This is a genomic window from Bradyrhizobium murdochi (genome assembly GCF_000472965.1).
Classification (GTDB): domain Bacteria; phylum Pseudomonadota; class Alphaproteobacteria; order Rhizobiales; family Xanthobacteraceae; genus Bradyrhizobium; species Bradyrhizobium murdochi.
The window spans coordinates 312,674-364,144 of the sequence record NZ_KI421483.1; the positions used below are offsets into that span (position 1 = coordinate 312,674).

42 protein-coding genes, 1 tRNA gene and 1 pseudogene (1 of these 44 running past the window's edge) are annotated in these 51,471 nt (G+C 63.0%); 24 read left to right on the forward strand and 20 right to left on the reverse strand.

What is annotated here, in order from left to right:
* Positions 1-75 carry the 3' portion of a nitroreductase gene (locus YUO_RS0139145; RefSeq protein ID WP_028351980.1) on the forward strand. Its footprint begins 603 nt before the window's first position, so only the last 75 of its 678 coding nucleotides appear in the window; the start codon falls outside the window, past its left edge; it ends in the stop codon at positions 73-75.
* 165 nt (positions 76-240) lie between these two features.
* Positions 241-1,323: a L,D-transpeptidase family protein gene (locus tag YUO_RS0139150; RefSeq protein WP_235782973.1), complete on the forward strand. Its 1,083-nt coding sequence runs from the start codon at positions 241-243 to the stop codon at positions 1,321-1,323.
* 699 nt (positions 1,324-2,022) lie between these two features.
* Here the strand turns inward: YUO_RS0139150 and YUO_RS0139155 are convergent.
* Together YUO_RS0139155 and YUO_RS0139160 are read right to left on the reverse strand one after the other, a co-directional pair.
* On the reverse strand, positions 2,023-2,925 hold the full coding sequence (locus YUO_RS0139155) for an NmrA family NAD(P)-binding protein (RefSeq protein WP_028351982.1): 903 nt from the start codon (positions 2,923-2,925) through the stop codon (positions 2,023-2,025).
* A 167-nt stretch (positions 2,926-3,092) separates the two neighbouring features.
* Positions 3,093-3,812, reverse strand: a complete 720-nt coding sequence (locus tag YUO_RS0139160) for a DUF899 domain-containing protein (RefSeq protein WP_028351983.1) — start codon at positions 3,810-3,812, stop codon at positions 3,093-3,095.
* A gap of 131 nt (positions 3,813-3,943) precedes the next feature.
* Between YUO_RS0139160 and YUO_RS43530 the strand changes: the two are divergent.
* Positions 3,944-4,354 (forward strand): annotated as a pseudogene (locus tag YUO_RS43530) (winged helix-turn-helix transcriptional regulator); the annotation flags it as partial.
* A 332-nt stretch (positions 4,355-4,686) separates the two neighbouring features.
* On the opposite strand, the gene YUO_RS0139170 reads toward YUO_RS43530, so the two are convergent.
* Positions 4,687-4,776, reverse strand: a tRNA-Ser gene (locus YUO_RS0139170).
* A gap of 196 nt (positions 4,777-4,972) precedes the next feature.
* On the opposite strand from YUO_RS0139170, the gene YUO_RS0139175 reads away from it, so the two are divergent.
* Complete coding sequence (locus YUO_RS0139175) at positions 4,973-5,320, forward strand: hypothetical protein (RefSeq protein WP_028351984.1); 348 nt, start codon at positions 4,973-4,975, stop codon at positions 5,318-5,320.
* Between the two features lie 271 nt (positions 5,321-5,591).
* On the opposite strand, the gene YUO_RS0139180 is transcribed toward YUO_RS0139175, so the two are convergent.
* The 3 genes from YUO_RS0139180 to YUO_RS0139190 form a co-directional block, all read right to left on the reverse strand.
* The gene (locus tag YUO_RS0139180; RefSeq protein WP_028351985.1) at positions 5,592-7,052 is read right to left on the reverse strand and encodes a trehalose-6-phosphate synthase; all 1,461 of its coding nucleotides are present in this window, start codon (positions 7,050-7,052) and stop codon (positions 5,592-5,594) included.
* 197 nt (positions 7,053-7,249) lie between these two features.
* The gene (gene otsB, locus YUO_RS0139185; protein ID WP_028351986.1) at positions 7,250-8,086 is read right to left on the reverse strand and encodes a trehalose-phosphatase; all 837 of its coding nucleotides are present in this window, start codon (positions 8,084-8,086) and stop codon (positions 7,250-7,252) included.
* Between the two features lie 15 nt (positions 8,087-8,101).
* Positions 8,102-9,601, reverse strand: coding sequence for an MFS transporter (locus YUO_RS0139190; protein ID WP_035728643.1), 1,500 nt, complete (start codon positions 9,599-9,601; stop codon positions 8,102-8,104).
* A 423-nt stretch (positions 9,602-10,024) separates the two neighbouring features.
* Here YUO_RS0139190 and YUO_RS0139195 point away from each other — a divergent pair, with 423 nt between their 5' ends.
* Positions 10,025-10,375 carry a DUF3175 domain-containing protein gene (locus tag YUO_RS0139195; RefSeq protein ID WP_051379888.1) on the forward strand — a complete coding sequence of 117 codons (351 nt, stop codon included), beginning with the start codon at positions 10,025-10,027 and terminating at the stop codon, positions 10,373-10,375.
* Between the two features lie 148 nt (positions 10,376-10,523).
* Here YUO_RS0139195 and YUO_RS0139200 read toward each other — a convergent pair whose 3' ends face one another.
* A complete protein-coding gene (locus YUO_RS0139200; protein WP_083754912.1) occupies positions 10,524-12,494 on the reverse strand; it encodes a methyl-accepting chemotaxis protein in 1,971 nt (656 codons plus the stop codon).
* 494 nt (positions 12,495-12,988) lie between these two features.
* Between YUO_RS0139200 and YUO_RS0139205 the strand changes: the two genes are divergently transcribed.
* From YUO_RS0139205 to YUO_RS0139220, 4 genes are all read left to right on the forward strand, one after another.
* On the forward strand, positions 12,989-13,474 hold the full coding sequence (locus YUO_RS0139205; protein WP_028351990.1) for a (2Fe-2S)-binding protein: 486 nt from the start codon (positions 12,989-12,991) through the stop codon (positions 13,472-13,474).
* A gap of 83 nt (positions 13,475-13,557) precedes the next feature.
* Positions 13,558-15,897, forward strand: coding sequence for a xanthine dehydrogenase family protein molybdopterin-binding subunit (locus YUO_RS0139210; RefSeq protein WP_028351991.1), 2,340 nt, complete (start codon positions 13,558-13,560; stop codon positions 15,895-15,897).
* A 14-nt stretch (positions 15,898-15,911) separates the two neighbouring features.
* The gene (locus tag YUO_RS0139215; protein WP_028351992.1) at positions 15,912-16,712 is read left to right on the forward strand and encodes an FAD binding domain-containing protein; all 801 of its coding nucleotides are present in this window, start codon (positions 15,912-15,914) and stop codon (positions 16,710-16,712) included.
* Positions 16,713-16,876: 164 nt separating this feature from the next.
* Positions 16,877-17,986, forward strand: a complete 1,110-nt coding sequence (locus YUO_RS0139220) for a CaiB/BaiF CoA transferase family protein (RefSeq protein ID WP_028351993.1) — start codon at positions 16,877-16,879, stop codon at positions 17,984-17,986.
* A 100-nt stretch (positions 17,987-18,086) separates the two neighbouring features.
* Here the strand turns inward: YUO_RS0139220 and hppD are convergent, their stop codons facing one another.
* Complete coding sequence (gene hppD, locus YUO_RS0139225; protein ID WP_028351994.1) at positions 18,087-19,205, reverse strand: 4-hydroxyphenylpyruvate dioxygenase; 1,119 nt, start codon at positions 19,203-19,205, stop codon at positions 18,087-18,089.
* Between the two features lie 122 nt (positions 19,206-19,327).
* Between hppD and YUO_RS0139230 the strand changes: the two genes are divergently transcribed.
* Positions 19,328-19,795: an Lrp/AsnC family transcriptional regulator gene (locus tag YUO_RS0139230; protein WP_028351995.1), complete on the forward strand. Its 468-nt coding sequence runs from the start codon at positions 19,328-19,330 to the stop codon at positions 19,793-19,795.
* A gap of 84 nt (positions 19,796-19,879) precedes the next feature.
* Positions 19,880-20,191, forward strand: coding sequence for a DUF1272 domain-containing protein (locus YUO_RS0139235; RefSeq protein WP_028351996.1), 312 nt, complete (start codon positions 19,880-19,882; stop codon positions 20,189-20,191).
* Between the two features lie 133 nt (positions 20,192-20,324).
* Here the strand turns inward: YUO_RS0139235 and fahA are convergent, their stop codons facing one another.
* From fahA to YUO_RS0139260, 5 genes are all read right to left on the reverse strand, one after another.
* The gene (fahA, locus tag YUO_RS0139240; RefSeq protein WP_028351997.1) at positions 20,325-21,596 is read right to left on the reverse strand and encodes a fumarylacetoacetase; all 1,272 of its coding nucleotides are present in this window, start codon (positions 21,594-21,596) and stop codon (positions 20,325-20,327) included.
* Positions 21,597-21,746: 150 nt separating this feature from the next.
* Positions 21,747-23,093 carry a homogentisate 1,2-dioxygenase gene (hmgA, locus tag YUO_RS0139245; protein ID WP_028351998.1) on the reverse strand — a complete coding sequence of 449 codons (1,347 nt, stop codon included), beginning with the start codon at positions 23,091-23,093 and terminating at the stop codon, positions 21,747-21,749.
* A gap of 3 nt (positions 23,094-23,096) precedes the next feature.
* Entirely contained in the window at positions 23,097-24,053 is a 957-nt protein-coding gene (locus YUO_RS0139250; protein ID WP_028351999.1) for an MBL fold metallo-hydrolase, read from the reverse strand.
* A gap of 37 nt (positions 24,054-24,090) precedes the next feature.
* A complete protein-coding gene (locus YUO_RS0139255; RefSeq protein WP_028352000.1) occupies positions 24,091-24,318 on the reverse strand; it encodes a DUF2783 domain-containing protein in 228 nt (75 codons plus the stop codon).
* A 9-nt stretch (positions 24,319-24,327) separates the two neighbouring features.
* On the reverse strand, positions 24,328-25,941 hold the full coding sequence (locus YUO_RS0139260) for an FAD-dependent oxidoreductase (RefSeq protein ID WP_028352001.1): 1,614 nt from the start codon (positions 25,939-25,941) through the stop codon (positions 24,328-24,330).
* Between the two features lie 125 nt (positions 25,942-26,066).
* On the opposite strand from YUO_RS0139260, the gene YUO_RS0139265 reads away from it, so the two are divergent.
* Complete coding sequence (locus YUO_RS0139265; protein ID WP_035728648.1) at positions 26,067-26,594, forward strand: MarR family winged helix-turn-helix transcriptional regulator; 528 nt, start codon at positions 26,067-26,069, stop codon at positions 26,592-26,594.
* A gap of 24 nt (positions 26,595-26,618) precedes the next feature.
* Here YUO_RS0139265 and YUO_RS0139270 read toward each other — a convergent pair whose 3' ends face one another.
* From YUO_RS0139270 to YUO_RS0139280, 3 genes are read right to left on the reverse strand one after another with little or no spacing between them, the layout of a single operon-like run.
* Positions 26,619-26,963, reverse strand: coding sequence for a RidA family protein (locus tag YUO_RS0139270; protein ID WP_051379890.1), 345 nt, complete (start codon positions 26,961-26,963; stop codon positions 26,619-26,621).
* Positions 26,964-26,975: 12 nt separating this feature from the next.
* The gene (locus YUO_RS0139275) at positions 26,976-27,857 is read right to left on the reverse strand and encodes an NAD(P)-dependent oxidoreductase (protein WP_051379891.1); all 882 of its coding nucleotides are present in this window, start codon (positions 27,855-27,857) and stop codon (positions 26,976-26,978) included.
* Positions 27,858-27,869: 12 nt separating this feature from the next.
* Positions 27,870-28,676 (reverse strand): N-acyl homoserine lactonase family protein, encoded by an 807-nt coding sequence (locus YUO_RS0139280; RefSeq protein WP_028352005.1) that lies wholly within the window; start codon positions 28,674-28,676, stop codon positions 27,870-27,872.
* 473 nt (positions 28,677-29,149) lie between these two features.
* On the opposite strand from YUO_RS0139280, the gene YUO_RS0139285 reads away from it, so the two are divergent.
* From YUO_RS0139285 to YUO_RS0139300, 4 genes are all read left to right on the forward strand, one after another.
* Positions 29,150-30,628, forward strand: coding sequence for a caspase family protein (locus YUO_RS0139285; protein WP_028352006.1), 1,479 nt, complete (start codon positions 29,150-29,152; stop codon positions 30,626-30,628).
* A gap of 149 nt (positions 30,629-30,777) precedes the next feature.
* On the forward strand, positions 30,778-31,455 hold the full coding sequence (locus tag YUO_RS0139290) for an OmpA family protein (RefSeq protein ID WP_028352007.1): 678 nt from the start codon (positions 30,778-30,780) through the stop codon (positions 31,453-31,455).
* A 144-nt stretch (positions 31,456-31,599) separates the two neighbouring features.
* The gene (locus YUO_RS0139295) at positions 31,600-32,523 is read left to right on the forward strand and encodes an efflux RND transporter periplasmic adaptor subunit (protein ID WP_028352008.1); all 924 of its coding nucleotides are present in this window, start codon (positions 31,600-31,602) and stop codon (positions 32,521-32,523) included.
* Positions 32,523-35,672, forward strand: a complete 3,150-nt coding sequence (locus tag YUO_RS0139300; RefSeq protein ID WP_028352009.1) for an efflux RND transporter permease subunit — start codon at positions 32,523-32,525, stop codon at positions 35,670-35,672. The genes YUO_RS0139295 and YUO_RS0139300 overlap by 1 nt, the downstream gene beginning before the upstream one ends.
* A 112-nt stretch (positions 35,673-35,784) precedes the next feature.
* On the opposite strand, the gene YUO_RS0139305 is transcribed toward YUO_RS0139300, so the two are convergent.
* A complete protein-coding gene (locus tag YUO_RS0139305; protein WP_028352010.1) occupies positions 35,785-36,459 on the reverse strand; it encodes a Crp/Fnr family transcriptional regulator in 675 nt (224 codons plus the stop codon).
* 217 nt (positions 36,460-36,676) lie between these two features.
* On the opposite strand from YUO_RS0139305, the gene YUO_RS0139310 reads away from it, so the two are divergent.
* Complete coding sequence (locus YUO_RS0139310) at positions 36,677-38,740, forward strand: AsmA family protein (protein WP_028352011.1); 2,064 nt, start codon at positions 36,677-36,679, stop codon at positions 38,738-38,740.
* 316 nt (positions 38,741-39,056) lie between these two features.
* Positions 39,057-41,510 carry an adenylate/guanylate cyclase domain-containing protein gene (locus YUO_RS0139315; RefSeq protein ID WP_028352012.1) on the forward strand — a complete coding sequence of 818 codons (2,454 nt, stop codon included), beginning with the start codon at positions 39,057-39,059 and terminating at the stop codon, positions 41,508-41,510.
* Positions 41,511-41,889: 379 nt separating this feature from the next.
* On the opposite strand, the gene YUO_RS0139320 is transcribed toward YUO_RS0139315, so the two are convergent.
* Positions 41,890-42,156 carry a DUF1127 domain-containing protein gene (locus tag YUO_RS0139320; protein WP_156908970.1) on the reverse strand — a complete coding sequence of 89 codons (267 nt, stop codon included), beginning with the start codon at positions 42,154-42,156 and terminating at the stop codon, positions 41,890-41,892.
* 232 nt (positions 42,157-42,388) lie between these two features.
* Positions 42,389-43,969, reverse strand: coding sequence for a winged helix-turn-helix domain-containing protein (locus tag YUO_RS0139325; protein ID WP_028352014.1), 1,581 nt, complete (start codon positions 43,967-43,969; stop codon positions 42,389-42,391).
* 346 nt (positions 43,970-44,315) lie between these two features.
* Here YUO_RS0139325 and YUO_RS0139330 point away from each other — a divergent pair, with 346 nt between their 5' ends.
* The 3 genes from YUO_RS0139330 to YUO_RS0139340 all read left to right on the forward strand — a co-directional run bounded on the left by YUO_RS0139330 (position 44,316) and on the right by YUO_RS0139340 (position 47,174).
* Positions 44,316-45,191 carry a class I SAM-dependent methyltransferase gene (locus YUO_RS0139330; RefSeq protein WP_035728651.1) on the forward strand — a complete coding sequence of 292 codons (876 nt, stop codon included), beginning with the start codon at positions 44,316-44,318 and terminating at the stop codon, positions 45,189-45,191.
* Between the two features lie 140 nt (positions 45,192-45,331).
* Positions 45,332-46,249 carry an alpha/beta fold hydrolase gene (locus YUO_RS44280; protein ID WP_028352016.1) on the forward strand — a complete coding sequence of 306 codons (918 nt, stop codon included), beginning with the start codon at positions 45,332-45,334 and terminating at the stop codon, positions 46,247-46,249.
* A 25-nt stretch (positions 46,250-46,274) separates the two neighbouring features.
* Positions 46,275-47,174 (forward strand): efflux RND transporter periplasmic adaptor subunit, encoded by a 900-nt coding sequence (locus YUO_RS0139340; RefSeq protein WP_028352017.1) that lies wholly within the window; start codon positions 46,275-46,277, stop codon positions 47,172-47,174.
* Between the two features lie 166 nt (positions 47,175-47,340).
* Here the strand turns inward: YUO_RS0139340 and YUO_RS0139345 are convergent, their stop codons facing one another.
* On the reverse strand, positions 47,341-48,177 hold the full coding sequence (locus YUO_RS0139345) for a caspase family protein (protein ID WP_028352018.1): 837 nt from the start codon (positions 48,175-48,177) through the stop codon (positions 47,341-47,343).
* Between the two features lie 415 nt (positions 48,178-48,592).
* Between YUO_RS0139345 and YUO_RS0139350 the strand changes: the two genes are divergently transcribed.
* The 3 genes from YUO_RS0139350 to YUO_RS45840 all read left to right on the forward strand — a co-directional run.
* The gene (locus YUO_RS0139350) at positions 48,593-50,323 is read left to right on the forward strand and encodes a hypothetical protein (RefSeq protein ID WP_028352019.1); all 1,731 of its coding nucleotides are present in this window, start codon (positions 48,593-48,595) and stop codon (positions 50,321-50,323) included.
* A gap of 153 nt (positions 50,324-50,476) precedes the next feature.
* The gene (locus tag YUO_RS0139355; RefSeq protein ID WP_028352020.1) at positions 50,477-51,208 is read left to right on the forward strand and encodes a thermonuclease family protein; all 732 of its coding nucleotides are present in this window, start codon (positions 50,477-50,479) and stop codon (positions 51,206-51,208) included.
* A 129-nt stretch (positions 51,209-51,337) separates the two neighbouring features.
* Positions 51,338-51,471: DUF4372 domain-containing protein (locus YUO_RS45840; RefSeq protein WP_156908971.1), on the forward strand; the 134-nt coding region annotated here is incomplete at its 3' end.

Below are 51,471 nucleotides of genomic sequence, written 5' to 3' on the forward strand. Positions count from 1 at the left end.
TTTCCGGCGAATGCGGTGGTGTCGGAGCGGAAGTCCGTCGAGGAGGCTACGGTGTTTGTCGGGTTCGAGAGTTAACGGCGCGCGGGCGGAAGGGCTGGAGGTGCAGCAGTGATCCGCGCGATGGCCCGACATGCACTAGAGCGTTTTCCAGCGAAGTGGGTACCGGTTCGCGTCAAGAAAACGCGTCAAAACAAGAATCGAGAGCCCCGTTCCGATTTAATCGGAACGGGTAAGGCTCTCGTGCTGGCAGCCGCCTTTGCCGCTGCCTTGACGCCGGTCACCTGCCTCGGCGAAGGCAGCAAGCCGTTGCCGGCCAAGGCAATACAGGAGCTGCCGCCCGAGCTGCTCTCGCTGCTCGAACAGAAGAAGATGCCAAAGTATTCACCCATCGTTGTGCGTCTTTTCAAGGAAGAGGCGGAGCTCGAAGTCTGGAAGCAGGACACGACCGGCCGTTTCCAGATCCTCAAGACCTATCCGATCTGCCGGTGGTCGGGTGATCTCGGGCCAAAATTGCGCGAGGGCGACCGTCAGGCTCCGGAAGGGTTTTATACGGTTACACCCGAGTTGATGAATCCCAACTCCAACTTCTATCTGTCGATCAACCTCGGCTACCCCAACAGCTTCGACAAGGCGAACAAGCGCAACGGCAGCTTCCTCATGATCCACGGCGACTGCTGGTCGAGCGGTTGCTATGCCATGACCGACGAACAGATCAGCGAAATCTATTCGCTGGCGCGCGACTCACTCAGCGGCCGGCCGTCGTTCCAGGTCCAGGCCTATCCGTTCCGCCTGACGCCGGAAAATCTGGCGCGGCATCGAAATAGCCCCAACCTGGCCTTCTGGAAAATGCTCAAGGTCGGCAACGACCATTTCGAGACGACGCAACGCGAGCCCAAGGTGGATGTGTGCAACCGCCGCTATGTATTCGATGCGCAGCCTCCGGCGAATTCGCCGCACCCTCTCGTGTTCAACGCGACCGAAAAATGCCCGCCCTTCGTCGTCGATCCCGAAATCGCGCGGCGGGCGCTGGAAAAACAGCGCGCCGACGATCGTGCATACGCGCAATTGGTTGAAGACAATTTTCCGGCTGCCCCGATCTACAGCGGCCTGGACGGCGGAATGAACAAGGCGTTCCTCGCACAGTTTCCGGGCAGGGTGACGCTTGCGAAAGTAATGCCGTATGCGTCCTACCTGCCGCAATTGCCCCCGATCCCCTGGATCGACAACGATGGCTCGTTGACCAGCAAATGGTTTGGCACCTCGTTCTCCAAACCGGTTGTGTGTGATGCGGCTCGTGCCGGATTCCCGTCAGCCCGGTGCTAGGCTCTTGTCGTTACCAGTGACGCCATTTGGCTCGTCAGTTTCATGCGATACTTCGACCTGGAGCAGAAAACCTTGCAACCCCTCGACAACTCGTTTCGGATGTGTCCGGGCTGGACAAAGGCAAGGTGGCGGAGAGAGTGTCAATCAATCTCCATTGAAAGATCAGGAATTTTCGACGTTCTTAGACCAGAACCCACCGTTAGAGCTACGGCCGGAAAATGGGATTTCGTCTTCGACAAAAGCCTGTCCCGCCCAATGACCCGTCATCGACAACAGTGCCATCAAGCGAATAGCGAAGGCCAATTGCCGTCGCACCGCTCAGCCTGATCGCCGTCCGGTGGCGGAATCTGATGGTGGCTTATCCGGGCTCTGCACAGCCCTTCAATTTCCGTCGGCGGGCGACGTCTTGAAAGAGCCATAGCGCGGTTTCGCAGGCGACGTAGCGCGGAGTAGCCGGACCGTCGCCGTTCCTGGACCAGGCCTTCAGCAGGTCGCGCACCGAAGCGTCGTCCGGCCTGGTCGACCGGCTGCGCTCGACCGGTCGGTCCCGTCTGGATGCCGCTGGACGAGTTCAGGACAATGCCCGATGGAGAGCTTATTCCAAAACCGAGCGCCTCCACCACCAGGTCTACGCCCCAGGGCCGGGGCCCGGCGCGCATTGTCTAGACGCAAAGCGAACGCTGATTGGTCGCGCCCACTTTACTTGATAGGTCGTCGCCCGCTCCTCTCGACTGCTGCTCGATAGGCGGGGGCGAGGGTTTCTGCCGCGAACGTGTCCAAGGTGGTCTCAGTCGTGTTTCGTGGCGATCTGGCTTCCTTCGCCCAGACCCGACCTTCATTGAAGCCCCGCGCGGTCTCCATGACAGCATCTGCAAAGCTTGGCGACGCCCCGGCGCCGATCATCCCGGCCCGGCCTTCCTCATAGGACACTTGAATATAGCGGGCATTGGGGAGACCAATGGAGGCGCCAAGAATGCTCACCGCCTCGGCCATGGTGTAGTCGCGCGCACCGTGCAATTCCTGCACGCGAGGGCCGACGTCCGCCGCAACAAGAATTTCTGCTGCGCGAACACCGATATCTTTGGCCGCGATCATCGGCATCGGTTTGTGGCCAGCAAATGCCCACCGGAAATCACCGGTTTGCACCATCTGCGGAACGCCCTGCAGCAGGTTCTCCATGAAGAAGCCGGCCCGCAAATGCGCCAGCTCTCCGATATTCATGGCGTCGAGCCGCTGCTCCATCATCGCGGCGCCTTTCGCGCTGCCGACGATCTTTTCATTTAGATGCGCGCTCAGACCGCTTAGGAGCACCACGCGTGGCACGCCGCTCGCCGCGACGGCCTGGGCCAGCGCGTCCCCAATCTCATCTTCGCCGCGATGCAGATCGGGCGCGGCGCGGTCGAACGGAATCATCAAATAGGCACCGTTCACGCCAGAAAAGGCTTCGCGGAGCTTCTCTCTGTGCTCAAAGGGCAAGCCCAAGCTGCGAGCGACGAGCCGGACCTGATGGCCAAGGCTTTCCAGTGTACTGGCGACGACACGTCCGACACTGCCGGTCGCGCCCACAACAACGAAGGTCTTTTTCCTCGTATTCTCTGTCAAATAGGCCTCCTTTGGTTCGGCTGAGATGCGCCTCGGTCTTGGTATCGCGATTGGATGCCTGCAGAATGCGTGAGGTGTAGGCGATCCCTTTGACCTCCAGCGTCAGCAGCACGCGGCAGGCATAAGGGCTCCCGCTGATCCGGAAGACTTCAAGCGCCGGACGCTCATTACGAGGAGCCTTCATAGGCGTCATGACGCTTGATCCAGTCCACCATGTTGTGGTGTGGGCCATGCTCGTTTCGACCCTTCGGCGTGAGGTCGAGATAGTTGTAGGCGCCGATCAGCAGATCCCCGCCGCGGGCGTAAGACGAGTATGTGTGATAGACTTGTCCCTCGTCGTCCTTGACGAACACGCTAATGCCGGGCGCCTCGCCTTCGGTCTGCCGCTCTCGCTTCTCATAGTTGTAGTAAGTCTGGCCATGCGCGAGATCGGCAAGTGTGAACGACACGCCGAAGTCATGGTTGAAAGTCGAGTCGAAGGACGAGAACCACTCGAACCTCCAGCCCATCCGACTCTTGTAGGCCAGCAGTTTCTCGATGGGGGCGCGGGATATAGCGACCAGGGAAACGTCGTGATGTCTCAAGTGCAGGTTCGCACCGTCGATATGGTCGGCGAGGAACGAGCAGGAGACGCATCCCTCCTCCCATTCGGGCGCGAACATGAAATGATAGACGACGAGCTGCGATCGGCCGGAGAACAGATCCGCAAGGCCCACTCGACCGCTCGCGCCTTCGAACGCGTAAGGCTTCTCGATCTTTACCCATGGCAGGGCGCGCCGCTCGGCGCTGATCCGATCTCGGAGCCGTGAAAGCTCCTTCTCCTTCTCAAGCAACGCCTTCCGAGCAGCTAACCAATCCGCGCGCGACACGATCGCTTCAGGTTTCATCGTTTAGGCTCCCACTTCGCGGCGGGCAAAAGCGCATCCCGCCAACCGCTCTCGTTTAGAGACTGGTTGCATTATGCCGAGTTCGATGTCATAACGCAAGCAGTTTCGTTTTGATATTATTGGGAGCGGCGATGCGGGAGGATCAGCGGTCGGCCTGTCCGATAAGCTTGGCGCTCGAGGTGTTCGGAGATCGATGGTCGCTGCTGATCATTCGAGACATGATCTTTGCTGGTAAGCGTCACTTCAGAGAATTCCTGGCGTCTGACGAGAAGATCTCGACCAGAATCCTGAGCGACCGGCTTGCGTCGCTGGTCTCGCAGGGAGTCCTGACGAAGACAGACGACCCAGCCCACAAGCAGAAGGCGATCTACAGCCTGACAGAAAAGGGGATCGCGCTCCTACCCATCTTGGCTCAGATCGGCTTTTGGGGACAGGAGTACCGTCCCGTCACGGATGAGAGCGCGGCCAATGCAGCTCGCTTAAAGAAAGGCGGCGCAAGCTTATTGAAGCGGATGATGACCGAATTGCGGAGAGTGCATTTGCAGGCCGGTTTATGAAGGCTTCCGCAGCATAGGTGCGAAAGGATTTAGCGCTGCTCTGTTACGGGTCCGAAGACATCGCGGGGACGGCGCCCCGACCATCTGATCCGGCGCAACTGGCCGGCCTCTCTCACAAGAGCACTGTTCTCAAGATCGACCTTCCGATTTGCTCGCCGCAATATCCAAATCTGCGACGGGCACGCGGTCGACCTGTACCGATGGTTCTGTGCGCGGTATCTCGTTGGTGTGGAAGGGTGCAGAAACAAAGGCAAAGCGCAGTTGGCCGTCCAAATCCTGGCCCGCCCACAAGCAATCCGAGGGCCAGGCCCAGGATATGGCGGAGAGAGTGGGATTCGAACCCACGGTACGGTTTCCCGCACACACGCTTTCCAAGCGTGCGCCTTAAGCCACTCGGCCATCTCTCCGGAGGCCCTCTCTTGAAGGGGCAGCACTGATTTTGCAAGGGACGCCGGGCACAGCGGTCAAAATTTCCCCAATTCCTTGAATTTATTTGGCAATTTGGCACGTTCAGCATCGGATGATCCGTGCTTTCCGGACCCTTGAACCGGAATCCGGCCACGATCGACGACCACAGTGGCAACGCAATCGGTGGAGGGCGGCATGATCATCGCGCGGGCGCTTCTGTTCGCTATCCTTTTATCGGCGGTTGCGGGCGCCGCGGCGGGCCCGGCGATGGCGCAGGCCTGCACGCGTCAGGGCGTGGATGTAAGCTGCGATGACGGCCGGCGCGGCATCTTCGCGGGCGACGCCATCGTGTGGGCCGACGGCTCGCGATCGAGGCTGGCCTCGCCGCATCCGAGCGTCATCATCGGCAACAAGTCGTCCGTCGTCATCGGCCCCGGCGTGTTCGCCGGCTCAGGCAAGGGCGGCATGGTGCCGATGGAAAATCCGAGCGCGCCGAACAAGGCGCGCTGCCCGGTGCTGGATGGCGTGTCGTATTGTTATTGAGGGTGCCCCGCTGCCAAACCTCAGGATGAGGCGTGCGTCTCCGGACGATGCTGCGCCCGAGCCTAAAGCATTATAAAATTGGATTTGATCGCGAACACCAGGATGGTGCGCTCCCTCTCCCGCCTGCGGGGGAGGGCTGGGGTGGGGGTGTCTCAGCGGTGAGACTGCCTGAATGGAGATAGCCCCCACCCGGATCGCATCTCCGATGCGATCCGACCTCCCCCGCAAGCGGGAGAGGTGGAGGGCGCCTCTAACCAAAAGTCATCAAGCCCTAATGATATCGCGCGTTGGTGTTGCTGGCGGAACGAAGCGGCCATAGCTGGGGCTCCGCCAGGACAGGCGCCAGTTCGCTGCGATCGAGCTGGCTTTCGCGCAGCGCGTCGGTGAAATCGGCGAACCATTGCTGGATGGTATGGCCGCGCAGCTTCGCCATCATCGCCTCCCAGCGCATCCGCCGTTCGGTAAGCGGCATCGACAGCGCGATCGCAATGGTGCGCGCCATGCCGTCGATGTCGTGCGGATTGACCAACAGCGCAGTGTCGAGTTCGTTGGCGGCGCCGGCGAACTTCGACAGCACGAGCACGCCAGGGTCGACCGGGTTTTGCGCGGCGACATATTCCTTGGCGACGAGATTCATGCCGTCCTGCAGCGGCGTGACCACGCCGACCTGCGCAGTGCGATAGAGGCCGGCCAGCACGGCCTGGCCGTAGCCCTTGTTGAGATAACGGATCGGCGTCCAGTCGACTTCACCGTGAACACCGTTGACGTCGCTGACCAACCTTGCGACCTCGCTCTGCAGATTGCCGTAGGCCTCGATCGCGCCGCGCGACGGCGTTGCGATCTGCAGCAACGACACCGTGCGCGCCAGCGACGGGTGCAAGGTCCACATCCGGTCGAACGCCTTGATGCGGTTGATCAGGCCCTTGGAATAATCCAGCCGGTCAACCCCGATCGCGAGCTTCTCGCCATTCAGACTGCGCCGCAGCCGCGAGACGTCCGGGTGGGTCGACGCCTTCGTTGCCAACTGCGCGAATAGCTGCGGATCGATGCCGATCGGAAATACCGCAGCGCGCGTTCGGCCGTAGCGCGAAATGATGACGCCGTCATGCACGACGAGGCCGAGGTCGGACTGCGCGTAAGCCAGGAAGTTCTCGCAGTCTTCCTCGGTCTGGAAGCCGATCAAATCATAGGCCAGCATCGCCTCGACCAGCTCGCGATGGTGCGGCACGCCTGATATCACCGAACGGGCCGGCCACGGCGTATGGAGAAAGAAGCCGATCGGCTCGGTGACGCGGAGATCGCGCAGCTCGGCGCCGAGTGCGAGGAAATGGTAGTCTTGAATCCAGAACGCGGAATCCGCTTTTCGGAATCGCAACAGCGCGCGCGCCATGAAGGCGTTCACTTCGCGATAGCTGAGATAGTCCTCATGCGACGCGCGGATCAGATCGGCGCGCGAATGCAGCGCCGGCCATAATGCGGAATTCGCAAAACCTTCGTAATAGCCGCCGTAATGCGCGGCCGGCAGGTCCAGCATCGCCAGTGCGCCGGCGCCGAGCGCCTCGATCTCGGCAAATGGTTCCTTCTGGTTCCCGTCGCGGACGCGACCACTGGAACCGACCCAGATAGCGCCCGACTTCTCGACGATCGGCAACAACGCCGCCGCGAGTCCCCCCGTCATGGGTTCGTTGGGTTTTCCGCGCGAAACGCGGTTAGAAACGACGACGAGGTTCACAGGTCCCCTCCCGTTGGTACGCTCGCGTTTAACTGCCGTTCATCAATATGGTTCCTGATCACCCTTTCAACGAATTGAAACCAAATTCGGGCTGCAGCGTGCAGGAACTCACCGGAACTCACGAAAAATAAAATTTGCCGCGAACCTCGGCGTCAAGCGCGAGAATCTGTGTTCGAATCTCGTCGAGACGAAAAACATTATGGCAGTGATGCGTCCCTTTCGTCATCAAGCAGGTGTGTAAGGAATTCCCTGACGTCGCTGGGCGCATCGAAGTGCCCGGCCACGCCTTTGGCACGGCGGCCGACGGAGAAGGCGAGGCCATCGAGGTCCGGCATGATCGCAAAGACGCTCTCGTCGGTAACGTCGTCGCCGATGAAGAACGGACGGCGCCCCTTGAACGGCTCGCGCGTCATCAATTCGCGCACGCCGCTCGCCTTGGTGAAGCCGGAGTGCTTGATCTCGCAGACGCATTTGCCGGGCAACACTTCGATCGGCGCATTGGGCAGATCGGCCCTGATCAGCGACACCGCGGCATAGATCGCCTTCTCGGCATGCGGCGCGAGGCGATAGTGCAGCGCCAGCGAGTAGCCCTTGTCCTCCAGCAATATTCCCGGGCTCAGCTTTGCGATCGCCGCCAGCCGGCGCTTCAACTCCTTGTCCATCGGCGGGGCGTGGGCGGCCACCGCCTCGCTGTCAGGTTCGATCCGCATTTCAGCGCCGTGGCCGCCGACGGCCGGGAATTGATCGGGCGCGAAGATCAGGTCGATATCGTTGAGCGAACGGCCGCTGACCAGCGCAAGCGCGCCGTTGGTCCTGACCAGCAGGCGGTTCAATGTCTTCGCCAACCCTGGCGGCACCCACACTTCGCGCGGTGTCGGCATCAGATCGAGCAGCGTGCCGTCGATGTCGAGCAGGACGGCAGTTTCGCTCAAGTGCGGCACCAACGAGCGCGGCACCGGAACAGTTTCCAGCGCGGCATCGTCTTCGCGGGCGATATCGTCTTCCAATGACATTTCGGCCAGATCCTGATTCATGTCGTCCATCTCATCCTACTCCACACATGCGAGCGGCCGTGCGACAGATTCGAGCGATTTGCGCTCGGCCGCAACCGCGTACCGCCACGCGACAGCGGCGGCTATGATCATCAATGCCGACCCTAACAGGTAGCCGGCGAAAACGGTGTTGCGCGATCCGGTATCGATCAGGGCGCCGAATAGGGCCGGTCCCACCACGCCGCCGATGCCCGTTCCAATCGCGTAAAACAGCGCAATCGCGAGCGCGCGCACTTCCAGCGGAAACGTCTCGCTGACGGTCAGATAGGCCGCACTCGCCGCCGGCGAGGCAAAGAAGAAGATCACCATCCAGGCGATGGTCTGGGTCTGCGCGCTTAAGGCGCCAATCGAGAACAGGTAGCCCGACAGCGCGAGCAACAGGCCGGAAATGCCATAGGTCGCCGCGATCATCGTGCGGCGACCGAGCGTATCGAACAGCCGGCCGAGCAACAACGGCCCGAGGAAATTGCCCGCCGCAAAAGGCAGGATGTACCAGCCGACGTCGTTTGACGGAATACCGAAGAAATCGGTCAGCACCAGCGCGAAGGTGAAGAAGATGGCATTGTAGAAGAACGCCTGCGAGGCCATCAGCACCAGTCCAACCAGCGAACGCTGCCGATAGGTCGTGAACAGCGTTCGCGCCACTTCACCAAGCGGCGTGTGGCTGCGCATCCGCAAGCGGATCTTCGGGAATATTTCGTCGGCCTCATGATCAGGATGTCTCTTCGACGACCTCTCGATGCCGTCGACAATCGCGTGCGCCTCCTCGGGACGACCATGGATCATCAGCCAGCGCGGGCTTTCCGGAATCCACATCCGCATCACGAAAATGACCAGGCCGAGTGCGGCGCCAATGAAGTAGGCCATCCGCCAGCCGAGATCCGGCGCGAGCACGTTGGGATCGAGCAGTACGATGGCGGCGACCGCTCCGACCGCAGCCCCAATCCAGAAACTGCCGTTGATCACCAGGTCGGTCCAGCCGCGGTAGCGCGCCGGCACCAGTTCCTGGATCGTCGAGTTGATCGCGGTATATTCGCCGCCGATGCCCGCCCCGGTCAGGAAACGAAACAGCGCGTAACTCGCGACATTCCACGACAGCGCGGTGGCGGCGGTCGCACTGAGATAGACCGCGAGAGTGATGAAGAACAGTTTCTTGCGCCCGATCCGGTCCGTCAGCCAACCGAAACCGAGGGCGCCGAGCACGGCGCCGGCGAGATAGGCGCTGTTGGCGAGACCAACATCGAAATTCGAAAATTGCAGCGTCGGGCTCTCCTTCAGCGCGCCCGACAAGGCGCCCGCCAGCGTGACTTCCAGCCCGTCGAGAATCCAGGTGATGCCGAGAGCGGCCACGACGCGGGTATGAAAGCCGCCCCAGCGCAGGCAATCGAGCCGCGTGGGTATGCTGGTCTCGATGACGCGAGCATTGCCCTGCTCCAGCGACGTAATGGACGCGCTTTCAGCCACTGCCGCCCCCCGCCATATCGCTTTCACATCCATCGGATTTGGCCAATGAAAAAGCACCCCGGAACGCCCCAGCCCCAGGGTTTTCACGCTCAATTGCGGCAAACTTGATGCCCGCCGTGAAGATAACGCCTCTCGGAGGGTGCGGTTCCTGAGACTTCCGCATGGCGAAATTGCATAGCTGCTGCCGTGCACTATGCGTGCGCGAGGTTTCACGCCGGCCTCTCCACGTCATTGCGAGCGAAGCGAAGCAATCCATCTTTCGGCGCATGAGGTGACAATGGATTGCTTCGCTGCGCTCGCAATGACGTTGAAGTACCGCAGCTCACAACGACTGTCATACCCGCGAAGGCGGTATTCAGCACGCACGACTGAATACGACTTCGCGTTCTCGCGACGCATCAAGGGAACCGAATAATCGGGCGACCGTTTTCGGCAAAACAGCAATGGAGGTCGAACATGGCCGAACGGCGAAAAACCACACCACGGAAGACCGCAGCCCGGAAGAGCAGCCGCACGACAACGGCGAAGAAATCATCACCGAAACGGTGGTCGCAACGCGTGACACAGGAGAGCGACGCGCTCGATCTGAAGCGCGGCGTCTTCAAGCAGACCAGCGCGAAGAAGATCGCGGCATCGCTCAAGCGCTCCGCCGAGCACAGTACGCGCCGCAAGTCAGGCGCCTATCGCTCGGCGCTTTCGATGCTGACCTTCTACATCAACCGCGCCGGCAAGACGTTGCCGAAAACACAGCGCGCGCGGCTGGAGCGCGCGAAGGTGGAGCTGAAGCACCAGTTCGGGAGGGAGTAGTTTCGCGTCGTCCCTGCGAAAGCAGGGACCCATACGCCGCGGCCGCCGTAAGGGCACGCGGTGGACAGCTTTGCCTCAACGACTCCGAGCGGTGATTATGGGCCCCTGCGTTCGCAGGGGCGACGATGACGATAGAGAGTGGCGACGGCTACGCCGCCCGGATATTCGCCATGAAGCGGTCGAGCTCTTCGCGAAGGCGCGTGCTTTCGCTGGATAGCGTGCGGGCCGAATTCAGTACTTCCTCGGACGCCGATCCGGTTTCGGTCGCGCCGCGATTGACGTGCATGACGTTGGCGGCTGCCTCCTGCGTGCCTTCCGCGACGTTCTGGACGCTGCGCGCAATTTCCTGCGTTGCCGCGCTCTGCTGCTCGACGGCGCTGGCGATCGTCGCGGCGATGTCGGAGATCCGGCCGATGGTGCCGCCGATCTCCTTGATCGCGGCGACCGATTCCTGCGTCGCGCCCTGCATGCCCGAGATGTGATTGGAAATCTCGTCGGTCGCCTTCGCCGTCTGGCTGGCGAGCGATTTGACTTCGGACGCAACCACGGCAAAGCCGCGGCCGGCATCGCCTGCGCGGGCGGCCTCGATGGTGGCGTTCAGTGCCAAAAGGTTGGTCTGCTCGGCAATCGCCGTGATCAGCTTGACCACGTCGCCGATCTCCTGCGCGGCACGCGACAGCCTGCCGATCCGCCCGTCGGTCTGTTCGGCCTGACGCACGGCGGCTTCCGCAATCTGGCTGGATTCCTTGACGCGGCGCCCGATCTCGTCGACGGAAGCCGACAGTTCCTCGGTCGCGGATGCCACCGACTGCATGTTGGTGGAGGCTTCTTCCGAGGCGCCGGCGACCTGGCTCGAGAGGCTCTGGGTGGTTTCCGCCGTCCGCGTCAGTTTGCCGGCAGCGGATTCGAGCTGCACGGCCGAGGACGACACGTTGGAAACGATGGCGCCGACCGCGGCTTCGAATTCGTCGGCGAAGCGAATGAGTTCGGCGCGGCGCGCAGCACTCGCCGCCTTGTTCTGCGCTTCCTGGGTGGCGGCGTCGCGCTCGGCCCGGGCGATCGCCTGCACCTTGAACTCCTCGACCGCGCTGGCCATCTCGCCCAGTTCGTCCTTGCGGCCGAGGCCGGGCAGCACGACTTCGAAATTGCCGGCGGCGAGTTCGCGCATCGCGTTGCACATCACAATCATCGGCCGGGAAATACCTTTGCCGAGGAAGAAGGCCCAGACACAGCCGAGCAGAAAGCCGCCGGCGGCAAGGATCAGGATCAGCCGCTCGGTCTCGCCGATGGTCGCATCCGACTCGGCTTCGAGCCGCTTCTGATCGGCCAAGAGGTCCGACTTCATGGCGCCCGAGCCCTTGTTGATGGCGGCGGCCGATTCCGTCATTTCCAACGTCAGCTCGTCGATCTCCTTGGAATTGTCGACCAGCTTGGCGAGCGACTTCTGGTACTCCTCCAGCATGCCGGAGATTTCCTTGATCCCCTCGCGGATCTTTTCGTTGTTCGACGAAATCGCCTTGAGCGCGTTCTCGACGAATTTCAGGCGCGCCATTGCGCTGGCAGCGACCGTCTTGTCCGAATTGACCACGAACGTATTGGCAAGCGCAGTGACCGCCTGAAACTGCTCGGTCACCTTCTTCGCGCCGAGAGTGATGACAGGCATTTCGTCATCCTCGGCATTGCTCGGAAGATCGTCCAGCTTGTAGCGCAGCGAGTTGCCGGTGCGGGTGAGCTGGTTCTGCGTGATGCGCGCGCTCTCGTCCTTGACCTTGACGATGTCGGCGAAAATCTTGGTGAAGGCGCGGAACTCCCGCTCCAATTTCGCGACCTGCTCGAGCCGCGTCGGATTGGTGGTCCCCTTCATCGAGGCAATGATTGCGTCCTTCAGGCCGGCTTCGGCGGCCAGCGCCGCCTTGCCGTCCTCTTCTTTTCCGGTCGCCACGAAATAGCGCGCGAGCGAGCGGTAGGAAATCAGCTCACGGTCGATGTCGCGCGACAGGTCGGCCTCCAGCACGCTGCGCCGGTAGGACTCCACGCCGGCCGAAACCCGCTCGAACCCGAGATAGGCAAACCCCATGCTGGCGGCCGAAATCGCCAGCACGACGGCAAAGCCGAGCATGATCTTGGCGCGGAACCGCAGGGTCGGGAGCTTGAAAGACGAGCCGCCACGCTTCAGAAATCGCACGTCACCCCCCGTTTTCGTTCTGAAAAACAGGCATCGGAGGCCCAGCCCCCGATCCGGTGCGCAAAGTTAAGGCAGAATGGATAAGGGCGGGTAAATCTAGGCAAAACTTGCGAGGGGGCCAGGCTTACCCTCCCCTGGAGGGTCGACGCTCATGTAATGAGCGGCGGGGTGGGGTGACGGTCTCTCCACACCCAACAGTACCCGAGTGGAGAGATCACCCCACCCCGTCTCACATTTCGCTACGCTCCATGTGAGCCGACCCTCCCCCTCCAGGGGAGGGTAAGAAAAATTCGCGTCGAGAGTCTTCGGCACGCGCACGCTTCTCGCCAATGTCATCACAATGACAGCGCCGACCAAAATCCTAGTTGCAAGTTCCTTCGCCGCTGTTTCTAATTGGAATAATTATAAAACATCGGGAGGTACCACGCGTGTCTACAGTCAAGCTGACGGTAAACGGCAAGGCCGTCTCGGCCGAGGTCGAAGACCGGACCCTTCTCGTCCATCTCCTTCGCGACCATTTGAACCTGACCGGCACGCATGTCGGCTGCGACACCAGCCAGTGCGGCGCCTGCGTTGTCCATATCGACGGCCGGGCGGTGAAATCCTGCACCGTGCTGGCCGGCCAGGCCGCCGGCTCCAACGTGACCACCATCGAGGGCATCGCCAAGGGCGACGAACTGCACCCGATGCAGGCTGCTTTCCGTGACAATCACGGCCTTCAGTGCGGTTACTGCACCCCGGGCATGATTATGTCGGCGATCGATATTGTGCACCGCCATAGCGGCAATCTCGACGAGGCGACCGTTCGGCACGAGCTGGAAGGCAATATCTGCCGCTGCACCGGCTACCACAACATCGTCAAGGCGGTGCTCGACGCGGCTGGGCGCATGAAGGTCGCGCAGGCGGCAGAATAGCCGCCGCAGGCCAACATTTTTCGAATTCAACTCCGCGTTTCGCTGGAAATCGCGGAAACAACAATTCCGGTCGGGAGGACACAATGGGCGTTGAAGGCATTGGCGCAAGCGTCGTGCGCAAGGAAGACCGCCGCTTCATCACAGGCAAGGGCCGCTACGTCGACGATATCAAGCTGGTGGGCATGACCCACGCACACTTCATCCGCAGCCCGCATGCACATGCCAAGATCAAGAGTATCGATACGTCAGAGGCGATGAAGATGCCGGGCGTGGTCGGCGTGCTGACCGGCCAGCAGGTCGTCGACGACAAGATCGGTAATCTGATCTGCGGCTGGGCCATTACCTCCAAGGACGGCACCGGCATGAAGATGGGTGCATGGCCGGCGATGGCGCCGGAGACCGTGCGCTTCGTCGGCCAGGCGGTCGCGGTGGTGATCGCCGAGACCAAGAACCAGGCTCGCGACGCGGCTGAAGCCGTGGTCGTCAACTATGAGGAATTGCCTGCCGTTCCTGACATTCGCGCCGCGATCGCGCCGGGCGCGCCGCAACTGCATCCGGAAGCGCCGGGCAATGTGATCTACGACTGGACCATTGGCGATGAAGCCGCGACCGATGCCGCCTTCAAATCGGCAGCCAACGTCGTCTCGCTCGACATCACCAACAATCGCCTGGTGCCGAACGCGATGGAGCCGCGTGCGGCGATCGCGGAATATAACGAGCCCGAAGAGCATTTCACGCTCTACACGACCTCGCAGAATCCGCATGTCGCCCGGCTTGTGCTGTCGGCGTTCTACAATATCGCGCAGGAGCACAAGCTGCGGGTGGTGGCGCCCGACGTCGGCGGCGGCTTTGGCTCAAAAATCTTCATCTACCCCGAGGAGATGGTGGCGCTGTGGGCCTCCAAGAAGGTCGGGCGTCCGGTAAAGTGGACCGGCGACCGCACCGAAGCCTTCCTGACCGACGCCCATGGCCGCGATCACCTCACCAAGGCGGAGATGGCGTTCGACAAGGACAACAAGGTCACCGGCTTGCGCGTCAAGACCTACGCCAATCTCGGCGGCTACATGTCGCTGTTCTCCTCCTCGGTGCCGACCTACCTCTATGCGACGCTGCTGTCGGGCCAGTACAACATTCCCAACATCTTCGCCGAGGTGATCAGCGTCTACACCAACACTGTTCCGGTCGACGCCTATCGCGGCGCAGGCCGGCCCGAGGCAAGTTTTGTGGTGGAACGGCTGATGGAGACGGCCGCGCGGCAGTTGAAGGTCGATCCAGCGGAGTTGCGGAAGAAGAATTTCATCACGCAGTTTCCGCATCAGACGCCTGTGATCATGGCCTATGACATCGGCGACTTCCACGCCTCGCTAGATGCAGCGATGAAGGCGATCGATTACGCCGGTTTCCCGGCACGCAAGGCGAAGGCCAAATCCGAAGGCAAGCTGCGCGGGATCGGCATCTCCTGCTACATCGAGGCCTGCGGCATTGCGCCGTCAAAGGCGGTCGGCAGCCTCGGCGCCGGCGTCGGCTTATGGGAATCAGCGGAAGTGCGCGTCAATCCCGTCGGCACCATCGAGATCCTGACGGGATCGCACAGCCACGGCCAGGGCCACGAGACCACGTTCTGCCAGCTCATTGCCGATCGGCTCGGCGTGCCCATCAGCCAGGTCCAGATCGTCCATGGCGATACCGACAAGGTGCAGTTCGGTATGGGTACCTACGGCTCGCGCTCGGCGGCCGTCGGTCTCACCGCGATCCTGAAGGCAATGGAAAAGGTCGAGGCGAAAGCCAAGAAGATCGCAGCGCACCAGCTCGAGGCCTCCGAGAACGACATCGTCATCGAGAACGGCGAGTTCAAAGTCGCCGGCACCGACAAGTCGCTGGCGCTGCCGATGGTCGCGCTCGCGGCCTACACCGCGCACAATTTGCCTGACGGCATGGAGCCGGGCCTGAAGGAGGGCGCGTTCTACGACCCGACCAACTTCACCTTCCCGGCCGGCGCCTATATCTGCGAAATGGAAGTCGATGCCGGCACCGGAAAAAGCACCTTCGTCAACTTCGTGGCGGCGGACGATTTCGGCCGGCTGATCAATCCGATGATCGTCGAGGGCCAGGTCCATGGCGGCCTTGCCCAAGGCATCGGCCAGGCGCTGCTGGAGGGCGTGGTGTACGACTCATCCGGCCAGCTCGTGACCGCGTCGTTCATGGATTACACCATGCCGCGCGCGGATGACCTGCCCTCCTTCAAGCTGTCGCACACGACGACGCTATGTCCGGGCAATCCGCTCGGCGTCAAGGGCTGCGGCGAGGCGGGCGCGATCGGCGCTTCGGCTGCCGTTATCAACGCCATCACGGATGCAATCGACAACAACAAGCTCGAAATGCCAGCGACGCCCGATCGCGTCTGGCATGCGATCCATGGCTGAGAGGAGCAAGCATCATGTATCAGACAACCTATCACCGCCCCTCTTCGGTCGACGAAGCCGCAAGCCTGTTCGCCAAGGGTTCGGATGCGAAATATCTGGCCGGCGGCCACACGCTGATCCCGGTGATGAAACAGCGGCTGGCCTCGCCCTCGGACGTCATCGATCTTTGCAAGATCAAGGAGCTGGTCGGCATCGAGCCAACCGGGGACGGAATAATGATCAAGGCGGCGACGACCCATTCCGACGTGGCCTCAAGCGAAACCGTGCAAAAGGCGATCCCGGCATTGGCTTACCTCGCCTCGCTGATCGGCGACCCGGCGGTGCGGCATCGCGGCACCATCGGCGGCTCGCTCGCCAACAACGATCCCGCGGCCGACTATCCGGCGGCGGTGCTGGCGTGCGGGGCCACCGTGAAGACCAACAAGCGTTCGATATCGGCGGATGATTTCTTCAAGGGCCTGTTCTCGACGGCGCTGGAAGATGGCGAAATCATCACTGCGGTATCGTTCCCGGTTCAGGACAAAGCGGGCTACGCGAAGTTCAACCATCCGGCGTCGCGCTTCGCCCTGACCGGCGTGTTCGTCGCAAAAACCCCGGCGGGTGACGTCCGCGCCGCAGCCACCGGCGCATCGCAAAACGGCGTCATGCGGGTGCCGGCGATCGAGGCGGCGCTGAAGGCCAACTGGTCGGCCGCCGCGCTCGATAACGTCAACATTTCCGCCGACGGCCTGATGAATGACATTCACGGCACCTCGGACTATCGCGCCAACCTGGTTAAGGTGATGGCGCAGCGCGCAGTGACCGCGGCGAGCTGATCAGCGCCTGAACGCGCGACTTTGATATTGAGCGGCGCGCAGTGATGCGCGCCGCTCTGTTTTTGACCAGATTTTCAGCAAAAGAGGGCTTGCCACGCTCTCGCTTCGGCGGGACAATTTAGCTAATCAACTAATTAAGACGTTCCCTTGGGAGAGAAAACAACGTGCTCGATCAACCAGCCACCCAATCCGCCACCCGCACCTCCGGCCCGCTCGCAGGCTTCCGCATCGTCGAATTCGCCGGCATCGGCCCGGGCCCGTTTGCCTGCATGATGCTGGCCGACATGGGCGCGGAAGTCGTCACGCTCGACCGCGTCGGCGCGAAGAAGAATTTGACGTCGGTGGCGGGGCGCGGCCGGAAAGTGGTCGAGATCGACCTCAAGGACAAAGCCGCGGTCGCGCAGGTGTTGGATCTGCTTAGCCATGCCGACGCGCTGATCGAAGGCTTTCGCCCCGGCGTGATGGAGCGGCTGGGCCTCGGACCCGATGTGGTGATGGCGCGCAACCCGCGGCTGGTGTTCGGCCGGATGACCGGCTGGGGCCAGGAAGGCCCGCTGGCGCACGCGGCCGGCCATGACATCAACTACATCTCGGTCACCGGCGCGCTTGCGGCGATCGGACCTAAGGAAAAGCCGGTGCCGCCGCTCAACCTGGTCGGCGATTTCGGCGGCGGCGCGCTTTATCTCGTGGTCGGCGTGCTGGCGGCGCTATTGGAAGCGTCGAAGTCCGGCAAGGGCCAGGTGGTGGATGCCGCGATGTGCGACGGCGCGGCGTCGCTGATGTCGATGTTCTTCGACATGACCGCGATCGGCCGCTGGGTCGAAGGCCGCGAGCAGAATTTTCTCGACGGCGGCGCGCATTTCTACGGTGTCTATGAATGTTCCTGCGGCAACTTCATTTCGATCGGCTCGATCGAACCGCAGTTCTACGCGCTGCTGCGCCAGCATGCCGGCCTCACCGACGCCGATTTCGACGCGCAGATGGACCGCAAGGCCTGGCCGGCGTTGAAGGAGAAGCTGACGAAAGTGTTCAAGAGCAAGACGCGCGAAGACTGGTGCAAGATCATGGAAGGCACCGACATCTGCTTCGCACCGATCCTGACCATGGCGGAAGCGCCTGATCATCCGCACATGGCGGCGCGGAAGATTTTCGTCGAGCGCCACGGCGTGACGCAACCGGCGCCCGCGCCACGCTTCTCGCGCACGCCGTCGGCGATCCGGGATGCGGAGAAGGCGGAGATTGCCGAACTGACTGATGCGTGGACCAAGCGATGAACCGTAGGGTGGGTAAAGGCGCCCTTCGCGCCGTGCCCACCATTCAGTACGGTGCTCGTAATGGTGGGCACGCTGCGCTTTTGCCCACCCTACGAAGTTCCTACGCCGCGGTATCCACCTTCAACACGCCTCGCCGAATCTGATCCTCCTCGATCGATTCGAACAGCGCCTTGAAGTTGCCCTCACCAAAGCCGTCATCGCCCTTGCGCTGGATGAATTCGAAGAAGATCGGCCCGATGGCGTTCGCGGAAAAGATCTGCAAGAGCACCTTGGTGTGGCCACCATCAACCACGCCCTCACCGTCGATGAGAATGCCGTCGCGCTGCAGGCGGGCGACGTCCTCACCGTGCTGCGGCAGGCGCGCGTCGATCTTCTCGAAATAGGTATCCGGCGGCGACGGCATGAACGGCAATCCCGCCTCGCGCAGCGTCTCGACGGTGCGGTAGATGTTCCGCGCGCCGCAGGCGATGTGCTGGATGCCCTCGCCGCGATAGATATTGAGATATTCCTCGATCTGTCCGGAGTCACCGGCATCCTCGTTGATCGGGATCCGGATCTTGCCGTCCGGGCTGGTCAGCGCACGCGAGAACAGGCCGGACGCGCGGCCCTCGATGTCGAAGAAGCGAATCTGGCGGAAGTTGAACAGTTTTTCATAGAAGCCGGTCCAGACGTCCATGCGGCCGCGATGGACGTTGTGGGTGAGGTGATCGATGTAATAGAGCCCGGCGCCAGCGGGCCGAGGATCGCGGGTATCAAGCCATTCGAACTCCAGATCATAGGCCGATCCCTTGGCGCCATAACGGTCGGTGAAGTAAAGCAGGCTGCCGCCGATGCCCTTGATGGCGGGAACGTCGAGCGTCTTCTGGGCGGACGAAACATCAGCCGGCTCCGCGCCGAGCGAGAGCGCACGCTCGTAGGCCTGCTTGGCGTCGACCACGCGAAACGCCATCGACGGCGCGCAAGGCCCATGCGCCGCGACGAAGCCATGGCCATGGGTGCCCGGCTCCTCGTTGACGAGATAATTGATGTCACCCTGACGATAGACCGTGATCTTCTTGGTCTTGTGGCGGGCGACAGGCGCATAGCCCATCAGCTTGAACAGCGCGTGCAGTTCTTCCGGGTTCGGATGCGCATACTCGACGAACTCGAAGCCGTCGGTGCCCATCGGGTTGTCGGCGCTGATGGTGGCGGCCGGGGCATCGTGCGGAAACGGACCCATGGCGAATCTCCCTTGAATTGATCTAGATCAATATCGGGCGAAGCGGGCGCAAAGTGCATGCAAACCGAGGGGCGTTAGGCTATCATCTCGCACAATTCGTGCACGAAACCGGCAATTGACGCATGATCCCCGTGGACGCCTTCGACCTCAAAATGCTGGCCGCGCTGCAGGACGACGGCCGGCTGACCAACCAGCAACTGGCCGACCTGGTCGGCCTGTCTGCCTCGCAATGCTCGCGGCGTCGGATGCGGCTCGAGGAGGAAAAGGTCATCGCCGGCTACCACGCCGACCTCGCCGGCGAGGCGCTCGGCTTCAACCTGATCGCCTTCATTCACATTACGCTGGCGACGCATTCGCCCGACAACGCCAAGAAGTTTCGCGCGCTGGTCAACCGCGTCGACGACATCCAGGAGGCCTATTCGCTCACGGGCGACGCCGACTATGTGCTGAAAGTGGTGCTGCGCGACTTGAAGGACCTCTCCGATCTCGTCAACAACGTGCTGATGCCGCACCAGAGCGTCGCGCATGTGCGCTCGTCGGTCGTGCTGGACCGGCTGAAGGAAAGCGCGAGGCTGCCGTTGAAAGCCTAGATGGCGCAATTCGAGGGAAATTCGTCATTCGCGTTTTCTGGCCGATTTGCGATGATCTCAACGGAATCACGTCACGAGGCCACCATGGCGCTGCAACTCCGACCGAACTGCGAATATTGCGACAAGGACCTGCCGCCGAATGCGATCGACGCGCGGATCTGCTCATATGAATGCACGTTCTGCGCGGATTGCGTCGAGACCAAGCTGCACAATGTTTGCCCGAACTGCGGCGGCGGCTTTGAGCGGCGGCCGATCCGGCCCGCGACCGAACGGCGGCCGGGTGTATGCGTCACCAAGCAGTTGCCGTCGGACAAGCGGGTGCATTTAAAATATCCGCTTGACGATATCGCCGCGCACTGCGCCCTCTTAAGGGATATTCCGCCGCAGGAGCGGTGAACTATCCCCGTCATTGCGAGGTGCCGTAGGGTGGGCAGAGCGAAGCGTGCCCACCATCCGTCGGCTTGCTGGATTAAGAATGGTGGGCACGGCGCTACGCGCCTCTGCCCACCCTACGGCCTCACAATGACGGCTACCTCGCCGCCAAAATCGTGCCCTCGACCTCGCCAAAACCGACGCGGTAGCCGTGGCCCTGGCACCAGCCGCGCATCACGAGCGAGTCGCCGTCCTCCAGGAAGGAGCGCTTGACGCCCTCGGCCAGCTCGACCGGCTCGGTGCCGTTCCAGCTTATCTCCAACAGGCTACCGCGCTGGTCCTTCTCCGGACCGGAGATGGTGCCGGAGCCTAAGAGATCGCCGACATTCATGGCGCAGCCGGATGAAGCATGGTGCACGAGCTGCTGCACCGACGACCAGTACATGTATTTGAAATTGGTGCGGCTGATGTTTTTCGGCGTCTTCATCGGCGCGGCGCGCAAGTCGACCTCGAGCGCCATGTCGTAATTGTTCGGCTGCGTCTGCTGCAAGTACGGCAGCGGTTTCGGATCCTGCGCAGGGCCATGAAGACGGAACGGCTCCAGCGCCTCGCGCGTCACCACCCACGGGCTGATCGAGGTCGCGAATACTTTTGCCTGGAACGGGCCGAGCGGGACATATTCCCACTGCTGGATGTCGCGCGCACTCCAGTCGTTGAGGATAACGAAACCGAAGATCATCTCTTCGGCCTGCTTCTCGGTGAGCATTTCGCCCATCACCGACGGCTGGCCGACCACCACGCCCATCTCCAATTCGAAATCGAGCCGCTTGCATGGCCCAAAGCTCGGCACGTCAGCCGTCGGCGGCTTCAACTGCCCACGCGGCCGGCGCACCGGCGTGCCGCTGACCACGACGGTCGAGGCACGGCCGTTGTAGCCGATCGGCATATGCAGCCAGTTCGGCTGTAGCGCATTGTCCTTGCCGCGGAACATCACGCCGACATTGGTGGCATGCTCCTTGGACGAATAGAAATCGGTGTAGCCGGAGACCGTGAACGGCATGTGCAGCTTCACGTCCGCCATCGGCACCAGCGCGCGCTTGCGCAAGGCATCGTTGTCGCGCAGCTCGGGATGGTCGTGCCGCAAAAGCTCGCTGATCCGCGCACGCGTGCTCGACCAGACTTTTGGTCCCAGCGCCATGAACGGATTGAGCTGAGGCGCGGCGAACACCGCCGGCTCAACCAGATCAAAGCGGCAGTCCCGCGCGAGTTGCCAGAGATCGAGCACGTAGTCGCCGATCGCCACGCCGACGCGCGGGGCGAGCCCGTCCTTGGCGGAGAACACGCCGTAAGGGAGATTCTGGATCGGGAAATGGGAATCGAGCGCGATGTCGATGAAGGAACGGAGTTTGGGATCGTTGGGGTGGGGCACAATGTTGTCCTGCTGATATCGCGACAAACTCTAACCGCCGTCATTCCGGGATGGTCTGAAGGACCAGACCCGGAATCTCGAGATTCTCAGGTGCGCAATTGCGCACTATAGTTCATCGCTGCGCGATGCCCCGGAATGACGAGCAGAGTGCTAACGCCTATTCGGATCGAACCGTTTCTCGAGGCCCTTCCAGCAATCGGCGTAGTCGTCCTGCAGCGTTGCCGACGTCGCCGCGTGCTGGGTCACCCGCTGCGGAAAGCGCGTCTCGAACATGAAGGCCATGGTGCCCGTCAGCTTCACCGGCTTCAGCTCGCCATTGCTGGCGTGATCGAAGGCCTCGCGGTCGGGGCCGTGCGGCAGCATGCAGTTGTGCAAGCTGATGCCGCCGGGCACGAAGCCCTGCGGCTTGGCGTCGTAGACGCCGTAGATCAGCCCCATGAACTCACTCATGATGTTCATGTGATACCAGGGCGGGCGGAAGGTGTTTTCGGCGACCGCCCAGCGCTCCGGGAAAATCACGAAGTCGATATTCGCGGTACCCGCCGTTTCCGACGGCGAGGTCAGCACCGTGAAGATCGAGGGATCGGGATGGTCGAAGCTGATGGCGCCGACCGGCGAGAAGGTGCGCAGATCGTATTTGTAGGGCGCGTAATTGCCGTGCCACGCCACCACGTCGATCGGCGAATGCGGCAGCGTCGTCTTGAACAGCGAGCCGCCCCATTTCACGTACAGTTCCGTCGGCGTGTCCTTGTCCTCATAGCTGGCCACCGGCGTCAGGAAGTCGCGCGAGTTGGCGAGGCAATTGGCGCCGATCGGCCCGCGTTCCGGCAGCGTGAAGGCGCCGCCGTAGTTCTCGCAGAGATAGCCGCGCGCAGGTCCATTAGGAATCTCCACCCGGAATTTCACGCCGCGCGGGATCACCGCAATCTCGCCCGGCTCGATATCGATGCGGCCGAACTCGGTGACGAGACGCAGGTTGCCCTGCTGGGCCACGAACATCATCTCGCCGTCAGCATTGTAGAAATGCTGATCCACCATTGACTTCGTGATGAGATAGACGTGCGCGGCCATCCCTCCTTGCGTATTGGCGTCGCCCGCCGTCGTCATGGTCTGCACGCCCTGCAGGAAAGTCTTGTCTTCCTTCGGGATCGGCGCCGCACCCCAGCGGAGTTGCGAGATCGGCAAGTCATATTCGTGGCACGGCGCGGTGCGCCACAGCCCAGCATCGACCTTTTCAAAGCGGCCCGAATGCTTCACCGATGGGCGGATGCGATAGAGCCAGGAGCGCTCATTGCTGCCACGCGGCGCGGTGAAGGGCGAACCGGAGAGCTGTTCGGCGTAGAGCCCGTAGGCGCAGCGCTGCGGCGAGTTGCGGCCCATCGGCAGCGCGCCGGGCAAGGCCTCGGTTTCAAAACTGTTGCCGAAACCGGACATATAGCCCGGCGTCAGTTGTGCGGTGCTGCGAACGATCTGATCAGGCGAGGTGTTGATATTCATGGTCTATCCTCCTCCTTGCAGGGCGGCCCACATTTCCTGGTCGCGCTTGTCGGTCCAGATCACGGGATCGTCTATTCCCGAAGCCTCGTCGAACGCGCGCGAGACGTTGAACGGCAGGCAGTGCTCGTAGATGGCGAAGCTGGAAAATTTCGGGTCCATCACCTCGCGCGTCGCGGCAAAGGTCTCTTTCAGCGTGCGGCCCTTGGCAACCGAGCTTTCCGCGGCGCCATACAGCGTGGTGACGAAGTCGCGCGTCATCGCGATCGCGTCGCGCCCGGTCGAAAGTCCCTTCAGGGCGTCGCCGCGGCCCGGCGCGATCGCCTTCGGATTGAAAGCGCGGATTTCATTCAGCGTCATCGGCCATTCGCGCAAATGCGCATCGCCGCAATAGCAGGCCGAGTGATATTCGATGAGATCGCCAGAAAACATCACCTCGGCATCCGGCACCCAGGCCACGATGTCGCCCGACGTATGCCCGGCGCCGAGTTGCATCAGCCGCACCTCGCGTTTTCCTAAGTAAATCGACATCTCGCCTTCAAAGGTCAGCGTCGGCCAGGTCAGCCCGGGAATGCTCTGCGCATCCTGGAACAGGCGGGGAAAGCGGCCGTATTCGGAATCCCAATCCTGCTGGCCGCGCTCCTCGATCAGCCGATAGGTTTCGGCCGACGCCACGATGCCCTGCGCCTTGTAGGCGGAGGCGCCGAGCACGCGCACGGCGTGATAGTGCGACAGCACGACATATTTGATCGGCTTATCGGTAACGGTGCGAACGCGCTCGATCACCTTGTTCGCCATCGCCGGCGTCGCCTGCGCGTCGAACACCAGGCAGCCGTCGTCGCCGACAATGATCGCGGAGTTCGGATCGCCCTCGGCGGTGAACGCGTAAAGATCAGTGCCGATTTCGGAGAAGGTGATCTTCTTCTCCGCGAGATCGGTGGTGGACGCAAAACCTTTAGCCATCAATTAGATTCCTGACTTCGTTTTAAGACGCGAATTATTATTGCTGTTGCTGCTGTTGCTGTTGGCCCGCATCGAGCATCCGCCGAGCGGCGAGCGCAATCGCTTCCTTCAGCACATCGAGATCGCCGATGTGATTGGCGAGGATGAGGACCAGTGCCGCATCGAGATCGGCGCTTTGCTCGTCGTTCAGTCCACGATGTGCCTCGACGATGGCGCGGCACGCGTCATCAGGCTTGGCAAAGTTCGAACTGGTCGATAGCGCCATGACGAAACCTCAGTTGTGGCCGGCGGCACGCGCGAGCGCGGCGTCGAGTGCCGCCCGGGTCGGATGCCGAAAGCGCGCCGCGACGTAGCCATCGGGACGCAGCAGGTAGGCCGTGCCGGGCTCAGCGTCGTAGCGCCTGGCGGCAAGACCTGCAGAATCGGCCAGACCGCCTTTGCCGCCAATCCGGACCGTGGCTATTTCCTCAGGCAATTCCGGCGCAGCACCATTGCTAAACTCCAGCAGCGTGAACCCCGTTCCCGCCCCGATGAAAGCATCGGTGAGATACATCGGTTCGCCGGTCCGGCCTGCAACCGGCGCGTCCGGCATCGAGGCGCCGGGACGCGGGCCGCCGCGCCAGGAATCGCTATCGGCGGTCGAAAGCGGCGTTTCGTAGATCGAGGGCGTCGAGAGACGGCCCGCATTCACCATCCGCTTACCGAACTCGGTTTCCCGGGCGAGCGATAGCACCGCCTTGCGCAACCGCGCCTCCTGGTGGGAGTTAGGCGCCATGAAGTCGGTCGAGCGGGTGGATTCGCGGATGTTCTCATCGGCCGCGGCGCTGCGCTCGATGTGGTAGCTCTCAAGCAGCGCCTCGGGCGAGATACCCCGCAGCACGCGGTCGAGTTTCCACGCCAGATTCTCGGCGTCCTCGAGCCCGGAATTTGCGCCACGCGCGCCGAACGGCGAGACCTGATGGGCGGCATCACCGGCAAAGATCACCCGGCCATGGATGAACTTGTTCATCCGCCGGCACTGGAATTTGTACAGCGAGATCCATTCGAAATCGAACTTGTCATGACCGAGCATGCGGGCGATGCGCGGCCGCACGTTCTCCGGCAGTTTTTCCACCGCCGGATCGGCATCCCGGCTGAGCTGCAGGTCGATCCGCCAGATATCATCGGGCTGCTTGTGCAGAAGTGCGGAGCGCCCGGCGTGGAACGGCGGATCGAACCAGAACCAGCGCTCGGTCGGAAATGCCGCGGTCATCTTGACATCGGCGATCAGGAACTGGTCTTCGAACACCTGGCCGGAAAATTCCGCGCCCACCATCCGCCGCAACGAGGATCGGGCGCCATCGCAGGCGATCACGTATTGCGCAGACAACCGATAGGGGCCGTCCGGCGTCTCGATCGACAGCACCACATGGTCGTTGTGCGGCTCGAGCCCGGTCACCTTGTTCCGCCAGCGCAGGTCGATCTCGGAGAGTTCCTCGACACGATCGACCAGATAGGCCTCAGCGTAGAATTGCTGCAGGTTGATGAAGGCCGGCCGCTTGTGGCCCTCCTCGGGCAGCAGGTTGAACTGATAGAGCTGGGAATCGCCGTGAAAGATCTTGCCGACGCTCCACACCACGCCCTTGTCGATCATGCGCTGGCCGATGCCGAGCCGGTCCCAGAATTCGAGCGAGCGCTTGGAGAAGCAGATCGCCCGCGAGCCCTCGCCGATCCGGTCAGCGTCGTCGAGTAGCACGACGGATTGCCCGCGCTGCGCCAGATCGATCGCCAGCGACAACCCTACTGGACCTGCGCCGACCACGACGATCGCGTGCTCGGCCACGTTCGCACCCGCACGATCCTGATCGGGGTGGCGACGATAGCCGAACTGGGTTTTAGTCAGAGCCATGCGGGCTCAATCCCGTGACTAGCCAAGGGCCTGCGACCCTGCTAAATTAGTCTCATTTGCAACTATCTTAAACCCCCGGCCGGGTCCGGCGTCAACTCAAATCGAGGCGATTCTTGCCAAAAGCGATGTCAGGCGAAATGGCGGTCGGTCCGCGGGAAGAGAGCGCCCCAAAAAGGGCCGTACGACTGGATCTCTTCAAATTCGTGCCGTTCCGGCTCAACCGGCTGGCAGCGGAAGTCAGCTCCGCACTCTCGGCCGAGTATGCGGAGCGCTATGGGCTCGATATTCCGGAATGGCGCGTGCTGGCGACGCTCGGCTTCCGTCACGATGCCTGCAGCGCGCAATACATCGCCCACTGCACCCGCACCCACAAATCCACCATCAGTCGCGCCGTCACCTCGCTGATGAAGCGAGAGATCATCGAGCGCGTCGAGAACGAGGATGACCGCCGCGAATTCCGTCTGCGTCTGACCCACCAGGGCGAAGCGCTCTATGAGGAATTGATCCCACGCCTGCTGCGCAGGGAACACGAGATTCTCTCCTGCCTGTCCGCGCAGGAGCGCAAAGATTTCGCACGGCTGCTGGGGAAGATCGAGGCGAGCCTCGACCTGGTGCAGACCAGCGAAGAGGCGGACGCGAAGGAGGCGTACTGACCAGCTTGAGCGCTGTGCCGAGGCTCACTTCACGGCCGTCACCACGATCTCCACGATATGCGGCGGCTCGAGATCGACGCCGATGCAGGCGCGCACTGGCGGATTCTTGGTATCGACCCATTCATCCCAGGCACGGTTCATCTCGCCTTTCCGCTTGATGTCGGCGATGTAGACGATGGCCGAGAGAATCTTGCTCTTGTCCGTCCCGCACAATGCGAGGCTTTCGTCGATCCGGGCGAGCGCCCTTACACTCTGCTCGTACATCGACGGAGTGACCGGGTCGGGCGCGACAGCCACCGTGAACACCAGATCGTCGTGCGCGACGGCGCGGCTGCGGGTTGGTGTAAGCCCGGCAAAGCGTTGAATCATGATCGTCTCCGATTAGCGACCGCCAATATGTTTCGCGATCACCGGAAAGTAATTGTCCCCCGAGCCGGCATCGATCGCTTCCTGCAACACCGTGCCGACCAGCTCCGCACCGCGGATTCTCAATCCCGCATCGGCCGCGAGCTCCAGCGCATAGGAAAGATCCTTCAGCGCATATTCGGTCGAGAACGCGCGCTCCGGAAAATTGCCCGGCACGATCGCTTTCATGCCGTGATTGCGTAGCGCAAAACTGTCGGCCGAGCCCTTGGAAAGCGTATCGAGCAAGAGCTTTGGGTCGACACCATTATGCTTCGCGACAGCGACCGCTTCAGCGAGCGCGTTGACGGTTTCGAACAGCACCATGTTGTTGAGAATCTTCGTCACCTGCCCCGCGCCAACGTCGCCGCAATGGGTGACGTCAGTGGCAAAGCAACGGATCAGTGACTCGATATCGGCATAAAGCGCGGGCGTCGCGCCAACCATCACGCTGAGCGTGCCGTCCTGCGCCGCCTGGCGCGTGCGCGCGATCGGCGCGTCGGCCCAGGATGCACCCTTGGCCTGCAGCAGCTTGGCAAACTCACGGGTTTGGCTAACCGACGACGTACCGAGATCGACGACGACCTGGCCGCTGCGGATGTTCGCCAGAATGCCGTCGCCCTCGAACACTGCGCGCACGTGCTTGGCGCTGGGCAGGCAGAGCAACAGCAAGTCGCTTTGCCTGACGACGTCGGCGACGGTGCCTGCGGCCTGCGCGCCCTCGGCCCGCAGCCGCGCCAGCGGCTCGGCCGCAAGATCGAACGCGATCACGCGTTTGCCGCTCTTCTTCACCAGATTGCGGCAGATCGGCTCGCCCATCACGCCGAGGCCGATGAAGCCGATCGTGTTGTACGCTGTCATTACGACCGCTCGTTACTTAGCAAACGACCGCGATGGCGCCAGGTGCAGCGCGAACGCATCGACCTTATCGCTGGCGCGTGGGTAGATCTCGCTGACGATCGGATCGTGGCCGGGAATGAAGCGATCGGGATGGCCGGCCAGCCGTTCGACGATTTCCCAGCCCTGCGCCATGTCGCCTACATTGTAGACGATCGGAAACGGGCTGCGCTTGTGCAAATTGGCGTAGTAGTGCGACGCGTCCGACGCCAGCACCACCGGCCCCCGCGCAGTTTCGACGCGCACGACCTGCAGGCCATCGGAATGGCCGCCGACGCGATGCACCGTCACGCCGGGGGCGATTTCGCCGTCGCCGGAATGAAAGGTGACGCGCTCGCCATAGACGTGGCGCACCATGGTGGTGACGTGCTCGACCGAAAACGGATGCCGCAGCATGCCGTTGCACATGCAGCGCCCGGTCGCGTAGCTCATCTCGCGGTCCTGCAGATGAAACCGAGCATTGGGAAATCGGTCGAGATTGCCCGCGTGATCGTAATGCAGATGGGTGACGATCACGTCACGAATCGTGTCAGCGGCGACACCAAAATCGGCCAGTGCGTCGACCGGATTGAGCGTGAGTTTGCGCGAACGCGCCTTGGCCTCTTCGGCATTGAAGCCGGTGTCGACCAGGATGTCGCGGCCGCCCCCTCTGACCAGCCAGACGAAGTAATCCAGATCCTGCGCCGTGGTTTCGTGCGGATCGGGGATCAGAAAATTCAAATGGGGAGTGCGCGGCGACATCGTCGCATAGCGCAGGGCATAGATCTCGTAGGCGTTTCCCATCGGTGTCACTTTTCTTTTGTGCTGAACTTTTTCTTTGCTGAGCTTGGCCGATGCCGGCAGCAAGCCATTGTCGTCTACAAAGGTCAAACGCGGTGCGCGGACCGCGTGGCGTTGCAGAGCATTATGTGAGAGGGGTCACATTTCCGTCACCGCAGGTGATCCGCTCCAGAGCAGCAGCGATGGACTCGATAGGCCGCGGCGGGGACTCGCCAAAGGCGAGACCCGGTGGCGGGGTATGACCGTCGCATTCGGACGCAGCCGAAAGGATGGTCGAGCAGATCGGGAACCGGTTGCACAGACCAAGTCACGCCTAAGGTGTTGCCGCCCGTCAACACTGTTTATCGTCGCAATTAGTGACGAGATCGCAAGCAGTTGACGGGCTGTGCGCGCGGTTTGATAATGCAGAGTGCGTAGAGTAAGGTCGCCGCGGCGCAAGCTGGTAACGGCGCCATTTTGGCTGGATTGCCGTCAATATGAAAACCCGCCTAGTATTGCTCCTTTCCCTGATTTTTGCGGTCGCGTCGGTAGCCCCGTCGCTCGCAGCCGGCGAACGGTATGCGCTGGTGATCGGCAACGCGAAATATCCGGACGCCGAGGCGCCCCTGAAGGAACCGATCAATGATGCGCGCGACATCGCCGAAGAGCTCAAGCGCGACGGCTTCAATGTCGATATCGGCGAAAACCTGACCGGCGAGCAGATGCGCCGCGCCTTCGAGCGGCTGTACGGCAAAATCAAGCCCGGCTCGGTCGCGCTGCTATTCTTTTCGGGCTTTGGCGTGCAGTCGAGCCGCCAGAGCTACATGATCCCCGTCGATGCGCAGATCTGGACCGAGGCCGACGTTCGCCGCGACGGTTTCAGCCTCGAAACCGTGTTGGGGGAGATCAACAGCCGCGGCGCGGGCGTCAAGATCGCGTTGATCGACGCCAGCAGGCGCAATCCGTTCGAGCGCCGGTTCCGCAGCTTTTCCGCCGGCCTTGCGCCGGTTATCGCGCCGAACGGTACGCTGGTGATGTATTCGGCCGCGCTCTCGTCGGTCGTTTCCGACAATGGCAGCGACCGCAGCCTGTTTGTGAAAGAGCTGCTGAAGGAAATCCGCACGCCCGATTTGATGGCGGAGGAAACGCTGAACCGCACCCGCGTCGGCGTCACCCGCGCCTCGCGCCAGGAGCAGGTGCCGTGGATCTCGTCATCGCTGGCCGAGGATTTCTCCTTTATTCCCAGCGGCGGTCCGCGGCCGGCGGGCCCGCCGCCAGCTCCGGTGGCCGCAGCGCCAACGACTCCCGCGCCTGCACCCGCTCCTCCCCCTGCTCCCGCACCTGCCGCGCCCCAGGTGGCCGCGCCTGCTCCACCACCGCCTCCTCCGGCGCCGCCGAAGCCGGCTGAAGCCGCGATTCCTCCGCCTCCGCCGCCGGCCAAGCCAACCGAGAGCCCAAGCCCGACTGCGGTTGCGCTGGCGGACGACCCGACCATCAAGAACCTGACTACCAGGCTCAACGACAATCCGGACGATGCGGCCGCGCTGTACCGGCGCGGACAGGTCTATGCGAGCAAGGGCGCCTACGAACTCGCCATCAAGGACTTCAACAATTCGCTGCGGCTGAATCCGAAGGATGTGGAAGCTTACAACAACCGCTGCTGGGCCCGCACGGTGATCGGGGACCTGCAGGCAGCACTGAAGGATTGCAACGAGGCGTTGCGGCTGCGGCCGAATTTCGTCGACGCGCTCGACAGCCGCGGCCTCGTCAACCTGAAAAGCGGCCAGAACAAGAATGCAATTGCTGATTTCGATGCCGCCCTCAAGATCAACCCGAGATTGACGTCGTCGCTGTACGGCCGCGGTCTTGCCAAGAAGCGCAACGGCTCGATTTCGGAAGGCGATCTCGATATTAACAATGCGAAGGCAATGGACCCCAATATCGTTAAGGAATTCGCCGATTACGGGGTGCAGTGACGATTTTTTAGGTACAAGGCTGGCGGCGCCTCGAACCCTGCGGCGGGCGCCCAGACTAAAGAAAAGCAACCGGCCAAACCAAAAGGGTCCGGCAGCTCATTTGGATGACCTTAGAACCGCGTGGGAAGCCCGCAGGAGGGGGACTGGTAATGGCAACTTTCTCAGCAACGAAAACCTTTGCCGCAATCGTTTCGGTTGCGGCGGTCGGCGCTGTTTCCTTGGGTGCGGGGACCGCGCTCGCCCAGGACAGGAACGTCACCGAGGACCAGATCATCCGCGCGCTGGCACCCGAAAAGAAGCCGCTGACCCGTGGCCTTTCGGTCGGTCCGCAGCAGACCGTCGACCCGACTGCAGCCGCCGCCGAGAGCAAATTAGTTCAGAAATTCCGCGGTCGCTCCACGCGTTCGCTTTCGATCGCCGAGCGCGAGGAGATCGCCACCATCGTCAAGGACAAGCCGAAGATCGATCTGGAAATCAACTTCGACTACAACTCAGCCGATATCAGCGCGAAGTCGCTGCCGTCGGTTCAGGCACTCGGCCGCGCGCTTACCAACAACGACCTCAAGGGCTCGACCTTTGTGGTCGCAGGCCACACCGATGCGGCCGGCGGCGAAGCCTATAATCAGGATCTCTCCGAGCGTCGCGCCGACGCCATCAAGCGCTATCTCGTCGATAAATACGGCATCAACGGCACCGATCTCGTCACCGTCGGATATGGCAAGAGCAAGCTCAAGGATCCGAGCCAGCCGCTGGCGGAAGTGAACCGCCGCGTCCAAGTCGTGAACATGGAAAACAAGGCCACGGCGTCGAACGCATCCAACAAGTAAGGGCGTGGCGCCGAGCAATAGTTTCCGGCTACAATACGTCCCGCAGCACAAATGCGGGACGTATTCGTTTTGGGCGAGATCGCAGGCCTTCGGCCAGCCAATGCGCCCTGTTTGATTTGACTTCCAGTCTGGATTGATCCGGCAATGAAATTCTCCGAATACTTCAAACCCGCGCTCGGGGTGGCCTTCGTTGCCGTTGTGGCCGTCGGCTATTACTGGTTCGAGCACCGTCCGCGCGCGGAAGAAAAGGAAACGCCGGGCCAGGCGCTGGTGATCGTGACCAAATCCACCAATGCCTGTTTCTCCGACATGGTCCGCGTCACCGGCTTTATCGTGCCGCGGCGCGAAGCCCAGATCGGCGTCGATCAGGAAGGCTCCAGGGTCACCGATTTGTTCGTCAAGGAAGGCGATACGGTTACCGAAAATCAGGAAATGGCGCGCCTCACCCCGCCGCCGCAACAGCCGGGAGCCCCGGGAGGTCGGTCTGGACCGATATCGCTTCGCGCGCCGGCTGCCGGCCTCGTCACCGAAGTCAGGACTGCGGTCGGCGCGCCGGCTTCGCCGCAGGCCGGCCCGATGTTCCGTGTCTCCGTGAACAATGAAATCGAGCTCGAAGCCGAAGTGCCGAGCGTTCATCTGCTCAAGCTCAATCCAGGTGCGACGGTACGCATCAGCCGTGACGATGCGCCCGATGTCGTCGGCAAGGTCCGGCAGATCTCACCGCAGATCGACCGCACCACCCAGCTCGGCAAGGTCCGGATTTCGCTGAACAACAATCCCTCGCTCAAGGTCGGCATGTTTGCCCGCGCCAATATCGACGCCAAGCGCTCCTGCGGCGTCGCCGTCCCGCGCACCGCCATCGACCGCCTGACCCTGCAGGTGGTCAAGGGCAACACCATCGAAACCCGAAAGGTGCGCGTCGGCCTGACCTCCGAAACCTCAACTGAAATTCTTGAAGGCCTCGACGTCGGCGAAATCGTCGTGGCTGATGCTGGTACCTCGCTGCACGACGGCGACCAGGTCAAAACCATGTTCGCCGACGAACTCGAACGCACGCGGGCACGCTAATGGCTTTGAATATCTCGGCTTGGTCGATCCGGAATCCGCTTCCGTCGATCGTCTTTTCGATCATTCTCCTAGTGCTGGGCTGGGTCAGCTTCACCAAGCTCGCGGTGACGCGGCTGCCGAGCGCCGACATCCCCGTGATTTCGGTCGCGGTCGCGCAATTCGGCGCGGCTCCAGCCGAATTGGAAGCGCAGGTCACCAAGACCATCGAGGACGGCGTCTCCGGCGTCGAGGGCGTGCGGCATATTTCGTCGTCGATCACCGACGGTCTTTCGGTGACGACGATCCAGTTCGCGCTCGAAACCAACACCGATCGCGCGCTGAACGACGTCAAGGATGCCGTCACCCGTGTACGCGCGAACCTGCCGCAGAACGTCAACGAGCCGCTGATTCAGCGCGTCGACGTGATCGGCCTGCCGATCGTCACCTATGCCGCGATCTCGCCGGGCAAGACGCCGGAGCAGCTTTCCTATTTCGTCGACGACGTCGTCAAGCGCGCGCTGCAGGGCGTCCGCGGCGTTGCGCAGGTCGAGCGCATCGGCGGTGTCGAGCGCGAAATTCTCGTTTCGCTCGATCCCGACCGGTTGCAGGCGGCGGGACTCACCGCCGTCAATGTCAGCCAGATCCTTCGCGGCACCAATGTCGACCTCGCCGGCGGCCGTGCTGAAATCGGCAAGAACGACCAGGCGATTCGCACGCTGGCAGGCGCCAAGACGCTGAACGATCTCGCCGGCACGATGATCCCGCTGTTCGGCGGCGGCGAAGTCCGGCTCGACGACCTCGGCACCGTCACCGACACCATTGCCGATCGCCGGACCTTTGCCCGCTTCAACGGCGAACCGGTGGTGGCGCTCGGCATCAAGCGCTCCAAGGGCGCCAGCGACGTGGTGGTGGCCGAGGCCGTGCAGAAGCGCATCGATGCGTTGAAGGTTGCCCATCCCGACGTCGACCTGAAGCTGATCGACACCTCGGTCAACTTCACCAAGGGCAATTACGATGCGGCGATCTCGACCTTGTTCGAAGGCGCGATCCTCGCGGTGATCGTCGTGCTGCTGTTCCTGCGCGATATCAGAGCCACCATCATCGCCGCGATTTCGCTGCCGCTGTCGATCTTCCCGGCGTTCTGGGCAATGGACCTGCTCGGCTTCTCGCTGAACCTCGTCTCCTTCCTCGCCATTACGCTGTCGACGGGCATTCTGGTCGACGACGCCATCGTTGAAATCGAGAACATCGTCCGCCACATGCGCATGGGCAAATCGCCCTATCGCGCCGCGCTGGAGGCCGCCGACGAAATCGGTCTCGCGGTGATCGCGATTTCGCTGACGATTATTGCGATTTTTGCTCCCGCCAGCTTCATGTCCGGTATCGCCGGGCAGTTCTTCAAGCAGTTCGGCATCACCGTGTCGGTGCAGGTGTTCTTCTCGCTGCTCGCCGCGCGCTTCGTCACGCCGGTGCTCGCCGCTTACTTCCTGAAGGATCACCCGCACGAAGACCCGCCGCCCGGGCGCATCCTGCAGACCTACTCCAAAATCGTGACCTGGTCGGTGAAGCACTACTTCATCACGGTGTTGATCGGCTTCGGCGTCTTCGCTGCTTCGATCTGGAGCATCACGCTGCTGCCGCAAGGCTTTCTGCCCGCGCAGGACACCGCGCGCTCGCTGCTGGCAATGGAGTTGCCGCCGGGCTCGCAGCTCGCCTACACCGAAAAGGTCACTGAAGAAATTGTCGCCCGTCTGCGCAAGCGTCCCGAGGTGAAGAGCATCTTCGTCGATGGCGGCCGCGTACCGCCGGGGACGCAGGAAGTCCGCCGCGCCGCGCTGATCATCAACTACACGCCGAAGGCCGATCGCAATATTACGCAGCGGCAGCTCGAACTCGAGATCGGCCAGGAGCTGGAAAACGTTCCTGATATCCGCTTCTGGTTCCTCGACGAAAACGGCCTGCGAGCGATTTCGCTGGTCGTGACCGGCACCGACAGCAACATCGTCAACAACGTCGCCAGCGAGCTGGCGACGCAGATGAAGCGGATCCCGATCATCGCCAACGTGATCTCGGAAACCGCGCTCGACCGCCCCGAGCTTCGCATCCGGCCGCGCGCCGAACTGGCGGCACGTCTTGGCGTTTCGACGGAGAGCCTGTCGCAGACGATTCGCGTCGCCACCATTGGCGACGTCGGTCCGGCATTGGCGAAGTTCGATGCCGGCGACCGTCAGGTGCCGATCCGGGTCCAGCTCGAGGACAGTGCGCGCAGCGACCTGCAGATGCTGCAGCAATTGCGGGTGCCGCTCGGCCAGCGCGGCGAACGCGGCGGCGTGCCGCTGTCTGTCGTCGCCGACATCCAGCTCGATCAGGGCCCGACCAGCATCAACCGCTATGACCGCGAACGACAGGCGACCGTCGCCGCCGACCTCGTCGGCACCGCAGCCCTCGGCGACGCCACCAAGTTGATCTACGATCTTCCGGTCATGAAGAGCCTGCCGAAGGGTGTGAGGGTCAGCCCGTCGGGCGACGCCGAAAGCCTCAACGAATTGTCGGAAGGCTTTGCGACTGCGATCACCGCCGGCCTGATGATGGTCTACGCGGTGCTGGTGCTGTTGTTCGGCACCTTCCTGCAACCGATCACCATCCTGTTTTCGCTGCCGCTGTCGATCGGCGGCGCGATCGCGGCATTGCTGCTGACCGGGAAGCAGCTCACGACGCCGGTTTGGATCGGCATCCTGATGCTGATGGGCATCGTCACCAAGAACGCCATCATGCTGGTCGAGTTCGCCAGTGCGGCGATCCGCGAGGGCAGGAAGCGCGAAGACGCCATGATCGACGCCGGCATGAAGCGCGCGCGCCCGATCGTAATGACGACGATTGCGATGGCGGCGGGCATGATGCCGTCAGCGCTGGCGTTCGGCGCCGGCGGCGAATTCCGCTCGCCGATGGCGCTCGCGGTGATCGGCGGCCTGATCTTCTCCACCATCCTGTCGCTGGTGTTCGTGCCCGCGATGTTCATGGTGATGGACGATTTCGGCGCCCTGTGCTGGCGCCTCGGCAAGAAGCTGATCGTGTCCAGCGCGGAGACCGAGTCTGGTGACCACGGGCCGGATCATCACGGCAAGCCGCCGGCCAAGGGCCCGCCCGCGATGTCGCCTGCGGCGGAGTAGGTAAAGTGGATCGTGCGAGCCGCTGAAGACCGGCCCGTGTTCGTTACCTGTTGGGTACGCGCAGAATTGCCCACCCTGCACTATGAGAAGTGGCCTGAGCTGAGCGGCTACTTTACTCGTTCCTCGCCACCGCCGTCAGCTTGGTCATGTTCTGCAGCAAAATCCGTCCGCGCTGCAGGTCCAGGATGCCGTCCTTGCGCCAGAGCTGCAGTTGCCGGTTGACGCTTTCGCGGGCGGCGCCGACGAAGACGCCGAGTTGTTCCTGCGAGATGTGCACTTCGGAACCGAAATCGGAAGCGAGCGCACAGAGCCTCCGCGCCAGCCGGACCGGCAGCGGCTGCAGCACGGATTCTTCCATTCGTTCGCTCTGCCAGCGGATGCGCTGGCACAAGAGCATGATGATCTTGATCGCGACCTTGGGCTCGCGCTCCAGGAAGGCGAGGAAATCCTCGCGGCGCAGCACGAACAGTTCCGACGGCTCGCCGGCGGTGGCGTCCGCGGTGCGGCTCTGACCGTCGAGCACGGCGACTTCGCCGAAGAGATCGCCGGAGCCCATGAAGTTCAACGTCAGGCGGCTGCCGTCGGAGGCGCCGGTTTCGATCCGGATCTGGCCGCGGCGGACGCCGTACAGGGCGTCGCCGGGATCGCCCTTCTGGAACAACATTTCGCCGATGTCGAGCTGCTGGGTGTGGCAAAGGCCGGAGATACGCTGCAATTCGTCGGCACCCAAATCCGCAAACATCGGGTTCATTTTCAAAATGACCGCAAATTCGGCCTGTTTAGTCATTGTATCGCCTTCCCGATCGGCTCCACCGCCCCCGAACGCCGTTAGCAGGATTCCCCTGCCCACGAGTGTGTCATAAGTCACATAACTTTGCAGTAGCCCGGGATTATTTTTGGCCGCATTGGGCGCTATCCCTTTCCGGGATAAGCTCGCCCGACCGGTTGCGACGGCGTGTCGAGCCACCGAAATAAGAGCCGTTTGCGCGGTCTGGAATGTCGATATGAGAGCACTGAAAATTGCCGGCGCCATTATTGTCGCCGTGATCGTCGTCATCGCGCTGCTGCTGGTGATCGGCATCCCCTCGGGCTACCTGAAGGCCGAGATCCAGGAGCGGATCGAGCGCGAGACCGGCTACAAGCTCGCCATCAATGGCGGTGCCAAGATCGGCCTGTGGCCACAGCTCAACATCCGGCTGAACGATGTCACGCTGCAGGATCCCAGGGATCGCGACATCAACCATCGTTTCACGGCGTCAAGCATCGAGGCTGACGTGACGCTGGCGAGCCTGTGGGCCGGCCGGCCGCAGATCACCGAACTCGTCATCATTCGCCCGGTGGTGAATTTGCCCCTGAAGCGCGAGCGCGTGAGGGAGGCCAATCCTCCCTCGAAGCCCGCCGGCGGCAAAACGACGGACGCCTTTTCGATCGAGCATGTCAGCGTCACCGGCGGCACCATCGTGTTCTCCAACTTGCGCGACCGCGTCGAGAACAGGATCGAGACCGTCAACGCCGACATCACGATTGATGCCGACCGCAAGGTCACGCTGACCGGCAGTGCGCGCAGCGGCGGCCATCCGCTGAAAGTCGAAGCCAAAGCGGCGCTGCCCGCCGCCCCCGTCGAACGGCAGAACATCCCGACCGAGATCAAGATCGATGCGCCGGGCCTGCTGCACGCGCAGCTCACGGCCAAGGCCGAAGCCCGGCTCAACGGCTCGGTCGTGATGATCAACGGCGTCACCGGCACCCTCGGCGACGGCGCGTTCAACGGCTGGGCCTCGGTCGATCTGTCGAGCAAGCCGCTGGTCAAGCTCGACCTCGATTTCCAGAAGCTCACGGTCGCGATGTCGCGCAGCACCGATTCTTCCTCAGGCCAGCCCTGGAGCAACGCGACGATCGACGTCAATGGCCTCAACTACGTCGACCTGCAGGCGCGCATTTCCGCGGCCGAACTCAAGATCGGCGACGCGCGCTTCACCCCCGCCGCAATCGACGCCACGCTCGCAAGCGGCGTCCTGAAGGCGCAGGTTTCCAACCTTGGCGCCTATGACGGCAACGCCAATGGCGACCTGACCGTCGACGTCTCCACCGCCAATCCCACTTATGCGATGCGGGCCGACCTCACCGGCGTGCGCGCGCTGCCGCTGCTGCACGGCCTTGCCGATTTCGACAGGATCGACGGCAGGATGCAGGCGAAGATCAGCGTGCGCTCCAACGGCACTAGCCAGCGCGCGATCATGTCGAACATGGCGGGCACTGCCTTCGTCGTGTTCCAGGACGGCGCCATCAAGGGGCTCAATGTCGCCCAGATGATCCGCTCGCTGACGGCGAACACCTTGTCCGGGTGGCAGGCGAGCGATGAGAAGGCGACGGATCTTTCGCAATTGTCGGCGTCGTTCAAAATCGACAAGGGGCAGGCGCAGACCACCGATCTCAACCTCGTCGGCCCGCTGGTGAAGATGACCGGCGTCGGCACCATCGATCTCGGCACCAAGCAGATCGGCTTCCGTGTCGAGCCGAAACTCGTGATGACCACCGAAGGCCAGGGCCGCACCAGCGATCCGGTCGGGCTCGGCATTCCCGTGATGATCGAGGGCCCGTGGGGGAGCCCACGGATTTATCCGGAGATGCAGGGCATTCTCGACAATCCGGAGGGGGCCTATGCCAAGCTGAGGGAAATGGGCAAGGGCCTGTTCGGACCGAATGGTGCCGGGCTTGGCGCTGCGATCGGCAACCTGCTCGGCGGCGGACAACAAGGTGCGGCCGGCGGTCAGGGCACAGCGCCCGGCACCGGCCAGACGGGCGGCAAGCCGAACGATCCGCTCGGCGGCCAGCTTGGCGAGACCATCGGCAACCTCATTCAGGGATTGGGTGGATTGGGGCAGAATCAGCCGCAAGGCGGCGCGCGGCCGGGCGGTCAACGGAGCCTGGCGCCGACCTCGCCCGCCGAGGCGCCGACGCAGGCCGCGCCGGCCGAGCCTCCGCCCCCAGCAGCGCCGAGCGATACGACCGCGCAGCAGGACAGCCAGCCGATGAACGAGGTGTTGCGGCAGTTGTTCAATCGGTGAGGCCTTAACTCCCTCTCCCCGTCCTTCACGGGGAGAGGGTTGGGGTGAGGGGCTGCCTCCGCGAGTCCCATTGCGGAGGCAGCCCCTCACCCGGCGCTTCGCGCCGACCTCTCCCCGCGATGGGCGGGGCGAGGTTGAGCACCGCCGCCGGCACAACGAATCCACTGCCTAAAATCGGGGCTAACCATGCTGGCGGAGGGCCCGCCGGCCCCCTCAATTCGTGCTAAACAGGCCTCATCCGGGGCCCCCCAATAGCGCCCCGTGGCAAGCGACGAACGGATGCGCATGCTTAAGGGCGTGGCGCACGAGGGTCCGGATGAGCGAGGGCAACGATAGAGCAAGGTTTCTCCGCGAGGGGCTGTTTGCCAAATACGTCGTCGCGCTGGTCGGGCTTGTCGTGTTCGTGCTGGCCGTCAACGGCGCGATGGAAATCTGGATCACCTATCGCGGCATCAAGAGCTCGCTCCACGACGGCATGTCTGACAAGGCGGAGGCGACCGCGAAGCGGATCGCGCAGTCGATCTCCGAGCTGGAGCGGCAGATCTCCTGGGTGACGCGCGCCTCCTCCAATACGCTGGATCTGCGCCGCGCCGACTACACCCAATTGCTGCGGCAGGTGCCGCAGGTCAGCCAGCTCTCGCTGCTTGGCAGCAACGGCCGCGAGCAGCTTCGCCTGACGCGGCAGACCGTCACGCTCGGCAGCAACGCCGATTTCTCCCGCGATGTCCGCTTCACCGAAACCGTTTCGCGCGGCACCAGCTTTGCGCCGGCCTATTTGCGCGACCAGCAGCCGTTCATGTCGATCTCGCTGTCGCATGCCGACGGCAGCATCACGGTCGCCGAAATCGATCTCGATTTCCTCTCCGAATTTTTGATCGACGCCCAGGTCGGCAAGGTGGCGTATGCCTATGTCACTGACGCCAAGGGCGAGGTGCTGGCCAGGTCCTCGAACGGGCCCGAGGTCGGCAAGATCCTGTCGGCGCTGCCGCAGGTCGCAGCCGTCAGCAAGCCCGGCGGCGTCGCGCCGGCGTCGGGGCTAGATGCCAATGGCGATGCCGTGCTGACGACCTCAAGCCTGGTGCCGAAACTCGGCTGGCGCGTGTTCTTCGAACAGCCGACAGCGCAGGCGCTGACGCCGATCCGCGATCAATTGGTGCGGATCGCGCTTTTGATCGCGCTTGGCCTCGTGGTCGCGATCATCGCTGGCACCATCATGGCGCGGCGCCTGCTGGTGCCGATCACCGCGCTGCAGGCCGGCGCGCGGCGGCTCGGCGCCGGCGATTTTGGCCACCGCATCGATGTGAAGACGTCCGACGAATTGGAGGAGCTGGCCAACCAGTTCAACGGCATGGCCGGGCAGCTCGCCGAGACCTATTCGAACCTCGAAGCCAAGGTGAACGAGCGGACGCGGGACCTGGCGCAATCGATCAACGAGCTCAAGGTGCTCGAGGAGGTCGGCCGCGCGGTCGCCTCTTCGCTCGATCTCAACGCGGTGCTGCCTACGGTCGCCGCGCGCGCGCTCGAGATTACGCATGCCGATGCCGTGCTGATTTACGGTTATGACGCCGGCAATCACCAGTTCAGCCTGACCGAAGCCATCGGCATCGACAAGGCTGCCGAAGGCCGCCATCGCGCCATCGACGCCGACCATTCGCCGCTCGGCGAAGCCGCAACCAGCGGCGAGCCGATCGCGATCCCGCGGCTTGGCGCAACGCCCGAACATCCCTTGCGCGATGTCGCGATGGAAGCCGGCTTCCACTCGGTGCTGGTGGTGCCGCTGGTCGACCAGACCGGCATCTTGGGATCGCTGGTGGTGCTGCGGCGGAACGAGGGCGAGTTCTCCGCCAACCTGATCGGCCTGATGAAGACCTTTGCGCACCAGGCCGTGCTAGCGATGCGCAATGCGCGCCTCTTCACCGAAGTGGACCACAAGAGCCGCGAGTTGCTCGCCGCCAACGACATCGTGCGCGAACAGGCGAGCAAGCTGCAGGAGCAGACCGACCAGCTCCGCGACTGGAATCGCTCGCTGGAGGAGCGGGTGGAGACGCAGCTCGGCGAGATCGAGCGCATCCGGCGGCTGGAGCGTTTCCTGGCGCCGCAGGTGGCGCAGCTTATCGCTTCCTCCGACGGCCATGAGGGCCTGCTCGACAGCCACCGCCGCGAGGTGACGGTGGTGTTCTGCGATTTGCGCGGCTTCACCGCGTTCACCGAGACCACCGAGCCGGAAGAGGCGATGAACGTGCTACGCGAGTATCACGCAGCGCTCGGCGAACTGATCTTCAAGTATGAGGGCACGCTCGACCGCTATGCCGGCGACGGCGTGATGATCCTGTTCAACGCACCGATCCAGTTCGAAGACCACACCGCGCGCGCGGTGCGGATGGCAGTGGAGATGCGCGACACCATCGGCAGCCTGACCGAGAAGTGGCGCAACCGCGGCCACAATCTCGGCTTCGGCATCGGCATCGCACTCGGCTACGCTACGCTCGGCCAGATCGGTTTTGAGCAGCGCCTGGAATACGCCGCGATCGGCAGCGTGACCAACCTCGCCTCGCGCCTCTGCGACGAGGCCAAGGCCAACCAGATCGTGGTGAGCCGGCGCGTCTATGGCATGGTGGAACCGTGGGTCGAGGGCCGGCCGATCGATGATTTGAATTTGAAGGGATTCAATCATCCGATTTTGGCAGCCGAGATCACCGCCTGGCGCGAGTCGGTCGACAATGTGGTCGATGCCGCCGCAGCGGCGGCGCGGATGAAGAAGAAGTCGTAATGAGCGGGTTGCTTACCCTCCCCTGGAGGGGTCCGAGACGAGCGAAGCTCGCTCGTGGGTCGGTTCGCATGGAGCGAAGCGAAGTGCGAAACGGGGTGGGGTGATCTCTCCACTCGGGCACCGTCGGATGTGGAGAGACCGTCACCCCACCCCGCCGAGCATCTCGCGATGCTCGTCGACCCTCCCCCTCCAGGGGAGGGTGAAGCTAGCGCCTGATTCAATTTTCAAATAGCCACACACCAAATCCTCCCGCAGCGCCGTTGCGCCCGAGGATTTGCTTCATTCACCGCCCCATGAAAATCAGAGGGCGCCGGGAACGACCGGGTGCTAGCAACCGTTGCGGCCGTCTGATAACAAGCCACGTGGACGCACGCGCCTGTCAGTGCCAACTGGGCTGCTGCATTCGCGCGCGGGTCTGCGCCAATTCTTCGAGGCTGCTGTCGATCTGCGTGCGGTACATGCCGAGATCCTCGAGATGGCGATCGTCGAGCTTGCGCAGGGCCTCGCGCATGGCGTGCCGTTCGTGGCGCGCAATGACCGCTGCGAGGAGGCTGTTGACGAGACGGCGCAGGCGCGCGAGCCAAACCGCAATTCGCCAGGCAAATGGCCTGGTGACGGAGGTCGGAATGGTGGTCAGCATAGTCATGGCTATTTTCTTTCAAACAGTAGCCGGAACCCGGTGAGCTTGCCGGGCATCCTTTCTATCGAAGGCCTGCTGCCAGCATGGTGTCAGCAGGCTTCGGTACGTACGCCCGAAGGCGCGAGGAGCACCGACCTCGCGGCAGCGAGGGCAGCGTCAACATGCCCGTTACGACCGGCCAAGACTTTCAGACCGCTCTGATTTACCGTCCAGACTCTCTTGAGATATCGCCGCGAAGCTATCGCAGACCGGCGCGCCGAAACCCTTCCAGATAATGCGCCTTGTCAGCCTCGTGCTCGAACGGCAGTCCGCTGGCCAGCCAGGCGAGCGAGAAGTTGGGTTGGGCGCCGAGGAGGCCCTCGACGGCCGCTTTGGCGACGTCAGTGTCGCCGGCCATGCCGAGGGAGGCCGTCAGCACGCGGTGGGCGCCGACGAAGTCGGCGCGCTGCCGTAGCGCTTCACGCGACAGGCGGATCGCCTCTGCGTAATTTTTGCCGACATATTGGCAATAGGCGGCGACGCCGCAATAGATCGCGGCAAAGGGATCGCGGGGTGAGAGTTTCAGCGCCTCGCGCGCCGCGCGATCACCGTCTTCCCAGCGCCCGCGATAGGACAACGCAACGCCATAGATGCCGCGTGCGGGAGAAAAATTCGGATTAAGCCGCAGCGCCAGCTCGAATTCGGCGATGCAATCATCGAAGCGACGGTTGAACAGATAGACGCTGGCCAGCGCATAATGCGCCCACGCGTCCTCGCTGTCGGCCCGGATCGCCGCCAGTGCCGCGCGCTCCGCCGTTGGTACGGCCTTGGACATTTCCTGCCAGCCCATATGGGCGCCGAACGTATGGCAGGCAGCCAGCAGGCTGAGCGCCTGGCCGTATGAAGGATCGACACTGATCGCCTTTTCCAAGAGCGCCTGCGCGACCAGATTGTCCTGCCGCGTCACGCGCCAATAATGCGATAGCGCCCGCATCACCAGATCCCAGGCATCCATGTTGTCAGGCGCCTTGCGCCGGGCCCGGAAATCCTCGGCAGCGTAGAGTTGCGGCTCGATCGCCGCGACGACTGCCTGCGTGATTTCGTCCTGCACGGCGAACACGTCGGCAAGATTGCGGTCGTAGCGCTCCGCCCAGAGGTGACTGCCGCTCGCCACGTCGACGAGCTGGGCCGTGATGCGCACATGGTCGCCGTCCTTGCGCACGCTGCCTTCGACGACATAGCCGACGCCGAGCTCCTCGCCGATCTGCTGGTGGTGGACGGATTTCCCCCGGTAGATGAACGAGGAATTCCGCGCGATCACATAGAACCAGCGCAGCTTCGACAGCGCGGTGATGATGTCCTCGCTGATGCCTTCCGAAAAATACTCCTGCTCCGGCTCGCCAGAGAGGTTGGCAAACGGCAGCACTGCAATCGCGGTGCGATCGAGCGCCGGGAGGGGCGGGTGCAGCGGTTCGCCAGTGAGGTCGAGCGGCTGGGGCGCAGCAGCACGCCCTTCGCGGCCGTTCGCGGCTTTCGGCTGCACGTCGCCGACGAAACGAAAACCTTTTCGCGCGAGCGTGCGGATCATGATTTGATCCTTGCCGCTGTCGCCGACCGCCCTGCGCGCGGCGTTGATCCGGCTCGTCAGCGTGGATTCGGAGATGATGCGGCCGTCCCACACCTTCTCGATCAGATCGTCCTTGGTGACGACGCGGTCGCGGTTTTCGATCAGATGAACCAATAGATCGAACACCTGCGGCTCGACCGCTACGCTCTGGCCGCCGCGCGTCAGCTCGCGAAGGTCGACATCGAGGACATGGTTGGAAAAGTGAAATTGCACGGCTTCATCCCGGTTAAATCGTCATAAGTCATTTCGGATCGGCACGTAAATTTCAGGTCACTTTGGTCCCGCACTTCTTGTTTGAGCATGATCTCGGGGCAAACGCTCCGCGTTTGTCCCGAGGGAAGCCGGTATCCACTTTTCCGGATCATGCTCCCGGAAGAGGTAGAGCGAATTTCCCGGCGGGACCCTGTGAAAAATCTCACAGAAAGAGGCATCTCACTGAAAAATCAGGGTCCCCTCAAGGCAAAATCAGCCCCGCATCACAGCCTTTAGGTCCGCCCAAGGCCATGTTTGGTTCATCGCGGCCCCTTCCGTGGCCGCAGCATCCCAAAAGGAGACATCGATGGCCGCCCAGAGCGCGATCGCAGCGACCCAAACCCAGGCCGATTCTGCCCAAGCCGATTCCGCCCAACCTGCCCCCGACCTTGCAGCCCTCAAGACGCGCCAACAAGCCGCATGGTCGTCTGGCAATTACGCCATTGTCGGCTCGACGCTGCAGATCGTCGGCGAAGAACTCTGCGAGGCGCTCGATCTCAAGGCCGGCTCAAAGGTGCTCGATGTCGCCGCCGGCAATGGCATGGCGAGCCTCGCTGCGGCTCGGCGGTGGTGCGACGTCACCTCGACCGACTATGTGCCGGCGTTGCTGGAGCGCGGTCGGGCACGCGCCGCGGCGGAAGGCATGTCAATCGAATTCAGGGAAGCTGACGCGGAAAACCTGCCGTTCGATGATAACAGTTTTGACACGGTGCTCTCCACCTTCGGCGTCATGTTCACACCGAACCAGGACCGTGCGGCCGCCGAGCTGATGCGGGTCTGCAAGCCCAAGGGCCGGATCGGCCTGGCGAACTGGACGCCGGACGGCTTTATCGGACAGGTCTTCAGGACGCTCGGCAAATATCTGCCGCCGCCCACTGGGGTCAAATCGCCCGCGCAGTGGGGAACGAGCGCGCGGCTGACCGAAATGTTCGACGCGGACGCGCGCTCGATCAGAGCGGAATCGCGCCTGTTCAGGTTTCGCTATCGCTCGCCGGCGCACTTCCTCGACGTGTTCAAGACGTATTACGGCCCGGTGCTGAAAGCGTTCGCAGCCCTCGATCCGGCGAAACAGGAAGAACTGCATAACGACCTGCATGCCCTGATCGTTCGCATGAACCGCTCCGGCGACGGCACGATGGTTGTGCCCAGCGAATATCTCGAGGTCGTCATCACCAAGCAGTGAAACCGAGCGGGATGACGTTTCTCCGAATCGTCATCCCGCTCTGGCTCGTTGATTTGAGCATGATTTGCGCGCAAACGCGTTCCACGTTTGCCGCGAGAGAAAGCCGGTGTCCACTTTTCCGGATCGTCAGGAGCATTTCGATGACCAATGTGATTGAAATCTCGCGCGCATATCGCGAAAAGGCTTGCGTCGTGGCGCTGCATTGCTCGCTGGGCTCAGGCCGCCAATGGAAGACGCTCGCCGATGAACTCGGGCGCGAGCATCCATTCTTCGCCCCTGACATCGCGGGTTATGGCGCCAATAGCGGCTGTGCGGCGGATCTGCCGCTGACGCTCGCGGAGGAAGTTCGATACCTGAGCGGCCTGCTCAACGATGCGGACGGCCCCATCCATCTCGTCGGCCATTCCTACGGCGGCGCGATTGCGTTCAAGATCGCGACCTGCTCCCCGTTCGCGCATCGCCTGCGCAGCCTGACGCTGATCGAGCCGGTGCTGCCGACACTGCTGTGCGAGAGTGACGCGGACCGGCGGCTGCACGCGCGTTTCGCAGAGGTCGCGCGTGAGGTTTCCGAGGACCTCTGGAATGGATCGGCGCTGGACGCGATCGACAAGTTCGTTGAGTTCTGGAACGGGTCCGGTCCGCAGGATCCGCTACCGGCCAGCGCGCGCCTGCGCATGATCGAGCGTGCCGACAAGCTTGCGTTCGATTTCACGGCGGCGTTCGCCGAACAGAATGTCGCCACCGCGGCGGCCTCGCTTCGCGTGCCGACGCTATTGTTTTCGGGAGGGCTGTCGCCCTATCTCACCCAACGCATCGTGCAGCGGCTCGGCGCGATCATGGACTGCGCCGAGATCCGGCATTTGCCGGCCGCCGGCCATATGCTCCCGCTGACGCACGCGTCATCCGTCAATCCCGCGATCGCGAGGCATATCGCCCGCGCGGACGAACTGGCCGGCGTTCCGCTGGCGCTCGAAACGGCGCCGTCGGAGGCCGCAGCCGGGCGGAGGGATGACATTCTTGGCGCTTGGCTCTCCCGCCGGCCTTCTGGTATCGGTTAAGGCCGAAACCGGGAACGAAACGCAGATGACCATCTTCCACGCGCGCGGCCTTTCACTGACGCTGGCCCCCCTGATTGCCGCAGGCTTGATCTGCCTTTCCTCCTCCCTCGCCGCCGCCGACGACCCCGACCCCGCCGCACCCAAGGGCGCTGCGGTCACGGTGCTCAAGGCGGCGAAATCCTGTTTTGCCAATATCGTCGAGGTGTCCGGCACCATCATTGCGCGCGAGGAGACGCAGGTGCGGCCCGAGCGGATGGGGCTGAAGGTGGCCGAGGTGATGGTGGATGCGGGCGACAGCGTCACCGCAGGGCAGGTGCTGGCGCGGCTGAATTTGCCGGAGGGCGGGCAAATCACGGTGCAGGCGCCGGTGGCGGGCGTGATCTCGGCCTCGACGGCGTCCGTCGGCGCGATGGCGGGGGCCAAGGGCGAAGCGCTGTTCTCGATCATCGCGCGCGGCGAGTTCGACCTGGTCGGCATGGTGCCGACGCGCGATATCGCCAAACTGCAGGTGAACCAGACCGCGCGGATCAAGGTGATCGGCGCCGGCGAGGTCGACGGACGGGTGCGGCGGCTGTCGACCACGGTGGAGCCGAACAGCCAGCTCGCGCAGGTGTTCGTCGGCGTCACTACTCCCCGGCGGCTGCTGGTCAATTCAAGTGGCCGCGCGCAGATCAGGACCGGGCAGAGCTGCGGCGTCGCCGTGCCGCTGACCGCGATCCTCTACGGCACCGCCGGCACCGTGGTGCAGGTGGTGCGGCGCGCCCGCGTCGAAACACGGCGGGTGGAAACCGGGCTGATGTCGGCCGGCCAGGTCGAGATCACCTCGGGCCTGCAGGAAGGCGACATCGTGGTGGCGCGCGCCGGCGCGCTCTTGCGCGAGGGCGATCCGGTGCGGGCGGTGACGGCGAGCGCCGACGCGAAGTAGACGGGCGGGCAAACTGTTGCCGTCGCCCCTGCGAACGCAGGGGCCCATAACCACCTTACATTGTTGAAGCAAAGCCGTCTCGCCGTGTGCCATTTGCGCGGGCCGCGGCGTATGGGTCCCTGCGTTCGCAGGGACGACGTGTTGAGAGATAACGGTTGGGTCCGCCTTACCCGCCCAGCCGCACGTCTTCCAGCAAGGACGACGACACCTGCGGCACCTGCTCGCCGTCGGAGGCGCGGGAGATGGAGATGCGGGTCTTGTTGAAGGCGCTGGCGACGCCGGACTGCGAATTCAAATTGTTGAGCAGTTCGGTGACCAGCACGCTGTACTGGCCCTTGCCGTCGTCGGCCACCTTGCCCGGCGTGGCCGAGGTCAGGATCAGCGCGTTCTCCGGCGTGGAGATCGGGGCCAGCCCATGTGAATAGGAACGGAAGCGGCGCTCGTACGGATTGCGGCGGGAGGCGTCGACGACGACGAGCTTGGCGCTGGCGCCCTTCTCGGTCATCGTATCAAGCACCTGCTCGATGCTCACGCCGTCGCGGCGCACATCAGCTTCCTTCCAGATCGCGGCGTCGACCGGGATCATAAAGCTCTCGCGGCCGACCTGGACGCCATAGCCGCCGAAGAACAGCATCGCCACCGTGTCCGGCTTGATCTTGTCTTTCAGGCGGGCGACGGCGCGGGCCATGTCGTCCTTGGTGGCGTCTTCGACCACGTCGACATCAAAACCCTTGGCTCGCAAGGCAGCCGTGAGGCCCCGGGCATCATTGATCGGCTGGGACAAAGGCGCCGCGGCATCCGGATAATGGCCGTTGCCAATCACCAGGGCGACGCGGTTGGACGTGCCGATCGCGCCGGTCTGCTCGGTGCCGATCGCCTTGGCGGCGTCGAGCGAACGCTTGTTCAGCGCGGCATGGGCGCCGATCGCCAGCGATACCAGGCCCACAAAAGCAACGGCAATGGTGACGGTGCGGCGGGAAATGCAGAGCTGACCAAGGTTCATCGCGTTTCCATTCCCAAGTTTGTCCATAGCGCCAAGCAAGACCGCGCCAGTTAGTCGCGTGCGGACCGTTCAGGTTTGATGGGGTTGCCGGGTGTGTGCCGTCTAATTGCGCTCAATTTGCGGCACCGCAACAACGGTCTTTTAGCCTGTCGGGCCCTCCCGGACAACCTCATTCGATGCATGGAACCAATTGCGGCCGACTATAAGAGGAGGGTTAACACCAGTTAAGTGACCCATATCACATTGTGTTCCCTTCCGGATTTGGTTAGTTCTCAAGGGCTTGCAGGCCCATCCGGCCGGCGGTGGCTGCGTGGACTCCCCATCGAGCCCGTAACAGAAGCCCCGGGACTACCGGGGTTTTACGGATCGTGCTCAACGTGGCCCTTCCTTCACCGTTCCGGCGGAAAGAAACTGCATGGGCTTTTCTACCATCGCCGGCGCCGCATTTCGGGCGCTGACCGCGCGGAAAGACGGCCCGTCGCTCTACGACGTCTGCGACCCCGTGCTGCTGAAATACCGCGGCGGCGACCCCCATCTGGGAAAATTCTATCGCACGGCGCTGGGCAACCCGGCGCTGCGGCCGCTGTTGCGGCGGACCGGGCACCCGGCCTTGCGCGACCAGAAGCGGCTCGGCGCCTTGCAGGAGGCGCTGCGAAGGGCCCGCGACGATGCCGAGCCGGACTGGGCCGCGGTGGGACAGCCGATCGCCGAGCTGATGGCCGATATTAATGTCCGCCACCCCGCCCCCGGGCCGGTGGCGGCACTGGGCCGGGTGCCCGATCGAAGCGAGATCGACCGGGTGATCCGCCGCTGCGGCGCGCATCTGCTCGGCTCATTCGCCAAAAACGGCTTCATCCCGACCTATGCCGCCTTCAACCTGATCGGCGACGCCGACATGGGCGGGCGCGAGATGCTGATGGCGCTGACCGGGCTGAACTCGCGCGGCTACAAGAACTCGACGCTCTTGTTCAGCCTGGCGCGGATCTTCATCGCGCATTCGCCGGCGCGCGCGCTGATCAACCCGCCCTGGCGAGGGATTGCCGAGCCGATGTGGCAGCCGATGCAGATCCGCCACCGCTCGGCCTATTACGACGCCTTCTTCACCGAGGCGCTGCTCAGTTACGTCGAGACCGGGCTGGCATCTTCGGACGAGGCCGCGGCCTCAAGGCGCGCGATTTCGGAGATGGTCGATTTCTGTCTCAAGACCTCAGCCGAGGAAGTGCCCGCGCATGACGGCACCACCGTGAACGTGATCACGGCCCTGGCGCCGCTGCCGCATCCGCGCTTTTCAAAATTCTTCTCGCAGATCAAGCAGGATTTGGGCTTCGGCATCTACGTGCCGGACTGCGACACCACGGCGTGCTCGTTCTCGGCCGCCACACAGGCCGGCTGCACCGATCCGATCCTCGACCAGCCGTTGCTCGACTTCTACCGCGGCTACCAGGTGCGCGAGGGCGCCAACGAGCCGCGCGTCACCGTGCCCTTGAACGACAATATCGACTACGAGGGCGGCGTCGTCACCTGGATCGACAATCTCGCGGGCGACCGGCCTTATGGCAACGACCTCGATCCGACACTCAACCTCGATATTCTCGAAGTAAGTTTCCGCAACCTTTCACGCTGGAAGATTCTGGAGACGCCGCAGCGGCTGGAGACGGTGCATCGCATCCTGGGCTTCCAGCGGCGGCTCGCCGAAAGCGGCGCGTTCAAGAATCCTCGCTCGCACATCTATTACCTGCCGGAACTCTACTCCGCCTATTTCGGCCGCTGCCATGCTGCGTTCATGGCATTGCCCGAGCCGGCGCGGCAGGCGATCGATCCGGACGGCACGTTCGCGTTGATCCGCGAGAAGGTGCTGGCCTATGTCGAGGGTGAACTGATCGCGCGCGAGATGAACCCGTTCGACGCCGCGCTGGCGCTGATGGCGCTTGCGCATCTCGGCGCCGACGTCTCGACATTCGCGCCGGCGCTGCACTGCATCGTCACAAGTCTTGGCGAGGGCGGCCGGCACGGGCCGTACCGGGCGTACGAGTGGAACAAGATGAAGACGCCGACGCGGATTCTGGTCGGCGGGCCGGAAGTGACGTCGGCGTTCGTGCTGATGGGGCTGGCGTTGGCGCGGAGGGCGATGGCGAGTAGCGAATAGCGAGTGGCGAGTGGCGATTCGATCTTTTCCATTCGCCATTCGCTACTCGCCATTCGCCCATCAATGACGGGAAGTTGAAAGCAGTGCGACACCCCTGCTCTGGCAAGACGGCTCCATTGTCCGCACAATGTCATTTTGCCACCGGGATTGCCGATGAAATTACGGACGTTGCTTTCTGCGTTCCTGCTGCTGTCACTGCCCGTCACCTCACACGCGGCCGACATTACCGGCATTCCAAAAATCCGCGAGGGCGATCAGCTCCAGATCGGCCACACGCGCATTCGCCTCGGCGGCATCGACGCGCCTGCCGTCGATCAGCTCTGCCTCAACACGAGGGCTGAGCGCTGGACCTGCGGCGCCGCCGCGCGCGACGAGCTGATCAAGCGTTTCGGGGCTAGGAGCTGGACCTGTCATGCACGGGCGGTGGCGGATCGCCGCGGCCGCACGGTGGCGCGCTGCGAGGCCGACGGTGAGGACATCCAGAAATGGCTGGTGTCGAACGGCTGGGCGCTGGCGCAGACGCGCCTCTCGCGCGACTACGAGGCAGACGAGAAAGCCGCGCGCGAGGCCAAGGCCGGGATGTGGCAGGGCGCGTTCATCGCGCCGTGGGACTGGCGCATCCGCAACAAGAAAACCGCCGTTCTCGGCGCCGTCCAGCCGCCGGAGAATGCGCGAGCGGTTCTCTTGGCCTCGGCATCCGGACCGGTGGCGCCCTCGCCCGACTGCACCATCAAGGGCAACGTCAATCGCTCCGGCGAGTGCATCTATCACCAGCCGACAAGCCGCTGGTATGCGAAGATCGAAATGAAGATCTCAAAAGGCACGCGCTGGTTCTGCTCGGTCGAGGAGGCCGAAGCCGCCGGTTGTCGCGAGACGCGGCGGTAGTGATGCTCTTCAACCTCTCCCCGCTCTTTGCAGGGCTGTCCGGGGAATGATTCACTATGTCGCGGTGCATGCTCGGCGAGACCGAGGCAAATCGGCCTTTTCTGGTTGTCGAGACACAGAAGGCCGAGCATGCGATTTCGCGATAGCATTTTTGGAAGGCTCCTTGAACCGATCAATCGGCGGCAGTTTCAGACAGTTGTGGATCGTCTGGGCGGGGATGCCTACGACAAGTCATTCAAGAGCTGGGATCATCTGGTGGCGCT

What these genes read in the sequence shown, in the direction of transcription:
- YUO_RS0139175 (WP_028351984.1), top strand. Translation starts at nt 4,973, where the DNA reads ATGATCATCGCGCGGGCGCTTCTGTTCGCTATCCTTTTATCGGCGGTT.
- YUO_RS44280 (WP_028352016.1), top strand. Translation starts at nt 45,332, where the DNA reads ATGACCAATGTGATTGAAATCTCGCGCGCATATCGCGAAAAGGCTTGC.
- YUO_RS0139200 (WP_083754912.1), bottom strand. Translation starts at nt 12,494, where the DNA reads ATGCTCGGCTTTGCCGTCGTGCTGGCGATTTCGGCCGCCAGCATGGGG.
- YUO_RS0139340 (WP_028352017.1), top strand. Translation starts at nt 46,275, where the DNA reads ATGACCATCTTCCACGCGCGCGGCCTTTCACTGACGCTGGCCCCCCTG.
- YUO_RS0139195 (WP_051379888.1), top strand. Translation starts at nt 10,025, where the DNA reads ATGGCCGAACGGCGAAAAACCACACCACGGAAGACCGCAGCCCGGAAG.
- YUO_RS0139265 (WP_035728648.1), top strand. Translation starts at nt 26,067, where the DNA reads ATGTCAGGCGAAATGGCGGTCGGTCCGCGGGAAGAGAGCGCCCCAAAA.
- YUO_RS0139255 (WP_028352000.1), bottom strand. Translation starts at nt 24,318, where the DNA reads ATGGCGCTATCGACCAGTTCGAACTTTGCCAAGCCTGATGACGCGTGC.
- YUO_RS0139345 (WP_028352018.1), bottom strand. Translation starts at nt 48,177, where the DNA reads ATGAACCTTGGTCAGCTCTGCATTTCCCGCCGCACCGTCACCATTGCC.
- YUO_RS0139275 (WP_051379891.1), bottom strand. Translation starts at nt 27,857, where the DNA reads ATGACAGCGTACAACACGATCGGCTTCATCGGCCTCGGCGTGATGGGC.
- YUO_RS0139295 (WP_028352008.1), top strand. Translation starts at nt 31,600, where the DNA reads ATGAAATTCTCCGAATACTTCAAACCCGCGCTCGGGGTGGCCTTCGTT.
- YUO_RS0139330 (WP_035728651.1), top strand. Translation starts at nt 44,316, where the DNA reads ATGGCCGCCCAGAGCGCGATCGCAGCGACCCAAACCCAGGCCGATTCT.
- YUO_RS0139300 (WP_028352009.1), top strand. Translation starts at nt 32,523, where the DNA reads ATGGCTTTGAATATCTCGGCTTGGTCGATCCGGAATCCGCTTCCGTCG.
- YUO_RS0139280 (WP_028352005.1), bottom strand. Translation starts at nt 28,676, where the DNA reads ATGGGAAACGCCTACGAGATCTATGCCCTGCGCTATGCGACGATGTCG.
- YUO_RS0139190 (WP_035728643.1), bottom strand. Translation starts at nt 9,601, where the DNA reads ATGGATGTGAAAGCGATATGGCGGGGGGCGGCAGTGGCTGAAAGCGCG.
- YUO_RS0139305 (WP_028352010.1), bottom strand. Translation starts at nt 36,459, where the DNA reads ATGACTAAACAGGCCGAATTTGCGGTCATTTTGAAAATGAACCCGATG.
- YUO_RS0139235 (WP_028351996.1), top strand. Translation starts at nt 19,880, where the DNA reads ATGGCGCTGCAACTCCGACCGAACTGCGAATATTGCGACAAGGACCTG.
- YUO_RS0139355 (WP_028352020.1), top strand. Translation starts at nt 50,477, where the DNA reads ATGAAATTACGGACGTTGCTTTCTGCGTTCCTGCTGCTGTCACTGCCC.
- hppD (WP_028351994.1), bottom strand. Translation starts at nt 19,205, where the DNA reads ATGGGTCCGTTTCCGCACGATGCCCCGGCCGCCACCATCAGCGCCGAC.
- YUO_RS0139160 (WP_028351983.1), bottom strand. Translation starts at nt 3,812, where the DNA reads ATGAAACCTGAAGCGATCGTGTCGCGCGCGGATTGGTTAGCTGCTCGG.
- YUO_RS0139315 (WP_028352012.1), top strand. Translation starts at nt 39,057, where the DNA reads ATGAGCGAGGGCAACGATAGAGCAAGGTTTCTCCGCGAGGGGCTGTTT.
- YUO_RS0139310 (WP_028352011.1), top strand. Translation starts at nt 36,677, where the DNA reads ATGAGAGCACTGAAAATTGCCGGCGCCATTATTGTCGCCGTGATCGTC.
- hmgA (WP_028351998.1), bottom strand. Translation starts at nt 23,093, where the DNA reads ATGAATATCAACACCTCGCCTGATCAGATCGTTCGCAGCACCGCACAA.
- YUO_RS0139285 (WP_028352006.1), top strand. Translation starts at nt 29,150, where the DNA reads ATGAAAACCCGCCTAGTATTGCTCCTTTCCCTGATTTTTGCGGTCGCG.
- YUO_RS0139250 (WP_028351999.1), bottom strand. Translation starts at nt 24,053, where the DNA reads ATGGCTAAAGGTTTTGCGTCCACCACCGATCTCGCGGAGAAGAAGATC.
- YUO_RS0139230 (WP_028351995.1), top strand. Translation starts at nt 19,328, where the DNA reads ATGATCCCCGTGGACGCCTTCGACCTCAAAATGCTGGCCGCGCTGCAG.
- YUO_RS0139290 (WP_028352007.1), top strand. Translation starts at nt 30,778, where the DNA reads ATGGCAACTTTCTCAGCAACGAAAACCTTTGCCGCAATCGTTTCGGTT.
- otsB (WP_028351986.1), bottom strand. Translation starts at nt 8,086, where the DNA reads ATGAATCAGGATCTGGCCGAAATGTCATTGGAAGACGATATCGCCCGC.
- YUO_RS0139270 (WP_051379890.1), bottom strand. Translation starts at nt 26,963, where the DNA reads ATGATTCAACGCTTTGCCGGGCTTACACCAACCCGCAGCCGCGCCGTC.
- YUO_RS0139350 (WP_028352019.1), top strand. Translation starts at nt 48,593, where the DNA reads ATGGGCTTTTCTACCATCGCCGGCGCCGCATTTCGGGCGCTGACCGCG.
- YUO_RS0139215 (WP_028351992.1), top strand. Translation starts at nt 15,912, where the DNA reads ATGTATCAGACAACCTATCACCGCCCCTCTTCGGTCGACGAAGCCGCA.
- YUO_RS0139260 (WP_028352001.1), bottom strand. Translation starts at nt 25,941, where the DNA reads ATGGCTCTGACTAAAACCCAGTTCGGCTATCGTCGCCACCCCGATCAG.
- YUO_RS0139320 (WP_156908970.1), bottom strand. Translation starts at nt 42,156, where the DNA reads ATGACTATGCTGACCACCATTCCGACCTCCGTCACCAGGCCATTTGCC.
- YUO_RS0139210 (WP_028351991.1), top strand. Translation starts at nt 13,558, where the DNA reads ATGGGCGTTGAAGGCATTGGCGCAAGCGTCGTGCGCAAGGAAGACCGC.